The organism is Kribbella sp. NPDC026596 (assembly GCF_040638415.1).
In the GTDB taxonomy this organism is placed as follows: Bacteria; Actinomycetota; Actinomycetes; order Propionibacteriales; family Kribbellaceae; genus Kribbella.
In genome coordinates this window covers 1-41,946 of sequence record NZ_JBEZYF010000075.1, presented here as the reverse complement: position 1 = coordinate 41,946, position 41,946 = coordinate 1, and the positions used below count along the sequence as shown (strand labels likewise).

Below are 41,946 nucleotides of genomic sequence, written 5' to 3'. Positions count from 1 at the left end.
GCAGCGACCTCGAGCGGCTCGCCGAGCACCTCGAGGCCGGCACGGTGGCGCCGAGGATCGACCGGATCTACCCGCTCGACCAGGTGCCCGACGCCATGCGTCACCTCGAGGCCGGCCAAGTGCGCGGCAAGGTCGCGATTACCATTCCCAGTGAGGACGCACGGTCATGACCGCGCAGACGACAGTACAGAGCACGGCCGGCAACTCAAGCCGACGCGACTTCATGTCCAGGCGAGCCATTGCCGCCACGGTCGGCTCCCTGTTCGTCGTCCAAATGGTCACAGCCATGGTCGGCACGTCCCTGATCCAGGACTTCCTGGACGGCGCCAACGAAGCTGCGCCGACGGTCGGCGTCCTGTTGATGATGTGCTCCGGCATCGCCGTCGTGGGCATCGGCCTGCTGATGTATCAAGTCTTGAAAGACGTCGATCGAAGGCTTGCCGTCTGGTATCCGATCCTCAGGATCATCGAGTTCGCCGTCTCTGCCGCATGCGGTGTCTATCTGCTGACCCAGCTGCAGGTCGTCCCGAACCACCTGCTGTGGGTCTACCTTCCGACCGGGATCGGCGGCCTGATCCTGACCTACCTGCTGTTCGTCTCACGATTAGTGCCTCGGCCGATCGCCGTGCTCGGTCTCGTCGGTTACGCCGCGCTCTCTCTAGGAGTGCCGCTCGACCTCGCCGGCGTTGTAGACATGAATGAGGGAGCAGGGCAGGTTCTGCTGGTTCCAGGGGGCCTGTTCGAGTTCTTGATCATGCCGATGTGGTTGATCACCAAGGGCTTTCGGCCACCTACAACCGTCAAGGACGGCTCGTAAGTCAGTTGGAGGCGGCCGACGGTTGGCGTTGCCTGGCCGCAATCAACCCGCCAGGGCCTCGCCGGTGTTGTCCAGCCAGCACAGCAACGGGTGATAGCCGAGCCCGCCCTTGAACGTCGCTGCCGCGGACTCCTTGTCGGAATGCACGTTGATCAGGGAGGCGTCCAGGTCGAGTACCAGCCCTGGAAGTTCGCGGCCGGCCGACATCGCGGCCGGCAGATCGCAACCGATGTCGTCGCGCTGTGCCCACAACCGGTCCCGGGCGACCGCGCGGGCCTGCCGCAACCTCGCCAGCACCTGGTCGTCGACCGCGTTCAACACCCGCCAGGCGGTCGCGGTCGAGGCGACCGGGCCGAACCGGTCCGGCAGCACACCCAGATCGCTGATCGCCCACCACCATCGGCCAGCACCACCGCCAGATCGACCAGCACCCGACCCGGATCATGACCCGCACGGCGCTTCCGCAGCAACGCCAACGCGTCACTGAACTCCGCGCTCAAACCGCACACCTCAGCCAGATCGGCCAACAGCCGTGAACCAGCATGCGAGGCGACACCCCGCCCATCAGTGGTCACCACGACCCTGGAACCGAGGCCCTGCCGAGGCGCACGGCCCAGGGGCCTGTGAATCCGTGGACATACCGCGGGCGCCCACCCAGACATACAACGGCAGCCAGGCGGAGCTTGAGACTCAGCGAGCGCGACCGGTCAACGAGCTTCAGCCGGCCGAACATCGTTCCGTAGCCATCACGAGTGAAAGCCCGTAGATGCATGGGAGCGCCGCAATCGTTAGCCAGACGGGAGGACCAGCGCGCGCCACAGCACGCCCTTGTCCACCGTGGACCAGTTCTGTCCAAGTCTCCACGTAGTAGCGACGATCAGGCTTAGACCCACCAGCGTCAGGAAGCCCTCCAGTAGTCGTTTCAACTGTCGGTGCTGCTCATCGTTCGAGGCGACGGCCAGCATGCCGAAGACGAGGATCAGAAGTGCCTGGAGGATCAGTTCGATCACGAGGTGGAAGCTCTCGACGTTGATGAAGAACTCCACAAAGGCGGTGCGGCCGAGCGTCCGGAGTGCCGTGTCTCGGAAGAAGCCAACGCTCTTCACATCGGTGGTTTGAGCAGGAGTGCAAACCCAGTGAGAAGCCCCCAGATGATCGTGTCCTTCAGTACGCCCCGTTCCCAAAGGCGTACCTGGGTCGCAGCCCACACGACGGCTGCGAGGTACACCCCGAACGCGACGGTGCTAACCAGGATCTTCGGCTCAACGAAGGCTTCGCGACGTCCACCATGGAGCTTCTGACATCCCGGCGCCAGAGCACGAACGCTGCGAGCGCGCCCAGGAGGATCAGAGACGCAAGCCTCGACTCGTCACTTCTTCTCCATCCCCCTCAGCGCTCGACTGGAGTCCGGTGTCTGGTCCGTCAAGGCCTCCCTTGTGGGGCCCTCGCGGCGCACAATGGGATCCGAGACAGTGACGAACGCGCTGAAGGCGATGATCATCATGCGCAAACTGCTCGTGATCGCCGCGGCGGCCTGTGCCGCCGTCGGAGCGAAGATCGGCATCGACAAGCTGCGCCGATCCAGCCGAGCCGAAAGCACCATCGCGGACCTGCGCCGCCGAGGCCATCATCTGACCGGCCAGGCGAAGGGCGTGGCCTACCACACGCTGCGGCGCCACCCCGACGCGAACGTCGACGACGCGACGCTGGCCGACCGCGTGCGCTCCAGCATCGGGTCGTTGGAGAAGCGGCTCCACGTGCCACGGGTGCACGTCACGGTCGAGAACGGCACGGTGATCCTGCACGGCGAAGTCCCCGACAACGAGGCCGAAGCCGAGATCGTCAAGGCCGTCGAGGGCATCGCCGGAGTCCGCGACGTGCGGTCGCGCCTCACAACCACCTGACACCGCCGCGAGAGTCCTCAGCGCCCACGCCGCCGGCGTCGTGAACAAGCACGGCGGCCTCAGCACTGTCGAGCAGGGCACATGAGCCGAGCCGAGGGCTGCCGCGGCGCGCGGCAAGGGTCGAGCCCCCGATCGCTTGCGACGCCGTAGGTGCTCGCGACGCGCAATCACTCGGGCGGCAAGGGTACCGGGATGCGCACGATCAGTCGGCGGGTCGAAAGCCAAGGGGGCCAGCCAGAGCAGCCAACACCGGCCATCGCATTACAAGTTGGACGCTCAACCCACTCTGGCTTGTGAGCAGCGTGACAGGCGGGCAGGCCTAACGCGCGTCATGACTGTCGTTCTTGGCATGTTCCGACTGGTCTTCATTGACAGAGCCATTGACAGAACCCGGTGCTTGGCGTTCTTGCACACCTATCTGATGGTTGCGTGCTGGGTGCTCTGTCTCGAACGTCCGAACGGTCAGATGTGCTGGCTGTCCTCGGCGAGGAGGTGCCGAACCGAACAAGCGTTGCTGTGCGACGGCCTGTTATGCCGGAAGTAATGCGCTTAGTTGATCTTGCTGTCGTGCCGGGATTCGGATGCTGGATCAGGTTTGCTCGCTCGCAGACTTTGGCCGGTTGGCGCCCGTGGTCCATGTGATCTCGGACGGGGGTGGCCGGCGAGCACGCCGGGCCACTCTTCACCATGTCGGACGCGACGCCGCGAGGTGCACGCTCATGCCGACATGCGGTAAGCCTGCCGAGGAGCTAACCGTTGGACGGCCCGATCCCTGACGGCTCGCCGGCTACGCAGAACTCGTTGCCCTCAGGATCCGCGAGGACGAACCAGGTCTGACCGAACTCTTCGCGCGCGGTCGGAGTCAGGCGAGAGGCCCCCAGCTCTTCCAGGCGGCTCACCTCCAGCTCAACGTCGTCTACAAGCAGGTCGAGGTGCATCCTGTTCTTGACGGTCTTGGGCTCGTCAACCTGTTGAAGAGTGAGAGCGACATCGTGCGAACGCAGCGAGACGTACCGGCCTTCGATGACGCCAACCACGACGAACCCCACGGCGTCCCGCCAGAACCTCGTCATGCGGTCCAGGTCAGCGCAGTCGAGGGTGAACTCAATCCTCACATCGACATTCTCCACCGGCGAGACACCGACATGGTTCTCCGGTTCGGCCTCCGAAGTGAGGACCAATGCACAAGTAGCCCGCGATCCACGCACTCATGCCGAGATCAGTGCGTTCGAGTGGTCCACCGGTCCGCCGGTTTCGCCGGAACGGACATCGACCGGCGTGTCGGCCCGGGTACCGAAACTGTCCTAGCGGCCTGGTCGACATCTGTCTACCCACCAGGCTGCATGCCGAGGCTGCCGTGCGGGCCATGCAGGCCGGCAGGGACGTCCTCATCGAGCTGCCGCTGGCCGACACACTCGCCGGCGCCTACCGCATCGTGGAGGTCCAGCGGGAGACCGGCCGGCGGGCTTTCGTGGACATGTTCTCTCGCTTCAGCCCTTCCAACCGGCACCTGCGTGAGGCGGTGGCCGATCAGCGGTACGGACAGCTGAGGGTCCTGGAGATCGAGGCCCGCACCGTCGTCCTCCTCGGCTACCCTCAAGCCGTAGCCCGACTCACCAGTTCCTCGCTCATGCAACGGCCCTACGAGATCCGCGGCGGCTACCGCGCCACCTTCACCGACGCGGTGCTCGAATACGAAATGCGCCGGGAACACCGGTCAAGGCCCGAGCACCCTGACCGAGACCAGCGCCGACGGAGAGCACCCCATCGACCTGCTCGGCACCAGGCCCTACGAGGCGATGATCGACCACGTTCTGGCCTGCCTGACCGGCCGAGCCGACAACATCATCGACGACTGGCGCCGTTGAACAGCGCGCCATCGCTGGCCCCGGTTTCGGGTCGCCCGACCAAGTCCTCGGCTTCTGGTACACCGCCCAGGAGAACTACTTCTACTCGCTGGATTCCTGCAACGCATGGGGGTACGGCGCGACGAACGGCGGAAACGGGTGGGGCAACGGCTACATCAAGGGGACGACCAACTGGTAGTGCTATGTGAACCTCGGCGACCCGAAGTGGTCGATCGATCTCTACATGGCCGGGTAGCCTTGCCAGGTGCTTAGCCTCGCACAGCTGGTCTTGAGCGAAGGTGAGGCGGTGGAGGCCGTCGGCTGGCTCGGCGGCCTTTCCACTCCTCGCTCGCTGCAGGTGTCGCCGTCCTGGCGGCGGGATCACCGCCCACAAGTGGAGGGGGCTCGATCGATGTCTACTTGTCAGATGACTCGGAGACATCGGGTGTCGACCAGGCGGCCATTGTCCGAGTTGTAGGCGAGTGGCGCGATGACGCAATCCACAAGGCGTATTTTTCGCCGGTCGATCGCTTCGACGATTTCCGTGATAAGGGTGGCAGAAGGCCTGAAGGTCCTCCGGGCAGCAGCCTGACGAGCCCTCCACCGTCGGAAAGTGCGGTTCTGGAACGACTGCTGTCTGCGGGTGACATCAGTTGGCACCGGGTTTACGGTCACACAGACGGTCGACGAACTGTCCGGGTTGGGACCGACCGACGCGCCGCCATCCAAGACGAGTTGGCGACCGCATTCGCTGATGGCGTCGAAATCACTGACACCCTCTGGTCGCAAGCTGATCTGACTGACGCTCTCGGCGCGCTCGCGGAGCACCGGGATGCCTGGTACGTAGTCGCGACCGGCGGCGGGTTCCAAGGTGACGCGGACGGTGTCTTCGGACTAGCAGTCGAGGTCAGGCACGTGCATCCCAACTTCGCGGCGTGGGCGGACGCACTGCCCAAGGGCCTCCTGGATGTAATGGTTCTCGTGCGACCGAGGCGCGTCAGCGGAGCAGCCGACTGAGACACCGCCGCAGCGCTCAGGAGAGTGTGCTCAGCGATTGGCCGCGCCCAGTTGGTCAGCGTCAAAGCTCTTCGTCAGGTTGGCTGGTGAGTCAGGCGGTAGGACTCAGTGCCGGTCTCGATCAGGTTGCCACCGAAGGTGAGCCGGTCGACGCTCGCAGCGCACAGCCTGGGGTCGGTGAAGGTCTTGCCCCAACCGGTGAACGACTCGTTGGAGGCGTTGGCGACGGAGTTCTTCTCCTCGCGTTCGGTGAGGACCTGGAAGAGGAGTTCGGCGCCGCGGTGGTCGAGTTGCATGTATCCGAGTTCGTCGATGCAGTGCAGATCAACGCGTCCGTAGCGGGCGATGGTCTTGGTGAGGGTCATCTCGTCGGCGGCCTCGACGAGCTCGTTGGCGAGCTTGGTGGCGAGGGTGTATTTGACCCGGTAGCCGGCCATCGCGGCCTCGGTGCCGAGCGCGATGAGCAGGTGAGATTTGCCGGTGCCGGAGTCCCCGATCAGACACAGCGGCAGTCCCTTCTTGACCCAGTCGCAGGTCGCGAGGTGGTGGATCACGGCCGGGTCGATGTTCGGGTTGGCGTCGAAGTCGAAGGCGCGCAGCGACTTCTGTCGAGGGAACTGGGCGGCCTTGATGCGCCGTTCGGAGCGGCGCCGGGCGCGGTCGTCGCATTCGGCCAGCAGCAGCTCGGCCAGGAAAACCCGATACGACATCTGGTCGTTCGCGGCCCGGTTGACCAGGTCGGGGAACTGGGTGCGGATGGTGGGCAGCAGCCGAAGCGATCTGCATGCCTGGTCGACGGCGGCTTCGGCGGCTTGTTCGGTCATCGTGCGGCGGCGTGGGCTCCTGGCGTGTGCTTCCGGGGTTCCCGCGCGTCGGCGCGGCTGTCGGGTGTGATCCGGTTGGCCGCCCCGATGGTCTTGGCGGTCTTGGCTGCAGCAGCGGCGCGCCGACTGGGAAGCAGCAGGTCGTAGGCCTCCAGCGACGGCACCGGCCTGGTGTCGGGCGGCAGCTGGGCGAGGCGGCGTTTGGTCAGCGAGGTGATCCTTGGCAACGGCCTCGGCGCGCGACCTCGCTCGACCGGGCCGCGCTTGGAAGTGGTCGCTTCCTCGGATTGGACCTCGGGGCGGTCGTTGTCGGCGATGAGGCGAGCTTCCAGCGCGACAGCGTCGGCGGTGAGGGCGCCCACCCGTAGGGCGGCGGCGAGGCCGCGATCATGCAATTGTGAGCAACGCCGGTCTCCGGACTTTGGTGACAGTCGAGCTGTGCTAACAGCCTTGCTAACAAGGCGAGTGACGGTTGTGGACTTCCGCGGACAACCTGACTCCCATCCGAGTGGAGTTTGCGTCCGGCAAGCACCGCAGTGGACGGCCTTCGCGGCACTCGTAATGAGAAGGTCGTCTGTTCGATTCCGACAGGAGGCTCCACTGGAGCACCACGAAACCCCAGGTCGGACACACGACCTGGGGTTCTTCCATCCACGATCCCACCACGCCGACCCTTGCTGACGGTCTTGCTAACACGGGGCCAGCGCGGACGGGTCCGGCCCGCCTTCGCCGTCCTCCTCCGGGGGCAGCACGCGGCACTCCCCGGATCGCCGAGCTGTCCGCACGCCGCCCCTCGGGATGGATGGGCTCAGACGTGCAGGGTGGGCCGGTAGGTGAGTTCTTGGGTGCGGCCGTCGAACGTCCGGCTCTCGATCAGCTCGAGGTCGAAGTCCGCCGCACCCTGGAAGATCGGCTCCACTCCGGTCTGACCGGCGATCACCGGGAAGACCGTGACCTGGACCCGATCGACCAGGCCGGCGGCCATCAGTGCCCGGTTCAGCGACAGGCTGCCGTGCGAGCGCAACGGCACGTCGGACTCCTCCTTGAGCCGGGCGATCACGTCGACGGCGTCGCCACTCACGACGGTCGCGTCCGGCCAGTCGAGCGGTCCTTCGAGTGTCGACGACAGCACCGTGGTCGGCATGCTCCTCATGCGCGCGTTCACCGGGTCGAGCCCCTCGGACGGCACCTTGCTCAACCCCACCATCTCCACCATCAGCCGAAACGTGTTGGCCCCGAAGACCATCCGCTGCTCCTCGCCGTAGGAGGCGAGCCGCCGGTCCAGGAACTCGGGGCCTTGCTTACCCCAGTAGGGACCCCAGTCAGCGTTGTCGTACGACGCGAAGCCGTCGAGGCTGGAGAAGATGTCGAAGGTGTAGCCGGCGGTCATCATGCTCTCCTTGAATGCTTCGGCGGCTCCGGTGGGCAGCCACTCACCCCGGCGTCGAACCCATCGCCCCTGAATCGACATCGTCGCTCAAAACTCTTGCGCGGTCCGTCCGACACGACTGCCGGCGCTCCCACCTAACATCCAGGCTGCGATGTGCGCACCAGCCCCACCGCACCAGCCCCACCGCGTCCGCTCTTCGGCGGGAGAAAATGACAAGCGCTAGGGGCGTGGGAAGTGCCAGGATTCCGGCATGGTTGTGCGGGGGTTGAGCTTCGGGGCGGTGGCGGAGGCGTACGAACGGTTCCGGCCCGGGTATCCCGTGGAACTCCTCGATCTGGTGATGGCGTACGCCGGTGGGCCGATCCGGACCGCTCTCGAGATCGGCGCCGGGACAGGCAAGGCAACGCGCCTGTTCGCGCAGGGAGGGATCGCGGTCAGGGCGACCGAGCCCGACGCGGACATGCTCGCGGAGATGCGCAAACACGTGCCGGCGAACGTCACAACCGTGCAAGCCGCATTCGAGGACCTGCCGGCGGATTCGTCGTACGAGCTGGTGTATTCGGCTGCCGCGCTCCATTGGACCAACCCTGACGGCCGGTGGGCTCGCATGGCCGCACTCGTCCAACCCGGTGGCGTGTTCGCGTCGTTCGGCGTACCGATGCAGCTGGCTGACCCGGCCCTCATGGAGGCGGCGCGCGCGGCACGTGCGCCGTACCTGGAGAACGACGGCATCCCGTCGCCCGACGGCACACCCGCGGATCGCCCGATGCAATGGCCCGGCACGGAGCTCCAGCAGTCCGAGTGGTTCACCGATGTCCGGCAGTCGGTGATCGAACGGCGCCTGACGATGAGCGCCAACGACTACATCGGACAACTCTCGACGGTCTCGGCGTACGTGATCCTCCCGCCCGCCGACCGAGACGAGGTCTTCCGCCGAATCCTCCGGGTCCTTCCGGAAACCGTGGAAATCGACGCCGAGATCACCACCCACCTCGCCCGCCGCCACCACTAGCACGGCCCGATTCTCTAGGTACCGAAGACGAACAGTACGACGGCGGTCGGGATGAGCAGAATCAGGATCACGGCGAGTACTGTGCGCGGCACCCGGCTCGGCGACTTGTCTGGCAGCGGGAACCGTGTGGCCGGGTCCGTGCTCAGCTCCCACCACTTGCGGACCTGTCGGAAATCCGCGTGAAAAGTGGGTTGGGGGTACATGCCACCGTCCCGGAGAGCCGGCAGCGAGCGACGCCGCCCGTCCGCGAGGGTGATCCGAGCCGCGAGGATTGTCCCGGCTCGAGTGTTGGTCTGACGTATGTCGAGCCACCGGATCTCTTGCCAGGGATGGGTACGGCCACGCCGTCCGAGGCCCCAGCAGGTGGATATTCCGGCCGGACCGACCGTGGTCCAGCTCCGGAATGCCGCCCCGATGCCTCCGCCGACGTAGACGGCCGTCACGCCCACCAGCCAGCAGGCACCCACGACGCCGCCGAGTCGATAGAAGGCATAGACCGCTTCACCGATCAGCACGAGTCCCAGAATCGAAAGTATTGGCCAGATAGGCCGGTACCGATCTTTCCCACGGAAGCTCAGTTCCTTCACGAAAGCACGTTACATCTGCCGCCCGCAAGCCGTAAGTCATTTACGGCGCGCAAGGAGCGGGCTCGTGGAAGCGGTGAACGTCTGCGCCTCTATGGTGGACCGATGGCATCGGTCAAGCAGTTCCAAGTCACCTTCGACTGTGCTGAACCTGAGCGCGTCGCTCGCTTCTGGTGCGAGGTGTTGGGGTACGTCGTACCGCCGCCACCGAAGGGGTTTGCCACGTGGGCCGAGTTCGATCGCTCGCTGCCGCCTGAGAGTCAGGGTTCGGCGTTCGCCTGCGTTGATCCCACAGGTGTGGGCCCGCGACTGTTCTTCCAGCGCGTTCCCGAAGGCAAGGTCGTCAAGAATCGCGTGCATCTCGACGTGCGGGTCGGCACCGGGCTTGTGGGTGAAGAGCGCCTGGCCGCCCTCGAGGCCGAATGCGTGCGACTGATCAAACTCGGCGCGGTCCGCGGCCAACTACTGGTCGCCGACGGCGTCAACGAGTCTTGCCAAAATATGCAGGACATCGAAGGCAACGAGTTCTGCCTCGACTGAGCAGCTACGAACGCCGCCCTCTCGCGAGCCGGCAGATCCCCGGCCGGACGGCTGTCGCGCTTTCGGTGCGCTCTCAAAGCCCTTGCAGGTGGTGGGCCAGCCTCCGACGATGCCGTCAACGTGATGCTGTGCCTCGGGATGCGTGACGAGGTCGATGCGTCTCATTACCCTCCTCCGATGCGCCGTGCCGCAGGCCGTGAACGCGAAGGCTACGTACGGAGCTGATAGTCGGCTAAGAAGACGGTGACGGGGACATTCCTAGGTGGCTGGCAGCGTTGATACTGGTGAGAGGGCCAGTGTGGCCATCACGGAGGAGTTGATCATGAGCTTCATCGGAGCCCTGGTCGGGTACGCCCTGACGGCGTTCATCTTGCTGTTGCTCGTACGGATGGTGCTGGACTGGTCGGGTGTTCTGGCAAACGGACCTCAGTGGGCGAGCCGCGCCCGCGAGTTGACGCATGCCTGGACAGAGCCGGTGATCAAGCCGGTGCGGCGTGTGCTGCGGCCGGTGCGTGCCGGCGGGTTGTCGATCGACCTGGCGTCCACAGCGGTGTTCATCGGTGCGCTGATCCTGCGCTCGATCGCCTTCAGCCTGTAGCGGCAGTGACTAGGGAGGGTCTGCTCGGGGAGCTTGTTGGGGTGATTCTGGGGCGGGCGCTGGGGCATCCGGTGCGAGTGGGCATTGATGGGTCGGATGCGGCGGGGAAGACGACTCTTGCTGATGAGCTTGCGCGTCTGGTGAGTGTGCATCGGCCGGTCATCCGGGCAGGGATCGATGGGTATCGGCTTGCGGATGCGGCGAGACCGCGGCCTGATGTGAGTACGCCCGTCAGTAGCTCCGAGGAGTCGAGCGTCGCGTCCTCGAGTGGGTACTTTGATGACTACTTCGACAACGAAGCCGTGGTCAGCCGTCTGCTGGTGCCTCTCGGGCCGGGTGGCGACCGTCGCTACAGCACTGTCACCTTTGACGAGGCTGCTGACTTACAGATGGCTTCTCCGCTGCAGGTCGCTGCTCCTGACTCGGTCTTGCTGTTCGATGGGGTTTTCGTGCTTCAGCGGGCGCTTGTGGCGTACTGGGAGTTGGGTGTCTACCTGTACGCCCGCGAGGACGGGATCTTGCGGCGGGGCGTCGCTCGGGACAGCGAGCGGTTCGGGGGTGAAGAGGCGACCTTGCGGAGTCTTACGACCAACTTTCTCCCCGGGTACCGGCGCTATCAGGAGCAGCACGATCCGGCGGCGGCCGCGCATGTCGTTGTCGACAACACTGACCCGCAGCACCCCGTCGTACGGAAGTTCGATCCGCCGGCCTCTTGAGTGGTCAGCTGAGTGCGTCGGCTTGCCAGCGGGTGAGGACTTCGTCGGCGATGTCGTCGATGGTGCGGGCGGCCGTGTTGATCGAGTGGTCGCTGACGTCCTCGGCGATCAGTTGCGCGGAGAGTTCGGCTGCGCGGGCAACGAGTTGGGCCAGGCCGGTACCGGTCTCGCGGGCGCGGCCGTGGATGCGCTGGGCGAGTTCGGTGTCCGGGGCGTCGAGGCGGCAGATCATCACTGGTCCGCCGGTCGCGTCCTCGAGTTGTCGCCGCTCGAGCAGGTTCTCGACGACGCCCGCGATGATGAGGCTACGGCTGCCGGCTCGGCGGTAGTTCGACCACACCGCCGCGAGGTTGGTCGCCTTCAGTCGGGACTGGTGCGGGTCGTCATCGGGCGCCGGCCAGGCGGCGCCGAGCAGGTCGAGGTCCGCGAAGGCAGGCTTCACATCGAGGTCGGTGCAGCGGTCGAAGACCCGCCATCCGACGGACGTCTTCCCGACGCCGGGAGGGCCCGAGAGCACGAGGGAGGCTGGCACCCCACCGATGATGTCGCCCAGCACCTGTGTGTGGCAAAGCGATTTGCGGACAAGGATGCCGGCCCGGGGACGAGGCCGGTACGTCGCTCGGCCGCGCTGGCTAGCTGGAGCGAGAGGGAGAGCCGTTCTCCAGGTACGTCGTCGTCGCAGACGCCCTGGCTTCGAGGGCAGCCGCGACCCGGGCGAACTGTCCGGCGTCGAGTAGTTGCCCAGCCTCGTCGAGAGTGGCGAACCTGAAGGATCGTGCTTCGGTGGGGTCGGGCACGATCCGGTCGATGTCGGCCGGCGCCAGTACGCCGCCGTCGAAGAGGAACGCAACGATCTCGGTGAAGTCGCCCGATTGCGAGACCCAGTCCACGGCCAGCAGTTCACCAGGCTCCACGACGAGCCCGATCTCCTCCCGGACCTCACGCTGAGCGGCGGCCCGCGGCGACTCGTCGCGCTCGACCAAGCCGCCGGGCAGGTCCCACGTCGCCTTGTACGTCGGCTCGACCACCAGCACCCGGCCCGCTTCATCCGTGAACAAACAATCAGCAGCCATCCGCTTAGTGGGCTGTATCGCCGTGAAATGAACGTCCTCAGTCACGCCCGCCACCCAACCACGGATCAGGTCCGCGGCCAGCGGTTCCACTCGTGCGCGTGCGGCGGGGGGAATGACGGTTCCGGAAGGGGAGTGTCCGGAATTGGGTTTACGGTGACGGTATGACTGAGACTTGGTGGGAACCGCCGCTGGCTGGGAACGAGGTTGAGCATCTGCTGGGGGCGTTGGATCGGTTGCGTACGACGTTCCGGTGGAAGGTCGACGAGCTTGACGCGGCGGGGATGCAGGTACGGATCGGGGCTTCGTCGATCACCCTTGGTGGGTTGGTGAAACACCTTGCTGCCAACGAGGACTACATGTTCACCGTGAAGTTCCGGGGCGAGCCGATGGACCCGCACTGGGACTCCAACGGGTGGCGGGACGACAACGACTGGGAGTTCAACTCCGCGGTCGAGAACACGCCCGAGGAGCTTTACGCGCTGTGGGACGGTGCGGTTGGTCGCTCGCGTGAGCGGGTGGCTGCGGCGCTGGCTGATGGTGGGCTTGATCAGCTCGCGCATATCTCCTGGCCGGATGGGCGGCATCCGAGCCTCCGTCGCCTCATCTGCGATCTCATCGAGGAGTACGGGCGCCATACCGGGCACGCCGACCTCCTCCGCGAAGCCGTCGACGGCCGCGTCGGCGAAGACCCGCCCGCCGGCTGGCAGCCCGTCGGACCCCGCATCGCCCAAACCACCTGACCCGGGTTACTTGATCCGCTCGAGGGTCCCGTTGGGGGAGATGGCGACTGTGGTGCTGACGCCGTCGACCTTGAGGTTGAGGAGGAGGCGGGAGCCCTGCTGGGTTGTGGTGTAGATGACGGCGGCGTTGCTGCGGGTTGGCGCGATGACCGACAGGATCGTCGCGCTGCGGCCGGAGCGGGTGAACTTCACCACTGGCGCGGGCTGGCGCTTGTCGATGGTGGTGTAGTGCCAGCCCTGGATCGGATCGTTCTGACCGGTCGCGACCTGGATCGGTGTGGTTGCCTGCTGGAACGGGATCTGCAGCAGCGTGGTCTTGACCCGGTCGCCGGCCCGAGAAGCCACCGCTGAGTTGCCGTTGACAACCACCCTCTGGTCCTCCGGCAGATGCCACAACGTCTGGTAGTCCTCCGATGACGCCGACGTACCGCGGTCCAGCACCACCATCAGGTCGGGATCCTTGAGGACCAGCACATCACGAGTCCGATCGATCCCCGCACCCAGCGAGTCCTGCAACTCGTAGAACTCCGAGGTATCCGAGAGCGACGACCGGGTCAGCTTGGTCACCGGGTGGGCCGTTGCCGTCGACAACACCGTCATCTCGTTGTGCGAGAACTCGCTCTTTGCCCAGCTCCGCCAGTCGTCCACCTTGTAGCCGGCGTGCCCGCCGTCGATCAGGATGTCGCGTCCGTGCGAGGTGTAGGTGATCGACGTGTGGTCATCGTGCCCGTGCAGCTTCCGCGCCGGCCCGAACCTGATGCTGTACGTCGATTCCTGCGTGAACGGTCTCGTCTCACCCCACCCGGTGCGGCCGAAAATGTACCCGGCGTCGAAGATCCCGACCCGCTGGGTCGGCCGGATCCCCTGCGCGCCGAGCGTCCCGGCGTACTCGAGCACTGTCCCCGGCACCGGAGCCGTGCGCACCACCTCGGAGTCGCCGATCTGGTGCAGGTTGCCGAGTGAGTTGGTGGCGAGCGCGAGCCACTTCGCGAGTTCACGCCGGCGCGCCTTGATCGTCGTACCGGGGTCGACGCCGCACTGCTCCAGGACGTTGATCGCCCGGCCCCAGAGCGAGTAGTTGAACTGCGCGTACGCCGTCGACTGCTCGTTGGTCGAGCCCTGGGTGTCGATCGAGGTCTTGATCGCACTGGTGAGGCGATCGGCGGCGAGCTTCTTCAGATCACTCCGCCCGAGCGTGCAGCCCACACCGAACAGGGCGAGGCTCTCGTCGGTGCCGTGGTTCCAGTCGCCGCTGTAGTTCTTCTGCAGGAACCACGCGTGGTCCAGCAGCGCCTTGTCCAGCCAGGCGTACTCCAGTGGCAGCCGGGGCACGTGCAGCCCGGACAAGACTGCCTGACGCAAGCAGATCAGTACGTTGGTGCGGTGCATGGTCGACTCGTACGCGCCGGCGTCCGACTTCCACGAGTACGGGTTGTCGGTCACCCAGTCGTGCGCGATGGTGCTGACCCGCTGCAGTGCCCGACGATCACCCTTGCCGCCGGCAATGATTCCCTTGCCGAGCCAGCGCAGCGAGTGCAGCCACATGTACCAGCTCGGGTTCTTGTCCGGGTTCACCCGCCAGTTGATGTTCCCCTTGCCGTCCCCGACCTTGTACGGCGGCGTCGTACCCCAGGTGAACGTGTCCCGGTAGAGGTTGGACACCGGGTTGGTGCTGTCGATCCCGCTGTACGCCGGGCACGTGTAGGCGTACCGCTTAGGCGGCGTCACGGGAGCGGTCGGCGGTTCAGGAGTGCGGGCAACGGTCGGGTCCGGCGCCGCTTCGGGCTCCGAGCCGCCCCACGGGATCATCAAGGCGGTCGCCAGTACGGCGACGCTCACCGCAACGGCGATCGCGAGCCGGAGCGTCGTTCCGGCCCTGCGTGGATGTCTCGCGGGCATGGTTCGTCCTCACCGCACACCCCGGGGCATGCCTGTTCTGGCCTAGACCTGAATTCGAGACGGACGGGTCCCCGGAGATAGGTCGGGTGGTTTTCGTCGCTCCGCTACTCGAGGCGGTCTTGCTCACAAAACGTCGGGCGGCCTGTCAAACGTTGCATCCGGCATCGAACGTTGTGCCGGTCACTCCACTTCCAGGTCCGCCGCCCATCGGTTCCCCCCGAGAGGTCGGATTGGTCCTCTGTCTGTATAGATGTCGTGTGCCACTGAAAGGTTGTGTCGGATCGACGACTCCGGTTGCCTTGCCCGGAAGGGCAGATCAGCTGTGCTGGATCGTCTGCAGAATCAGGGCATTGCGGGCGTTCTGCCCGGCCGGGACCGTGGTGTGCCGGCCGTCACGCAGGTCGGTCCGCATCCGCTCGGGGTGCGCCGCCAGGAACTCGGCCCAGGGCACGATGCGCAGGTTCGGGTAGCGCGACCGGGCCTGCTGCAGTTGGAGGTCGATCCACTCGCTGTTGCGCTGATCGGCGTCCTGCATCGAGGCCGGCACGTCGATCCGGGACACCTGGACGTTCACCCAGTACACGGTCCGGTCCGGCCCGGCGATCCGCATCGCACGATCGAGCTGCGCCGTGAAGGCCGGTGGATCGAAGATGTCGTTGGTGCCGACCGCCATCACGATCCGGCGCGGCAGCCCGTACGCACGGTCCCAGGCGGCCAGCGCGTCGACGGCAGCCGAGGTCGGCTGGCCGGACCAGCTGTGCTCGGCGAACGACGTACCGAGGTGTTTCGCCATGAGTCGCCCGAGCGCCGCCCCATCCTGTACGGCGATGCTGTCGCCGAACAGGACGATCCCGTTCGTCCGGACGACGTGCTCGACGTGGGCGGCGCTGGAGATCACCTTGGTGTTGGCCTGCCAGGGACCGAGCGTGCCCGATCCATAGCCACCTGTGGCCGCGGGCGCGGCGGCCTTCGCGTGAGCGGTGGGGGACTCGAGGTGGATGAGCGTCAGCAGAGTCGCGGTGAGCACCACGATGATGATCGCGGACGTCGCCCCGCTGCGAGCGGTGGCGAGCGCGTGATCCCGGAACATGCGCGGACCTCCCTGTGACGCCGTACCCCTCCTGATAACGCGAACGGCGGCACCGAGGTTGCCATTTTCACCGACCGGTTCGGGCATCAGACATGCCCTTGGAGCGCATCGGCGATCAGTTCGTTGCGCGCGGCGCGGCCGACCGACTCGGTCGTGTGGACACCGTCGCGCAGGTACTTGGTCAACCCGTCCGGCTGCGAGTTCAGGAACTCCGCCCAGTGGATGATCCGGAGGTTGGGATGGCGCGCCGCGGCTTCTTCCAGCTGCTGGTTGAGCCAGGCGCTGTTGGCCCGGTCGGCGGCCTGCACCTCGGCGGACTGGCGGAACCGGCTGACCTCGATGTCCACCCAGTACACCGTCCGCTTCGGGCCCGCGATCTCCATGGCCCGCTCCACTTGGGCTCCGAACGCCGGCGGGTCGAAGATGTCGTTGCTGCCGACCGCCATCACGATCCGCCCGGGCAGGCCGTAGGTCCGCGACCAGTCCGCGAGGGCGTCGACCGCCGCCGACGCCGGCTGACCGGACCAGCTGTGGGCGGCGATCGAGTCACCGGTCCGGTCCGCCAGCAGCTTCTCGAGTTCCGGTCGGTCCTGGACGGCGATGCTGTCGCCGAACATGAAGACCCCGTTGAACGTGAGGGTGTCGCGGATCTCGTCCTCAGGTGAGATCCGGCGGAGCAGGTTCTGCCACGGGTCGAGCGTGCCTGAACCGTACCGGCCGGCTGCGACGATGGTGGGTCCGGAGGTGATGCTGGTCGTCGACGGCGCGGCGCTCGTCGAGCGTGGCTCGAGCAGGACCATCAGTCCACCGATCATCGCGAGGACCGTACACGTGACGACGATCGCGATCCCCGGCTCGATCACGAACTCGCGGAGCCTGCGCTTCAGCACCCCCAGTACCCCCCTCGCACAGTCCCCTTACCCCTCCTGACGCGATGAACCGTGGAAACCGTTGCGCTGCGTCCACTTCTCAGATGCGGACTACCCCGGATTGGTTGTCCCCAACCGCACTCCGTAGCCCAGACCTCGCCGCACAGTAAGGACGCAATTCTTACCTACCTGATGTCCACTTCCCCGGGCAGGTTCCGGCCATCCCATCATTCGGTTAGCTGAGGCGGACGAGGGAGCCGCCGCCGGTGATTCCGATTGAGGTCTTTTTGCCGGCGACGGTCAGGTCTACTACGTACGTCGTACCGGACCAGCGGGTGCTGTAAAGAACTGAGGTGTTCGAGCGGACCGGGGCTACGAACGACAGGATCGAGGCCATGGTGCCGGAGCGGGCAAACATCAGGGTCGGGGCCGACCGTCGGCTGGTGATCGTCGGGTAATGCCAGCCCTGGATCGGTGCGGTCTGCGCCTGCTTGAGCAGGATCGCCCCCGGCGGCAGGTCCTGCCGGTACGGCACCTGGAACAGGATCGTCCGCGTGGCGTCACCCGGCTTCTGCGCGAGTGCCGTCGTTCGCGAGTACACCGACGCCTGCTGATCCGACGGCAGATGCCACAGCGTCTGGAACTGCTGCGCCTTCTTCGCCGAACCGCGGTCCAGCGTGATGAGCAGGTCCGGGTTCCGGAGCACGAGTACGGCGCGCACCCGGCTGATCCCGGTCCCGGGAACGTCCGAGAACTCGTAGAAGTCCGACGCCTGAGTCACCACGGAGCGGGTCAGCTTGGTCGCCGGGTTGAGATCCGGCGACATCGGTGTCGTCATGACGCTGTGCGCGAACGGGCTCTTCGCCCAGGTCCGCCAGACGTCGTTCTGGTAACCGGCGTGCCCGCCGTCGATCACCACCTCCCGCCCGCCGGCCGTGTACGTGACGGACATGTGGTCGCTGTGCCCGTGCAACGCGCGCGCCGGCCCGTACCTGATGCTGTACGACGCCTGGTCGGAGAACGCCGGCCCCCAACCGGACCGGCCGAACACGTAGCCCGCCGAGAACATGCCGACGCGCTCGGTCGGTGCGATCCCGCTGGCCCCGAGGCTTCCGGCGTACTCGAGTGGCGTGTTGGCAACAGACGCCGTACGCACGACCTCCGAATCGCCGATCTGATGGAGATTGCCGCGGGAGTCGGTGGCGAGCGCCAGCCAGTTCGCGAGCAACTCACGTCGTTCGGTGATCGTCGGACCCGGGTCGGCCCCGCAGGCGCGCAGGACGTCGACCGCACGACCCCAGAGGGAGTAGTTGAACTGTGCGTAGGCCGTCGACTGCTCGTTCGTCGCGCCCTGCGTGTCGATCGAGGTGGTGATCGCGGCCCCGAGCCGGCTGACCGCGAGGTTCATGTAGTCGGGCTGGTCCAGCGTGCACCCGACGCCGAACAGGGCGATGCTCTCGTCCGTGCCGTGGTTCCACGCGCCGCTCCAGTTGTTCACCAGGAACGTGGCGTGGTCGACCAACGCCGCGTCGAGCCACTGGTACTCCGGCGGCAGCGTCGTGACGTTCAGTCCGGCCAGGACCGCCTGCCGGGTGCACAGGATCACGTTGGTGCGATGCATGGTGGACTCCCAGGCGCCGATGTCCGACTTCCAGGAGTACGGGTTGTCGAGCACCCAGTCGTGCACGATCGCCGTCACGTGCGCGAGCGCGTCCGTGTCGCCCTCACCGGCTGCAGTGATGCCCTGCCCGATCCAGCGCAGTGAGTGCAGCCACATGTACCAACTGGGGTTGTTGTACGGGTTCAGCTTCCAGTTGATGTTGCCGCTGCCGTCGCCGACCTTGTACGCCTTGAACCCTCCCCAGGCGTAGGTGTCCTGCAGCACCGACGACAGCGGCGTCGCGTCGTCCATCGTGCTGAAGCCCGGGCAGGTGTAGGTGCCGGCGGACGTCGTCAGCGCCCTCGCCTTCGGCTGCCCCGTGCTGTTGGCGGGTGTGGTCGCCGCGGGCACCACGTTGCTCGACCCCGGCACGAACTGTGCCCCCACGGGCTCCGGCAGATCGGCCGCGATGGCGATCCCCGGTCCCGGACTCCCGGCCGCTGCGACGTGACTCGCCGCCGCGACCCCGCCCGCGCCGGCCGCCGCCAGCACGCCGAGCATCGCTATCCACTTGCGCATGTGTTTCCCCCACCATGAAGCCGCTCCCCCAAGCGGCAGTGCAGACTCTTCCAACCGCTCGATGGCGATCGGCTGGAGAAAGTTGCAGCAAATTTCCCGGTGGAGCCGCGCGTAGTGCGGCGATCACGCGCGGTGGGTGCGAGTGGTCAGCGCGGGGTGCGCGCGAGGAGAGTCAGGCGGTGCGTTCGGCTTCGCTGCGTTCGACGCAGAACTCGTTGCCTTCGGGGTCCTTCATCGTGACCCAGCCGGGGCCGTCGGGGCGGCGGTGGTCCTCGTGGATGGCGGCGCCGAGGGAGAGCAGGCGCTCGACCTCCTCGTCGCGGGTGCGTTCGGTGGGGACCCAGTCGATGTGGACCCGGTTCTTCACCGACTTCGACTCCGGGACGGCGATGAACAGCATGCCGGGGACCGGTGCCGGAGCGACCACGAGCACCTCGTCGTCGCCGGGCTCGTCGCCGTCGCCGAGTGGCCAGCCGGTGACGGTACTCCAGAATTGCGCGAGTTCGTACGGGTTTCCGGCATCGATCGTGATGTGTCGCAGGATCATGGCGCGACCCTAACCGCAGCGGAGCCGGCGAGGGGTCGCGGACTGTCGGTGGGCGGGTCTACTGTGCGGGCAAAGAGCGGTATCCAGATTTGGGGGAAGGAAAGTTCTGATGGCGTCACGGCTCAATCCATACATTCAGTTCGACGGCAACGCGCGGGCGGCGATGGAGTTCTACCAAGGGGTCTTCGGCGGTGACGTGGCGTCGAACACCTTCAAGGAGTTCGGCGCGAGCCACGGTCCGGAGGACGACGACAAGCTGATGCACAGCCAGCTCGAGACGCCCAGCGGCTTCACGCTGATGGCGTCCGACACACCGCAGGGCATGACGTACAACCCCGGTGAGAACATCGCGATCAGCCTGAGCGGCGATGGCGACGAGCTGCGCGGCTACTACGAGAAGCTGTCCGAGGGTGGCAAGGTCAGCGTCCCGCTGGAGAAGCAGATGTGGGGCGACGAGTTCGGCATGGTCCAGGACAAGTTCGGCATCAACTGGATGGTGAACATCGCCGCGCCCAGCTGACCGTAGGCGGCACGCCGGTGCGCCCGATCTGGGGCGCGCCGGCTCGTTCGCCCTGCGGTTGGTGGACGGGCGGAGGGTGCAGGGGTGGGACGGCGGAGCACGGGACGGCGTCCCGGTCTTCTTCCTGCACGGCTGCCCCGACACCAGGCATGCCGCGTACGCCGGTGATGCGGCCGCTCGGCGTACCGGCGTACGACTGGTCGCGGTGAATCGCCCCGGGTACGGCGAGTCCGACGCCGATACCTCGACCCATCAGTCAGTGGCTGACGATCTGGCCTTCGTGGCGGATCGGCTCAGGATCGAGCGCTTCGCCGTGCTCGGCATGTCGGTCGGCGGCCCGTATGCCTTGGCGTGTGCGGCGCGCCACCCGGAGCGTGTGACCGCGGTCGGGGTGGCCGCGGCTCCGGCGAGTGTGCCCGAGCTCGACCCGCCGTACCACCGCGACGACCTCGACCCGTCGGGCCAAGAGTTCTTCGCTCGCCTCGCCAGGTCGACACCGGACGAGGCGGTCGACGCCATGCGCGCCGACTTCGAGGCGTACGTCGCCCAGCTGAATCCAGCCGACCCGGACGACGCCGCGCTGGCACGGCGTTTCCTCTCCGAGCTGGATCCGCGCGACGCCGAGCTCATCAGCCGCCCCGGGCCGGTGGTCGAGGAGCGGCCGCTCGGTTCCCAGAGTGCGATCGCCGCCTCGATCCGGGAGGCTCTCGTGAACCCGGCCGGCTATCTCCGCGACGCCGCGATCTCCTTCCGCGCCTGGGATTTCCGGCCGGAAGAGATCGAGTGCCCGGCCTTCCTCTGGTACGGCGAGTTGGACCGGAACGCCTCGGTCCGCAACGGACACTGGCTCGCCGAGCGCATCCCGTGGGCGACCCTGGTGATCCGCGAGCAGACCACGCACCTCGCCGTACTGCACGAAAACTGGGAGGAGATCCTCACGGCTTTGCGGTTAGCGTGACCCGCATGGGACTCAACGACGTGTTGTACGACCCGATCCGGCACAACAACTGGGCGACGAAGAGCCTGATCCAGTTCTGTCGCGCGCAGAACCTGACGCCGGAGCAGCTCGAGATCACCGGCGTCGGCACGTACGGCGGGATCGTGGCGACGCTCGACCACATCGTCCGGTGTGACGGCAGCTACGTCCGGCGGATCGCCGACACCCCGCTCGACTTCGTGGACAGCGAGGAGACGCCGGACTTCGACAAGCTCGAGCGCTGGAACGACGAGGCCGGCGCGGTGTGGGAGGACTTCCTCGCCAAGCCGATCGACGTCGAGCGCGTGATCATCGTCGACAACAACACCCGCGGAACGAGGGTTGGCATCTTCATCGCCCAGGCGATCAACCACGCCAACCACCACCGCGAACAGGTCTGCGCCATCCTCACCGGCCTCGGCATCGAGCCCCCGGACATCCAGGCCTGGGAGTACGCCTGGACCACCGAGCGGATCTGGGACCTCCCCGCGGCCGAATGAACGATTTCGGCGCGGATGTCACAAATCGGCGGGCTGTGGCGTCGGGTGGGTGACCCCATCGACGGCGCGAAGGAGCCACCCATGACCGGCACCGACCAGGCCACCGAGGCGTTCGTTGCCCATCGCAACCTGCTGTTCACGGTCGCGTACGAGTTGCTCGGCTCGGCGGCCGACGCCGAGGACGTGCTGCAGGAGACCTGGCTGAAGTGGGTCGGTGTCGATCTCGGCACCGTGCGTGACCACCGCGCGTACCTGGTCCGGATCGCCAGCCGCCAGGCGCTCGGCCGGCTGCGCACGCTCGGCCGCCGCAGAGAGTCGTACGTCGGTCCCTGGCTGCCCGAACCGCTGCTCACCACGCCGGACGTGGCCGAGGACGTCGAGCTGGCCGACAGCGTCTCGATGGCGATGATGCTCGTCCTGGAGACCCTCAAGCCGACCGAGCGGGCAGTCTTCGTCCTGCGTGAGGTCTTCGGTCTGGAGTACGACGAGATCGCGGAAGCCGTCGACAAGAAGCCGGCCGCGGTCCGCCAGATTGCCCACCGGGCCCGGGAACACGTCGCCGCGCGCCGGCCCCGGGGGACCGTTTCCTCCGACGAGACCCGTGACGCGATCGAGGCCTTCCAGCGGGCCGTCAACACCGGCGACCTGCAGAGCCTGGTCGACGTACTCGCTCCGGATGTCGTCTTCCTCGCCGACGGTGGCGGTGTCGTCCAGGCGTTCCCCGAGCCGATCGTGGGGATCGACCAGGTGGCGAGCCTGCTGGGCGCCGGGCTGAGCCGGTTGGCCACCACGCGGACTCGGCTCACCCAGATCAACGGTCAGCCCGCGCTGCTCCTCGGCATCGAGGGGGAGTTCGACAGCGTGATGGCACTGCGCGTCGAGGACGGACTGATCAGCGGGATGTACGTCGTCCGCAATCCGCACAAGCTGTCCGGACTCGAGCAGGAGGTCACCCTCAGCCGCTGAGCCGCGCCGATTCGGGGACCGGGGTCAGCGCCGTACCGTGCGTCAGCCAGTTGCGCAGGTTGTCGACGACCAGGTTCGCCATCGCGGTTCGCGTGGGGATCGTGGCGGACCCGACGTGCGGCAGGAGCACGGCGTTCGGGAGCGTCAGCAGGTCCGGGTGGACCTCGGGCTCGTGTTCGAAGACGTCCAGTCCGGCCGACAGGATCGTGTTGGTTCGCAGGGCGTCGACCAGGGCCTGCTCGTCGACGACCGAGCCGCGGGCGACGTTGATCACGATGCCCTCGTGGCCGAGCGCCTTCAGGACCTCGGCGTCGACGAGGTGGCGGGTGCTGTCGCCGCCGGGGATCACGATCATCAGGACGTCGACGTCGCGGGCCATCTCGACCAGGGACGGGTAGTAGCGGTAGCCGACGTCCTTGCGGCGACGGTTGTGGTAGGCGACGGAGACGCCGAACGGCGCGACCCGGTCCGCGATCGCCTGGCCGATCCGGCCGAGGCCGAGGATGCCCATCCGGCGGCCGTGCATCGTTGCCCGGGTCAACGGGTACGAGCCGCTCTGCTGCCACTTGCCCTCGCGCAGGTACCGCTCGGCCTGCGGCAGCTCACGCACTGTCATCAGCAGCAGACCCAGGGCGGTGTCGGCCACCTCGTCGTCGAGCACGCCGGGCGTGTTCGTCACCACGACGCCGCGCTCGGCGGCGGCGGTCGCGTCGATCCGGTCGTAGCCGACGCCGAAGCTGGCCACCAGCCGGACCGCCGGCAACCGGTCGAGGAACGCGCCGTCGATCAGGGTGCCGCCGGTGGCGACGGCCACGATCTCGTCGCGGCGGGCGGCGAGCACGGCGTCCGGGTCACTCTCCTCCCAGAGCCTGATCAACTCACAGTGATCGGCCAGTCCCTCCGCGACCGCCGGATGCATCGGTCCGGGCATCAGTACCACTGGTCGTCCCATGGGTCTCCTCACCGATGTTCACCGCCGCTTTCCCGCCCAACCCTATTTCCTGTCGGCTGTCGGTACGACGATCGGGGGAGGAGGTCAGCCATGATCATCGACTGCGCTTACTACCGGGACGGACTCCGCCAGCACGTCGAGGCGATGTCTGTCGAGGACGCCGCAACCCATTGCAAGACGGGCGGGTTCGTCTGGCTGGGCATGTTCGAGCCCACCGCCGACGAACTGAAACAGGTCAGAGACAGTTTCGGCCTGCACGAGCTGGCCGTCGAGGACGCGCAGACGTTCCATCTCCGCCCCAAGGTGGAGCCGTACGAGGGCGATGTCGAGCTGGTCATCCTGCGCACCGCCCGGTACGACGACGAGCGCGAGGAAGTCGACTTCGGCGAGGTGAGCGTGTTCGTCGGGCCGGCGTTCGTGATCACCGTCCGCCAGGGCGTGGCCAGCGATCTGCACGGCGCCCGGATCCGGCTCGAGCAGCGCCCCGAACTGCTCGAGACCGGCACGAGTTCGGTGCTCTGGGCGATTCTCGACCAGGTCGTGGACGGCTACGGCCCGGTCGTCGCCGAGCTGGAGCGCGATATCGAGCAGGTCGAGCAGACCGTGTTCGCCGGTGCCGTCGCGCCGACCGAGCAGATCTACTCGCTGCGCCGCGAGGTGACCGACTTCTACCGGGCCGTCCACCCGCTGCTCGCCGTACTCGCAACCGTCGAGCGCGGCGCCCGGGAGACCAAGCTGCTGCCGTACTTCCGCGACGTGCACGACCACCTGGTGCTGGTGAACGAGGAGGTCGCCGCGCAACGCGACCTGCTCACCACCGTGCTGGAGGCGAACATGGCGGTGATCGGCGTCGAGCAGACAAAGGTCAGCGTCCGGCAGAACGCGACGATCGAGCAGCTGACCATCCTGGCCACGGTGTTCCTGCCGCTGACGTTCGTGACCGGGTTCTTCGGCCAGAACTTCGGCTGGCTGGTCGACCACATCGGCGCCGAGTGGGACTTCGTGGTGCTCGGGATCGGCGGGCTCCTGCTGCCGTGTGTGGCGCTGTTCCTGTGGTTCCGCCGCCAGCGGGCAGTCCGTCGGCAAGCTACCTGACGCATTAGATTCACACGGCGTTCCGACGATGACACGAGGGTCGGGAGAGCAAGATCCATCCCCTCGGAGGTTGTGATGCGTAAGCTCCCCGCCCTCATCGTCGCGACGACCGTTCTGGCCGCCGTTGCGCTCCCACCCGCCTCGGCCGCACGTCCCGCGGCTCAGGCTCCTACTGTGACGGCGGTCGCCGCCGAGCCCCCGTCGTACGTCGCGACGCCGCTGACGTCGTACGCCGCGTTCGACGCGAACCAGGCGGTCGCCGTCGACGCGAAGTACTTCTATGCGGTCAACAACACGACGATCACCAAGCACGACCGCCGGACCGGCGAGCCGCTGCTGCAGTTCGCCGGTGACAGCGGCGGCCCGTTCATCCACATGGACAGCGGGGTCGTTGCCGGCACCAAGCTGTACGCCGTCCACTCGAACTACTCCGACTATCCGATGGAGAGCTCGATCGAGGTGTTCGACACCAAGACGATGCGGCACATCGACTCGTACTCGTTCGGCATCTACCGCGGTTCGCTCACCTGGCTCGACTGGCACAACGGCGCGTGGTGGGCCGGGTTCGCGAACTACGACAACATCTCCGACGAGACCGGCAAGCCGTACGGCGAGACCTACAACACCCAGATCGTGAAGCTGAACGACAAGTTCCAGCCGCTGGCGTCGTACACGATCCCGAAGCCGATCCTGGACCGGTTCAAGCCGATGTCGAACTCCGGTGGCTCGTGGGGTCCGGACGGCCGGCTCTGGCTGACCGGCCACGACCTCGGTGAGGCCTATGTGATGGAGCTGCCGACGGCCGGCGCCGAGTTGCGCTGGGTCGCGACCGTCGACCTGCCGGACGTCCAGGGCCAGGGCATCGCGTGGGATCGCTCGAACCCGCGGAACCCGACGTTCTGGGCGATCAGCCGGCCGAACCGGCTGGTGCACACGTTCAGCATGCCGGTGAGCTCGATCAAGACCCCGGCCGCCAAGGGCTGGCAGGTCCTCGGCCCGGGCCAGTTCCGGAAGTAATTCCACCTCGATCGGGTAGCGGACAGCTCCTGTCCGCTACCCGATCGATGCTGGAGGCATGACCAACACAGCTACTTTCCACGCGTACTTCGGTTACCGCGACGCGGTCGGCGCACTCCGCTGGCTGGAGAAGGCCTTCGGGTTCGAAACCACGATGGAGGTCCCCGACGACAAGGGCGGCATCATGCACGCCGAGATGCGGTACGGCGGGGTCGCCTTCACCCTCTTCACCGACGAGGAAGGCTACGACCGGCCGGCCCGCAAGGGCGACACCGTCGGCCAGGGTGCCTATATCGCCTTCGACACCCAGGACGAGGTCGACGCCGTCCACGCCACCGCGGTCGCAGCCGCGCCGAGTCGATCTGGGAGCCGGCCATGACCGAGTGGGGCAACTACCGCTGCCGAGTCACCGACCCCGAAGGCCACGAATGGACCTTCGGCACCCACCGCCCCGGGCTCCCCGCCGCCTGGTAGTTACGGCTGGGGCCAGCCGCCCAGCTCCAGGTCGGCGATCACGACCGGCTGGCCGGTGGCCAGCGACTGATTGGCGGCGATGCCGACCGCAACCGCGCGTACGCCGTCGTGCACGTCGGCCGCGCGACCGAGGGGATCGTTGCCGGGACCGACGAACAGGTCGGCGTAGATGAGCCGGTCACCACCACCATGGCCGCCCTCGCCGCGCGGGATCTCGACCTCGACCGCGGGCGCCCAGTGCTTCTGCAGGACCAGCCGCTCGCCGTCGGACCGTACGTCGCCGGCGACCACGCGCTCCGACGGATAGCTCGGGTCGATCTGGTCGTCGACCACCGCGGCACGCTCGACGACCTCGAGCTCGGCGCGGCCCTCGGTGCCGTTGACCGAGACCCGGTACCCCTCCCAGGGTGAGTGGGCGTTGAGCGAGTAGCTGAGCCGGGCGCCGTTCGCGTACTCCGCGACCACGGCCATGTTGTCCTCGATCGTGATGCCCGGGCCGAACACGTCCTGGTCGCGACGATAGCCGTCGTACTGCTCGCTCTCCAGGTACAGCTGCCGGTTGACGTCGTCGGTGCGGAGATCCAGCAACCACGGATCGTTGGCCGATCCGTCGATCGTGCCGCGCTCAGGTCGTTGCCCAAGGCCACGAGCTGCGGCGTTGTCGGCGCCGTAGAAGAACAGGCCGCCGGACGCGTACACCTTGGTCGGCGTCGACGCGATCCACCAGTTCACCAGGTCGAAGTGGTGGGACGCCTTGTGCACCATCAGGCCGCCGGAGTTCTTCTTCTCCCGGTGCCAGCGGCGGAAGTAGTCGGCGCCGTGCCGGGTGTCGAGCACCCACTGGAACTCGACGCTGGTCACGGTCCCGATCTCGCCGTCCGCGATCAGCTGCCGCAGTGCACTGTTCCGCGGTGAGTACCGGTAGTTGAAGGTGACGACCACGGACTTGCCGGACTCGGCCATCGCCTCGACGATCTGCCGGGTGCCGTCGGCGTCGATCGTCAGCGGCTTCTCCACGATCACGTCCGCGCCGGCGCGCAGCAGCCGGGAGACGACCGAGGCGTGCGTGTAGTCGGGACTCGTCACGACCACCCGGTCGATCGACTGCTCCTTGACCATCCGCTCCAGGTCGTCGGCGCCGTACTGCGGGAGCTCCGGCCCGCCGAGCTCGCGGACGTACCGGTCGTGGAACGCCAGGCGGCCCGGGTTCGGGTCGAGCAGCGCGACCAGCTGTGCCTCCTCGGGGTGCGCCTCGATGATCGCGCGAACGTACGACCGCGCGCGTGAACCGGTCCCGGCGACTGCATAGCGTCTAGGCACGCAAGACTCCTTCTACTCGTGTAGAACAGGCACGCTAGCAACCGCTTTCCGGCTCGGTCAAGGCCGTACTATCGGCACATGCCGAAGGCCACCCCAGTCACCCGCAACGACGTGGCGCAGTACGCCGGGGTCAGCTCAGCGGTGGTCAGCTACGTGGTGAACGAGGGCCCGCGGCCGGTGGCGCCGGAGACCCGGCAGCGCGTCCTGGAGGCGATCCGCGTCCTCGGCTACCGGCCGAACGCAACCGCCCGCGCGCTCCGGATGGGCACCACCCGCACCTTCGGCCTGATCACGCCGGACGGCGGCAACCCCCTCTTCGCCGAGCTGGCCAAGGCCATCGACAAGGCCGCCTCCGCCCGCGGTTACGTAGTCCTGCAAACCGGAGCCGACGGCGACCCCGCCACCGAACGGTCAAAGGTCGCGGAACTGGTCGCCCGCCAGGTGAGCGGCCTGGTCCTGGTCGCCCCGACCGAAGACCCCGACCTCACCGAGATCGACATCCCGGTCATCGCGATCAACCGCGTACTCTCAACCGTCAGCTCGGTCCGACCGCAGTACCGCGCCGGTGCCCGCTCCGGCGTCGAGCACCTGATCGGCCATGGCCACCGAAGGATCGGGCTCGTGGTCGGAGGAGGCGGGCGGCGGCCGGAACGCGAGCTGGGGTGGCGGGACGCGCTCCGGCAAGCAGGTCTCGAAGATGGCCCCATCGCCCGCACGACCTTCAGCCGGCACGGCGGGTACGACGCGGGCCGTAGGTTGCTCGCAGCAACAAACAGGCCGACCGCGATCCTCGCCAGCTCCGACCTGCAGGCGGTCGGCGTGCTGCGCGCGATCCACGAGGCCGGCTTGAGAGTGCCCGACGACATCGCCATCGTGTCCTTCGACGGCACCGCGGAAACCGAGTACACCTGGCCACCGCTCACCGTCGTACGGCAACCGCTGGAACGGATGGCGCAGCATGCAGTCGCTCACCTGATCGACGGGCCAACCGCGGTGGCGGCGAAGACCTTCCCGGCTGAGCTGATCCTCCGGCGGTCCTGCGGCTGTTAGAGCGTGCCGAGGTCCTCGAAGATGAGGGCGGTCCGGGTTGCCAGCACCTCCGGGATCGCCTGGAGCTTCTCGAGGACGACGCGGCGGAGGCCTTCGTTGTCGGCCGCGCGTACCAGGAGGATTGCGTCGAAGTCGCCGCCGACCAGCGCCATGTGCTTGATTTCGGGGATCGCCTGGAGTTGCTGCCGCAGGGTTCGCCAGGAGCTTTGGCGGAGACTGAGCGTGACGTACGCCGACGTCGCGAGACCCAGTTTGAGGGGGTCCACGGTGACGGTGAAACCGGTGATGACGCCGTCCGTGGTGAGCCGCTCGACGCGGGCGTAGGCGTTCGCCCGGGAGATGTGGACCTGGTCCGCGAGGGCCCGGATCGAGAGCCGTCCGTCCCGCCCGAGCGCCTCGATGATCTGCCGATCGACCTCGTCCAGCGCCGGGGCGACGACCATCTGTCCAGGACCGGCCCGGTGGACCATCACCTCGTCGGACATCGTGTCCCTCCTTTGCGCCGGATTGAGCCAAACGTCTCGTGATTCTCACAGGTCTGGATCCGATTGGCCAGAAGGACGACGATGAGGCCACCGTCCGTCTCCTGCGCAGGAGGGTCCATGACCACGCTCGAGGAGCGCTTGCTCCCGTCTGCGGAACCCGTCCGGTTGATCGACCAGGACGGCGTACCGCATGACAACCCGTCGTACCGGCTGCCCACCAAGGAAGCCCTGGTCGACGGTTACGTTCAGTTGATCAAGGGGCGCCGGATCAACGACCAGGCCAGCGCCCTGGTCCGGCAGGGCCGGCTCGCCGTCTACCCGTCGTCGCACGGCCAGGAGGCTTGCCAGGTCGCGGCCACGATGGTGCTCCGCGAGGGCGACTGGCTGTTCCCGACGTACCGCGACACGGTCTCGATCGTGAGCCGCGGCGTCGACCCGATCGAGACGCTGACCCTGCTCCGCGGCGACTGGCACTCGGGCTACGACCCGTACGCGCGCAACGTCGCGCCGCAGTCGACGCCGCTCGCGACGCAACTCACCCATGCGGTCGGGGTCGCGCACGCGGCCCGGCTGAAGGGCGAGGACACGGTGGTGATGGCGCTCTGCGGCGACGGCGGCACGAGCGAGGGCGACTTCCACGAAGCGCTGAACTTCGCCGCGGTCTTCCACGCGCCGGTGGTCTTCTTCATCCAGAACAACGAGTACGCGATCTCGGTGCCGCTCGCCCGGCAGAGCGTGGCTCCGTCGCTGGCGCACAAGGGCATCGGGTACGGCGTCCCCGGAGAACGGGCCGATGGCAACGATCTCGCCGGGCTGCTCGCCGTACTCGGACAGGCTGTGGAGAAGGCACGAGCGGGTGAAGGTCCGCAGCTCGTCGAAGCGCACACGTATCGTGTGCAGGCGCACACCAATGCCGACGACGCGACCCGATACCGCGACGAGGACGAGGTCGCCCCGTGGCTGGATCGCGATCCGATCAAGCGGCTGGAGGCTTACCTCACGCAGGAGGGGTTGCTTGACGACTCGGTCAGGCAGCGGGCAGAGGCGTCGGCGGCGCAGGTCGCCGACGCGCTGCGCGACGGGTTGATGCCGGAGCCGAGCGTGGATCCGGCGGATCTGTTCGCGCATCTCTACACCGAGCAGACGCAGCAGCTGCGGGAGCAGGCCGCGTTCCTGCGCGACGAGCTGGCGCGAGAGGAGGCCTGATCATGACGCACGTGAAGATCTCCATGGCACAGGCGCTCAACCAGGCGCTGCGTGATGCGATGAAGGCCGACGACTCTGTGTTGATGTTCGGCGAGGACGTCGGTGCGCTCGGTGGTGTCTTCCGGATCACCGACGGACTGACCGCGGAGTTCGGCGAGGATCGTTGCTTCGACACCCCGTTGGCCGAGTCCGGGATCGTCGGGATGGCGGTCGGGCTGGCGATGAACGGGATGCGGCCGGTGGTCGAGATGCAGTTCGACGCGTTCGGGTACCCGGCGTTCGAGCAGATCGTCTCCCACGTCGCCAAGATGCGGAACCGGACCCGTGGGCGGATCACCCTGCCGATGGTGATCCGGATGCCGTACGCCGGTGGGATCGGCGGGGTCGAGCACCACTGCGACTCGTCGGAGAGCTACTACGCGCACACGCCAGGGCTGACGGTCGTTGCCCCGGCCACCGTTGCCGACGCGTACACCTTGTTGCGCAAGGCAATCGAGTTCCCCGACCCGGTCGTGTTCATGGAGCCGAAGAAGCTCTACTGGGCCAAGGAAGAGGTCGATCTCACCGAGGACCAGCCGGGGATCGGGACGGCCGTCGTACGGCGGGAGGGTGCGGACGCGACGTTGATCGCGTACGGGCCGTCGGTGCCGGTCGCGCTGGAGGCGGCCGAGGTCGCGGCGGCGGAAGGCCGGCAGCTGACCGTGGTGGATCTGCGGTCGATCGTGCCGTTCGACGACGAGACGGTGTGCGCGGCAGTACGGCGTACCGGGCGGGCTGTCGTGGTCGCCGAGGCAAGCGGGTTCGCGAGTGTGTCGTCGGAGATCGTTGCCCGGGTCACCGAACGGTGCTTCCACTCGCTGGCCGCGCCGATCCGGCGGGTGACCGGGTTCGACATCCCGTACCCGCCGCCGAAGCTGGAGAAGTACCAGCTGCCCGGCGTGGACCGCATCCTCGACGCCGTCGACGACCTCCAGTGGGAGGACTCGTGAACACCTTCCTCCTGCCGGACCTCGGCGAAGGCCTGACGGAGGCCGAGATCGTCCGCTGGCTCGTCAAGGTCGGCGACGTGGTCACCGTCGACACCCCGATCGCCGAGGTAGAAACCGCCAAGTCCCTCGTCGAACTCCCGTGCCCCTACGCCGGCGTCGTCGAGGAACTCCACGCCGACCCCGGCACCACAGTCCCGGTGGGCAAACCCCTCATCACCATCACCGAGGCAGACGCCGCCCCGGCGCGCTGCGAGTCGCCTGCAGGTGCCCGGCCGGCCCCAACCAGCCCGGGTCCGGACCAGGCCGGCGAGGCCTACCGGCAGGAAGAGCGCGCCGGCTCTGGCAACGTCCTCATCGGCTACGGCACAGGCGCCGGCGCCACCTCCGGCCGCCGCCGCAAACCCCGCCCCCAGCACCAGCCGGCGAGCTCCGCCGCCCCTACCACCCCGACGCGCAGCGCCGCTCCCACCACCCCGACGCGCAGCGCCGCTCCCGCCACCCCGACGCGCAGCGCCGCCTCCAACGACCCGGCGCGGAGCGCCGTGGCTTTGGTGATTTCGCCGGTGGTTCGGCGGTTGGCTCGGGACGCTGGCGTGGATTTGAAGACGTTGAGGGGGTCGGGTGAGGGTGGCCTGATTGTGCGGCGGGATGTTGAGCAGGCGATCGCCGAGAGGTTCGAGAAGCCGCAAGCCACCCAGCAGCTCGAGTCCCGGACCGGGTTGGCGGAGTTGCGGCGGGAGCCGATGAGTGGGTTCCGCAAGGCCGTGGTGGCGACGTTGAGCCGGAGCCGCGCGGAGATTCCGGAGGCGACCACCTGGGTTGACGTGGATGCGACCGCACTCGTGGAGCTCAGGGAATCGTTGCGTTCGGCAAAAGACTCCGGACCGGGCTTGCTGGCGTTGATGGGCCGGTTCGTGGTGGCCGGCCTGTTGAAGTACCCGGAGTTGAACGGGTACGTCGACACCGAGCGCGAGGAACTCGTTCAGTACGACGGGGTCAACCTCGGCCTGGCCGCACAGACGGATCGTGGACTGATGGTGCCGGCGGTAGCGAACGCGCACCGGCTCACCGCGCGCGAACTGGACGCCGAGATCCGCCGGTTGACCGAATCCGCGCGCACCGGCCGGCTCACGCCGTACGAGCTGGGCTGTGGGACGTTCACGCTGAACAACTACGGCAGCTTCGGGGTGGACGGGAGCGCGGCGATTATCAACCACCCGCAGGTCGCGATCCTCGGCGTCGGCCGGATCATCGATCGGCCGTGGGTGGTCGGCGGTGAGCTCGCGATCCGCAAGCTCACCCAGCTCTCACTCGTCTTCGACCACCGGGTCTGCGACGGCGGTACCGCGGCCGCATTCCTCCGCTTCGTCGCCGACGCCTTCGAGAACCCGGCGTCCGCCTTCGCAGACCTCTGATCGCCGACCTTGGGCACGGCTCAACCGCGAACGCCGAGCAGAAATGGTTGAGCGGTGCTCAAGGTGGTGTCAGGACAACTCGCGGGGGCGGAGGCCGATGAGGATCACGCGGAGGCCTGAGGCGAAACGCGCCTCGGGTCCGGCGAGGCTCTTGCGGCTCAGGTACGACGCGAGACTGGCCGCGTCCAGTCCGAGCTGACCGCCGGCCTCGCTCGCCCACCGGAACTCGTTCATCCCGCTCCGCCGGATAACGGCCGCCCACGCCGAGTCGGTGACGGCCGACCCGATCAGATAGTGGAAGATCGCCGACACCGCCGAGTCCAGATGCGCGCCTTTGAACCCGGCCGACTTCAGCGTCGTCTGTACCCGGTCGGTGAGCGCCTGGTAATTGGGTCCGAGCCCAGCATGTGATGCGAGCAGTTGCGGCGCCCACGGGTGTTCCCACAACGCGTGGTACGCCGCTTGCACGACCACCGTCACCTGTTCACGCCAGTCGGGGTGATCTGCCGGCACCAACGCTTCCGCGAGTACTTCGTCGACCGCGAGCTCGAGCAGGTCGTTCTTGTTCGCGATGCGCCAGTACAGCGCCGAGGTCGCGGCGGTCCCGAGCTCGGCCGCCATCAGCCGCATCGAGAACGCGTCCAGACCTTCCCGGTCCAGCACTTTGATCGCCGTACGAACGATGTCGTCCCGACTCAGCCGGTTCCGCGTCGGCTCCGGCTCGTCCCGCAACCACACCGACCCCAGCACCGTCTTCTGATCCGCTTCACGTGCCACGCGCGGGAGCCTAGTGATACGTCGTGTCAGATCCAAAAACAGTGTGTCATTGGAGCGGCCAACTACTCTGTGGTCTACTCCTGAAACGGTGCGTGACGAAAGGTAAAGAACACGGCGAGTCGTTGCTACGGAACTTGCGTGTCGTGGTCCGCATCGCCAACATACGTACGGTCGAAGTTCCTGTTTTTGGGGCCCGGAACAATGGGGGACGGAACGCCGACGTCGGCCGGCTTCAGTAGTGAGGCCTGGCGTGTTTTGCATGGGTCCAGTCCGGGGGGATCACTCGGGGGACCGCCGACGATCAGGCCGGTCCCGTCTAGACCGGCCTCAGACATGGGGATGGAATTTGTGAACGACATAACTCCGGGTGCGAAGGTCAGCTGGAAGAAGTCCCGGGTGGTTCAGTTGCTGGGCGGAGCGGGTGCGGTCGCACTCGTGCTGGGAGGCGTCACGCTGGCGCTGGCCCCGTCCGCCTCGGCCGACGGAAACATCATCGACGGCAACCCGACGTGTGAGGACGTGATCCCGGGTTCGACCGAGATCAAGTTCGACCCGCCAAACTCAGGTACGAAGAGCGAGGGCGGCGTCTCGGTGACCATGACGGTGCGCGACCTGGCGCAGGACGACCCCGACCACCCCGGTGACCAGAAGGGCGACAACGTCATCGACTTCACCGCATCCGGCGGCGTCGTTCTCGGCGTCCTGGTGAAGGGTGGTCCGGCGGCGAACTGGTACAACTACCAGCCTGCTGGGAAGACCTCGGGCACCGCCCTGCACCCGCCGGTGAACTCGAACAACGACAAGTTCTACGGCCTCAGCCACGTGAACTTCTGCGTCAAGGAAGGCACCACGACGACCCCGCCGCCGTCCGAGACGCCGAGCGAGACCCCGTCGGAGACCCCGAGCGAGACGCCGTCGGAAACGCCGTCGGAGACTCCTTCGGAAACGCCGTCCGAGACCCCGTCTGAGACGCCGTCCGAGACCCCGTCTGAGACGCCGTCCGAGACCCCGAGCGAGACGCCTTCCGAGACGCCGAGCGAAACTCCCTCGGAAACCCCGTCCGAGACTCCTTCGGAAACCCCATCCGAGAGCCCGAGCGAGTCGCCGTCCGTGAGCCCGTCGGAGAGCCCGAGCGAGTCGCCGGTTCCGTCGGTCCAGCCGTCCAGCACGCCGAGCGTGCCGGGTGCCCCGGTCCCGACCGAGGTCGAGGCCGGTCAGAACGGCGCTACGCAGAACGCCTCCGCGATCACCAGCCACCAGAGCCTCGGCGGTATCGCCCTGCTCATGCTGGGTGGCCTGCTCGTGCTCGCCGGTGTCCTGAAGGCACTTCAGACCCGCGGTCAGCACTCGGCCTGACATGTACGCAAAGCGTCGCCGTCCCGGCCGTGCTCGTTCGTCTTGGTGGACGATCGGGGCCGTGACGGCCGGCGTCGCACTGCTGGCCGTTGGTGGTCACCAGCAGTTGAGTTCCAGCAACACAGCTGAGGGCCAGCAGCCGAGCGCTGCTGGCCCTCGGGCCGTTTCGACGACGCCACGATCCGCCGGTGCGACGCCCGCCGTCCCAGGTCAGTCGCCGTCGAAGTCGTCGTCAAAGGCAACGAACCCGAACAGCTCGACACCTCCGTCCGAGGTCCTGAGCACGGCCCGGGTCCGGCCGTCGACCCCGGTGAAGGTGACCGTGCCGAGCCTGGGCATCTCCGCCCGCGTGCTCAGCATCCGTGCTCGCGGTGGCACGCTCATCCCGCCGTCCAATCCACGCCTTGTCGGCTGGTGGTCGGACGGTGCGGCGCCCGGCGCGACCAGGGGTTCCGCGATCATCACCGGGCACACCGTGCACACCGGCGGTGGTGCTTTCGACGAGCTGGGTCGACTGTCCGCCGGTGACGCGGTCAGCGTGACCACCGGGCGGGGGACGATCACCTACGTGGTCTCGTCGGTGACGACGTACGGCAAGAAGGCCCTGGCCAAGCAGGCCGCGCAGGTGTTCAACCAGAGCGTCCCCGGCCGCCTCGTCCTGGTGACCTGTGAGGACTGGGACGGTACGGCGTACCTCAGCAACGCCGTCGTCATCGCCACCCCCAAGAAGTAGCCACTCGCGACCAACGACTATGAAAGTCTGCGGGGATGAACTCGGCACACTTGGGCGTCTACGGCGACTGGATCGAGCAAGCGACCGCTCCGGCTCGCCGTGAGGCCGCACTGCCGGCGAGAGCACAGGTCCGGGACGCCGTACTGCGTATGGTCCAGACGGCTGGGGGTAACGATGGCCCGGCAGCTGTCCGGGTCGAGCGGCGCTGGTCGGCCGACGGACTGGTCGGCGAAGGACCAGCTGTTCCCGTTGGCCGGCGCCGAAGCTGCCCACGACCGGATCGCGGCGCACTACGCCGCAGCAGGTGCGTCAACGTCCCACACCGGTCAGTTCTTCGATGGCCCGCACAAGTTCGATCGCGCCATGCAGACCGCAGCCTTCGGTTGGCTGAGCGACGTCATGTGAACTGCTGAGTCCCGAGGTGAGGCGCTCGAGCCACCACGCGTGGAACCGGGCTGATGGTTGCGGGAACACGCCGCGCAGCCGATCGCGTCGCCGATCCACAGGTCGCCGGCGCGGCCCGGTGGTGAGTACTGATACGCGAACCGCCGCCGGCTGTGCTCGGCGAGCTCGCTCCACTCAGCTTCCGGGAGGTGCTGCGGCAGGAACCCGGTGAGGTCGGACATCCGGGGATGGTAGGAGGACCCGGGGTCAGGCGACGTTGAAGGTGTCGGGGTCGGGGCCGGTGCGTTCGCCGCGGTCCAGGTCGGCGATCGCGGTGACGTCGTCGGCGGAGAGGGTGAAGTCGAAGACGTTGAGGTTCTCGCGGATGCGGGACGGCGTCACGGACTTGGGGATGACGATGTTCCCGAGTTGGAGGTGCCAGCGGAGCACGATCTGCGCGGGGGTGCGGTCGTACTGCTTGGCGATCGTCGCGATGATCGGCTCGGTGAGCAGCTCGCCGCCCTTGGCCAGTGGGCTCCAGGCTTCGGTGTGGATGCCGAAATCGCTGCCGTACGCGCGGACCTCCGCCTGCTGGAGGTACGGGTGGAGCTCGACCTGGTTCAGCGCCGGCGTGATGCCGGAGGTCTGCGCGAGGCGGTCGAGGTGTTCGGGCTGGAAGTTCGAGACCCCGATCGCGCGGACACGGCCATCGGCGTACAACTTCTCGAGAGCACGCCAACTGTCGGCGTACAGGTCGCGCGCCGGCGTAGGCCAGTGGATCAGGTACAGATCCAGGTACTCCAGGCCGAGCAGCGAGACGCTCCGGTCGAACGCCTTCAAAGTGTTCTCGTAAACCTGGTCGGCGTTCCACAGCTTGGTGGTGATGAACAGGTCCTCGCGGTCGATGCCGGAGGCAACCAATGCCTGACCGACACCAGCCTCGTTCTGGTACGCCGCCGCCGTGTCGATACTGCTGTAACCGGCCTCCAAGGCATGAGTCACGGCGGTCGCCGTCTCGTCGTTCGGGACCTGGAAGACGCCGTACCCGAGCTGGGGCATCTCGACGCCGTTGTTGAGCTTCACGGTGGGGATCATCAGTAGCTTCCTTCAGGCAGGAGGGAGGAGACGCGTGCGGCAGTTCGGCGGCGGTCGAGTAGGCCGGAGGTGAGGGCGACGAGGAGACCGGACGCGGCGAGGGCGGCGCCGACCCAGTTGGGTGCGGTGTACCCGAGACCGTGCTCGATGGTGAGCCCGCCGAGGTACGCGCCCGCGGCGTTGCCGAGGTTGAAGGCGGCGATGTTGGCCGCGGACGCTAGCGCCGGCGCGCCTTTCGCCTTGTCCATCACCCGCTTCTGCAGCGGCGCCACAGTGGCGAACCCGGCCGCGCCGAACACCGCGATCGTCACCGCGGACGACACGCGCCCATGGGCGGTGAACACGAACACGACCAGTACGGCGGCCAGCAGCGCGAGGATCACGTACAGACTCGGCATCAGCGACCGATCCGCCGCCTTCCCGCCGAGCAGGTTCCCGACGACCAGCCCGCCACCGAAGAGCACGAGCAGCCAGGTCACCGCGCCGGCCGAGAAGCCCGCCACCTCGGTCATCATCGGCGCGATGTAGGTGAAGGACGCGAACACCCCGGCGAACCCGAGCGCCGTCATCGCCAGCGCCAGCCACACCTGCACATTGCGGAACACTGCCAGTTCACTCCGCAGCCCCGGCCCTTCGGACGTGTCCTGCCGCGGGACGAGGAAGACGATGCCAAGCAGACCGACCACGCCGAGCGCGGTCACTGCCCAGAACGTCGACTGCCAGCCGAAGTGCTGCCCGAGCGCGGTCCCACCCGGTACGCCGAGGACGTTCGCCACGGTCAGCCCGGTGAACATCAGCGCGATCGCACTCGCCTGCTTCGCCTTCGGTACGAGCGATGCCGCGACCACCGAGCCGACGCCGAAGAACGCTCCATGGGACAGCGCGGCCACGATCCGTCCGGTCATCAGAACGCCGTACGACGGAGCGACGGCGGACAGCAGGTTGCCCGCGATGAACACGCCCATCAGCGCGATCAGCACGGTCTTGCGGGACACCTTGGACCCGATCGCGGTGAGCAGCGGGGCGCCGACCACCACGCCGAGCGCGTAGCCGGAGATGAGCAGACCGGCGGACGGGATGCTGACGCCGAAGTCGGTAGCGACCTCGGGCAGCAGACCCATGATGACGAACTCGGTGGTCCCGATCCCGAACGCACCGATCGCGAGAGCCAGCAGGGCTGCGGGCATGACTCGTCTTCTCCTCGAATGTAGTCTTATGACTGTTACCGGCGTGCGGTGACTATTTCAAAGCCACATAGTTGCACACGCGGGCTATTGCACAAGCGCTATGATGGCGGATGCAATCGTAAAGTTCAAGTGGAGGAGCCGTGGGCCTACCGGATGACGCCGCCGAGGCGCGGGCGCAGGGGTGGCGAACCCTGGCCGCTCTGCATGCCCGGATCGAGGACGAGTTGGAGCGCGCGCTGCAGAAGCAGCACGGCTTGTCCGTGAGCGAGTACAGCGTTCTCGACGTACTCGCCCGCCAGGACGACTACCACCTGCGGATGAACCAGCTGTCCAACGCCGTCGTGCTGAGCCAGTCCGCGACGACCCGGCTGGTGAACCGACTGGAGGATCGCAAGCTCCTGCAGCGGTACCTGTGCCCGACCGACCGCCGCGGCATCTACACCGAGGTCACCGAGGCCGGCCGCGACCTGCTCGACCAGGCCCAGCCGACGCACGACGCCGTACTCACGGCTGCCCTGAGCAAGGCCGCGGAGCTGCCTGAGCTAGCTCCGCTGGTCGATGCCCTGGACAGGCTGACGCTGAAGGTCTGAGATGGCCCGCCGGTACGACAACCGGAAGCTCTACTACTGGCTGATGGGCAGTTGCCTGGTCCTGATCGGGCTGGCCTGGTTCGTCGTCCGCCTGTTCTCGATCCCGGTCGCGATCGGGATGAGTGCGGTCGCGGCCGTGCTCCCGCCGATCGCGGTGATCGTGGCCAACTGGGGTCAGGACTGAACCCGGTCGCCCGGTGTCGGGTCCAGATAGAGGTGCCGGACCATCGGGTACTCCCGGCGTACGTCGGCATCGATCCGCTCGGCGAGCTGTTCGATCGCTGAGCCCGTGGTCCGCATGTCGGCGAGGTCGACCGTCGCCACCACCAGCACCTGATCCGGCGCGAGCCGCAGGCTGAGCAACTCGAGGACACCTTCGATCCCTGGCGTGTCGTCGATGATGCCGCGGATCTGCCGCTGGACGTCGTCCGGCAGTGCGCGGCCGATGAGCATGGCCTTGTTGTCCCGGCCGAGCGTGAACGCGACGACGATGAGCAGCAGTCCGATGGCGATCGACGCCATGCCGTCCCAGACGTGGTGGCCGGTGACGACCGCCAGGGTGACTCCGATCGCCGCGATCACAGCCCGATCAGGGCGGCCGAGTCCTCGAACGCGACCGTCTTGACTGCCGGCTCCGCGTTCTTCAAGTGGGTCAGGAACGGTACGCCGTGCTCGCGGGCCTCACGTCGTACCTGCGTGATCGCACGGAGCCAGGATGTCCCCTCGAAGAGGAAGGAGAGCGCCAGCACCGAGTAGATCATCGCGAGCGCCGCGATCGGCTCGGGGTCGAACACCGCGCGCACGCCCTCGGCGATCGAGAACCCGGCGCCGAGGACGAGGATCCCGACCGCGGCGAGCAGGGACCAGAAGTAGCGTTCCATCCCATAGCCGAACGGGTGCCGCGCATCGGCGGGCTTGCGGCTGCGACGCAGCGCGGTCAGCAGGAACGCCTGGTTGAGCGTGTCGGCGACCGAGTGCGCCGCCTCGGCCAGCAGCGCGGTGGAGCCGGACAGCAGGCCGGCGACGACCTTGGCGATCGCGATCGCAAGGTTGGCCGCACCGGCCAGGAGGACTGTGCCGTCGGATTCTTCCGCCATCAACTCCGCGTGCCCGCGCCGCCACTGCTCCAAACCAGGACGTCGATGAAGGCGGCGGCGAGCGGGTCGGGTTCGCCGCGGGTGTATGCCGTGAGCGTGCGATGGACCGGCGGATCCGGGTGCAGGACGTGACCGTCGAAATCCTTGGGCAGGATGTTGTCCGGAACCAGCGCCGGTCCGAGGCCGGCGGCGGCCAGCGCCGGTGCGGCGGCGGTCTGCTCGGTCCGTACGGCGACGCGCGGCTCGAACCCTGCTTGCGCACAAGCGAGATCGAGTACGTCGGCCAGCCCGTGGCCCGGGGTGTAGTGGACCCAGGCGCGGTCGGCGAGATCCTTCATCGGGACGGAGTCTCCGACTGCGGCGGGATCGTCGGCGGCGACGACCACGACCAACTCCTCGGTCCCGAGCGTACGACTGACGCCCGACCAACCGGCCGGTTCGGGGCCGACCGCGAGATCCGCCTCACCGGCGTTCATCGCTGCGATGAGCTCCTCGGTGTGCCGGTGCTCGAACAGGCGGATGCCGACTTCGGGATGGGTCTGCCGCCAGTTTCGCAAAGCCTTGGGGAGCACGCCCAGCGTGATCGAGTACAGCGTCGCAATCTGCAGCTCGCCGACTTCCAGTCCAGCGGCCTGACGCGCGGCACAGCGTGCGCGGTCCGCATCGGCCAGGGCGGCGCGGGCGTGCGGCAACATCGCGCGGCCGGTCGGGGTGAGCCGGACGTTGCGCGGCAGTCGCTCCAATAGCGGTCCGCCGGCGGATCGTTCGAGCGTACGGATCTGGTGCGACAACGCCGGCTGACTCACGTGCAGCGCCTCGGCCGCCTTGGTGAAGGACCCCAGGTCGACCACGGTCACCAGGTACTCCAGCTGCCTGAGCGTTGTCATGAATTCAGTTTATGGCTCTGGTGAAAAGCATGTCTTGGATTTATCCGCGCAGGTCAGCGAGGCTGTTGGGTATGGAGAACGTGGCTTTGGTGGTCGGTGCCCGCGGTGTGATCGGGACGAATCTGGTCGAACATCTGTCGTCGCTGCCGGACTGGCGGGTGATCGGGCTGTCCCGTCGCGGCGGGGTCGACGTCCCCGGTCGGGTCCGGCATGTCGCCGTCGATCTGCTCGATCCGGACGACACCCGCGCTCGGCTGAGTGGGCTGTCCGAGGTGACCCACATCTTCTACGTCGCCTATCAGGATCGGCCGACCTGGGCCGAACTGGTCGCACCCAACCTCGCGATGCTGGTCAATGTCGTCGACGCGATCGAGCCAGTCGCTGTGAGGTTGCGGCATGTGAGTTTGATGCAGGGCTACAAGGTGTACGGCGCGCACCTCGGGCCGTTCAAGACGCCGGCTCGGGAGGACGATCCGCCGCATCTGCCACCGGAGTTCAACGTCGATCAGCAGCGGTTCCTGGAGAACCGGCAGCAGGGTAAGGCGTGGACCTGGTCGGCGTTGCGGCCGTCGGTCGTCGGTGGTGTCGCGCTCGGCAACCCGATGAACCTGGCCGTCGGGATCGCTGTGTACGCGTCGCTGTCGAAGCAACTCGGCGTACCGCTGCGGTTCCCGGGCAAGCCCGGTGCGTACGACGCTCTGCTCGAGTTGACCGACGCGGGATTGTTGGCCAAGGCAACGGTCTGGGCCGCGACCGCGCCGGCCGCGGCGAATCAGGCGTTCAACATCACGAACGGCGATCTGTTCCGGTGGAACGAGCTGTGGCCGAAGCTCGGTGCCTGGTTCGGCCTCGAGGTCGCGCCGCCGCTGCAGATGTCCTTGACGGATGTGATGGCCGACAAGGCGCCGGTGTGGAAGGAACTGCAGGCGACGCACGGACTGGCCTCGACGTCCTTCGAGGAGGTGTCGTCCTGGCCGTTCGCGGACTTCGTCTTCGGTTGGGACTACGACTTCTTCGCCGACTCGTCCAAGGCCCGCCGCGCCGGTTTCCACGAGTATGTAGAGACCGAGCAAATGTTCTACGACATCTTCACCGACCTACGCCGGCGCCAGATCATCCCGTGACCAGGCCCATCCCCGCCGGTCACGGGGCCTCCCGTCCTGGACTGAGGAGCGCAGGGAGCGAAGCGACCGAAGCGACGAGGGAAGGACGGGAGCCAGGGCCCCGTG

49 protein-coding genes and 1 pseudogene are annotated in these 41,946 nt (G+C 67.3%); 26 read left to right on the top strand and 24 right to left on the bottom strand.

The window, feature by feature from the left end; all coding sequences use genetic code 11:
- The coding region (locus tag AB0E63_RS39090; RefSeq protein ID WP_360377675.1) for a zinc-binding dehydrogenase at positions 1 to 170 on the top strand (170 nt) is incomplete at its 5' end.
- A complete protein-coding gene (locus AB0E63_RS39085; RefSeq protein WP_360377672.1) occupies positions 167 to 817 on the top strand; it encodes a DUF4386 domain-containing protein in 651 nt (216 codons plus the stop codon). The genes AB0E63_RS39090 and AB0E63_RS39085, both read left to right, overlap by 4 nt.
- Positions 818 to 862: 45 nt before the next feature.
- Here the strand turns inward: AB0E63_RS39085 and AB0E63_RS39080 are convergent.
- Positions 863 to 1,446: pseudogene (locus AB0E63_RS39080) on the bottom strand (transposase); the annotation flags it as partial.
- Between the two features lie 159 nt (positions 1,447 to 1,605).
- The gene (locus AB0E63_RS39075; RefSeq protein WP_360377669.1) at positions 1,606 to 1,923 is read right to left on the bottom strand and encodes a hypothetical protein; all 318 of its coding nucleotides are present in this window, start codon (positions 1,921 to 1,923) and stop codon (positions 1,606 to 1,608) included.
- Positions 1,924 to 2,289: 366 nt separating this feature from the next.
- On the opposite strand from AB0E63_RS39075, the gene AB0E63_RS39070 reads away from it, so the two are divergent.
- Entirely contained in the window at positions 2,290 to 2,721 is a 432-nt protein-coding gene (locus AB0E63_RS39070) for a BON domain-containing protein (protein WP_360377666.1), read from the top strand.
- Positions 2,722 to 3,470: 749 nt separating this feature from the next.
- Here AB0E63_RS39070 and AB0E63_RS39065 read toward each other — a convergent pair.
- The gene (locus AB0E63_RS39065; RefSeq protein WP_360377663.1) at positions 3,471 to 3,851 is read right to left on the bottom strand and encodes a VOC family protein; all 381 of its coding nucleotides are present in this window, start codon (positions 3,849 to 3,851) and stop codon (positions 3,471 to 3,473) included.
- A gap of 80 nt (positions 3,852 to 3,931) precedes the next feature.
- Here AB0E63_RS39065 and AB0E63_RS39060 point away from each other — a divergent pair, with 80 nt between their 5' ends.
- A complete protein-coding gene (locus AB0E63_RS39060; RefSeq protein WP_360377661.1) occupies positions 3,932 to 4,777 on the top strand; it encodes a Gfo/Idh/MocA family oxidoreductase in 846 nt (281 codons plus the stop codon).
- A gap of 882 nt (positions 4,778 to 5,659) precedes the next feature.
- Here AB0E63_RS39060 and istB read toward each other — a convergent pair.
- The 3 genes from istB to AB0E63_RS39045 all read right to left on the bottom strand — a co-directional run bounded on the left by istB (position 5,660) and on the right by AB0E63_RS39045 (position 7,799).
- Positions 5,660 to 6,409, bottom strand: a complete 750-nt coding sequence (gene istB / locus AB0E63_RS39055; RefSeq protein WP_360377659.1) for an IS21-like element helper ATPase IstB — start codon at positions 6,407 to 6,409, stop codon at positions 5,660 to 5,662.
- The gene (locus AB0E63_RS39050; protein ID WP_360377656.1) at positions 6,406 to 6,804 is read right to left on the bottom strand and encodes a hypothetical protein; all 399 of its coding nucleotides are present in this window, start codon (positions 6,802 to 6,804) and stop codon (positions 6,406 to 6,408) included. Before AB0E63_RS39050 ends, istB begins: the two co-directional genes overlap by 4 nt.
- Positions 6,805 to 7,217: 413 nt before the next feature.
- Positions 7,218 to 7,799: a dihydrofolate reductase family protein gene (locus AB0E63_RS39045; RefSeq protein WP_360377653.1), complete on the bottom strand. Its 582-nt coding sequence runs from the start codon at positions 7,797 to 7,799 to the stop codon at positions 7,218 to 7,220.
- Between the two features lie 250 nt (positions 7,800 to 8,049).
- Here AB0E63_RS39045 and AB0E63_RS39040 point away from each other — a divergent pair, with 250 nt between their 5' ends.
- A complete protein-coding gene (locus tag AB0E63_RS39040) occupies positions 8,050 to 8,811 on the top strand; it encodes a class I SAM-dependent methyltransferase (RefSeq protein WP_360377650.1) in 762 nt (253 codons plus the stop codon).
- A 14-nt stretch (positions 8,812 to 8,825) separates the two neighbouring features.
- Here AB0E63_RS39040 and AB0E63_RS39035 read toward each other — a convergent pair whose 3' ends face one another.
- On the bottom strand, positions 8,826 to 9,326 hold the full coding sequence (locus AB0E63_RS39035; protein ID WP_360377647.1) for a hypothetical protein: 501 nt from the start codon (positions 9,324 to 9,326) through the stop codon (positions 8,826 to 8,828).
- A gap of 174 nt (positions 9,327 to 9,500) precedes the next feature.
- Here AB0E63_RS39035 and AB0E63_RS39030 point away from each other — a divergent pair, with 174 nt between their 5' ends.
- From AB0E63_RS39030 to AB0E63_RS39020, 3 genes are all read left to right on the top strand, one after another.
- A complete protein-coding gene (locus tag AB0E63_RS39030) occupies positions 9,501 to 9,935 on the top strand; it encodes a VOC family protein (protein WP_360377644.1) in 435 nt (144 codons plus the stop codon).
- Between the two features lie 322 nt (positions 9,936 to 10,257).
- On the top strand, positions 10,258 to 10,533 hold the full coding sequence (locus tag AB0E63_RS39025; RefSeq protein WP_360377641.1) for a YggT family protein: 276 nt from the start codon (positions 10,258 to 10,260) through the stop codon (positions 10,531 to 10,533).
- A 218-nt stretch (positions 10,534 to 10,751) separates the two neighbouring features.
- Positions 10,752 to 11,249: a hypothetical protein gene (locus AB0E63_RS39020; protein WP_360377639.1), complete on the top strand. Its 498-nt coding sequence runs from the start codon at positions 10,752 to 10,754 to the stop codon at positions 11,247 to 11,249.
- Between the two features lie 4 nt (positions 11,250 to 11,253).
- Here AB0E63_RS39020 and AB0E63_RS39015 read toward each other — a convergent pair whose 3' ends face one another.
- Positions 11,254 to 11,781 carry an AAA family ATPase gene (locus tag AB0E63_RS39015; protein ID WP_360377636.1) on the bottom strand — a complete coding sequence of 176 codons (528 nt, stop codon included), beginning with the start codon at positions 11,779 to 11,781 and terminating at the stop codon, positions 11,254 to 11,256.
- Between the two features lie 100 nt (positions 11,782 to 11,881).
- Positions 11,882 to 12,322, bottom strand: coding sequence for an NUDIX hydrolase (locus tag AB0E63_RS39010; RefSeq protein WP_360377634.1), 441 nt, complete (start codon positions 12,320 to 12,322; stop codon positions 11,882 to 11,884).
- Positions 12,323 to 12,483: 161 nt separating this feature from the next.
- On the opposite strand from AB0E63_RS39010, the gene AB0E63_RS39005 reads away from it, so the two are divergent.
- Positions 12,484 to 13,062: a DUF664 domain-containing protein gene (locus AB0E63_RS39005; RefSeq protein ID WP_360377631.1), complete on the top strand. Its 579-nt coding sequence runs from the start codon at positions 12,484 to 12,486 to the stop codon at positions 13,060 to 13,062.
- 6 nt (positions 13,063 to 13,068) lie between these two features.
- On the opposite strand, the gene AB0E63_RS39000 is transcribed toward AB0E63_RS39005, so the two are convergent.
- From AB0E63_RS39000 to AB0E63_RS38980, 5 genes are all read right to left on the bottom strand, one after another.
- Positions 13,069 to 14,961: a heparinase II/III family protein gene (locus tag AB0E63_RS39000; protein WP_360377629.1), complete on the bottom strand. Its 1,893-nt coding sequence runs from the start codon at positions 14,959 to 14,961 to the stop codon at positions 13,069 to 13,071.
- A 316-nt stretch (positions 14,962 to 15,277) separates the two neighbouring features.
- Entirely contained in the window at positions 15,278 to 16,051 is a 774-nt protein-coding gene (locus AB0E63_RS38995) for a hypothetical protein (protein WP_360377627.1), read from the bottom strand.
- A gap of 86 nt (positions 16,052 to 16,137) precedes the next feature.
- On the bottom strand, positions 16,138 to 16,941 hold the full coding sequence (locus AB0E63_RS38990; protein ID WP_360377624.1) for a hypothetical protein: 804 nt from the start codon (positions 16,939 to 16,941) through the stop codon (positions 16,138 to 16,140).
- A gap of 214 nt (positions 16,942 to 17,155) precedes the next feature.
- Positions 17,156 to 19,099: a heparinase II/III family protein gene (locus tag AB0E63_RS38985; RefSeq protein WP_360377622.1), complete on the bottom strand. Its 1,944-nt coding sequence runs from the start codon at positions 19,097 to 19,099 to the stop codon at positions 17,156 to 17,158.
- A gap of 172 nt (positions 19,100 to 19,271) precedes the next feature.
- A complete protein-coding gene (locus AB0E63_RS38980) occupies positions 19,272 to 19,646 on the bottom strand; it encodes a VOC family protein (protein WP_360377620.1) in 375 nt (124 codons plus the stop codon).
- 109 nt (positions 19,647 to 19,755) lie between these two features.
- Here AB0E63_RS38980 and AB0E63_RS38975 point away from each other — a divergent pair, with 109 nt between their 5' ends.
- The 4 genes from AB0E63_RS38975 to AB0E63_RS38960 all read left to right on the top strand — a co-directional run bounded on the left by AB0E63_RS38975 (position 19,756) and on the right by AB0E63_RS38960 (position 22,608).
- Positions 19,756 to 20,166: a VOC family protein gene (locus AB0E63_RS38975; protein ID WP_360377618.1), complete on the top strand. Its 411-nt coding sequence runs from the start codon at positions 19,756 to 19,758 to the stop codon at positions 20,164 to 20,166.
- Between the two features lie 61 nt (positions 20,167 to 20,227).
- A complete protein-coding gene (locus AB0E63_RS38970) occupies positions 20,228 to 21,124 on the top strand; it encodes an alpha/beta hydrolase (RefSeq protein ID WP_360377615.1) in 897 nt (298 codons plus the stop codon).
- A gap of 5 nt (positions 21,125 to 21,129) precedes the next feature.
- Positions 21,130 to 21,642: a DinB family protein gene (locus AB0E63_RS38965; RefSeq protein WP_360377613.1), complete on the top strand. Its 513-nt coding sequence runs from the start codon at positions 21,130 to 21,132 to the stop codon at positions 21,640 to 21,642.
- 81 nt (positions 21,643 to 21,723) lie between these two features.
- Positions 21,724 to 22,608, top strand: a complete 885-nt coding sequence (locus AB0E63_RS38960; RefSeq protein ID WP_360377611.1) for an RNA polymerase sigma-70 factor — start codon at positions 21,724 to 21,726, stop codon at positions 22,606 to 22,608.
- On the opposite strand, the gene AB0E63_RS38955 is transcribed toward AB0E63_RS38960, so the two are convergent.
- The gene (locus AB0E63_RS38955) at positions 22,598 to 23,560 is read right to left on the bottom strand and encodes a 2-hydroxyacid dehydrogenase (RefSeq protein WP_360377609.1); all 963 of its coding nucleotides are present in this window, start codon (positions 23,558 to 23,560) and stop codon (positions 22,598 to 22,600) included. The two genes, AB0E63_RS38960 and AB0E63_RS38955, sit on opposite strands and share 11 nt — an antisense overlap.
- Before the next feature lie 90 nt (positions 23,561 to 23,650).
- On the opposite strand from AB0E63_RS38955, the gene AB0E63_RS38950 reads away from it, so the two are divergent.
- The 3 genes from AB0E63_RS38950 to AB0E63_RS38940 all read left to right on the top strand — a co-directional run bounded on the left by AB0E63_RS38950 (position 23,651) and on the right by AB0E63_RS38940 (position 26,051).
- Positions 23,651 to 24,655 carry a magnesium and cobalt transport protein CorA gene (locus AB0E63_RS38950; RefSeq protein ID WP_360377606.1) on the top strand — a complete coding sequence of 335 codons (1,005 nt, stop codon included), beginning with the start codon at positions 23,651 to 23,653 and terminating at the stop codon, positions 24,653 to 24,655.
- A gap of 75 nt (positions 24,656 to 24,730) precedes the next feature.
- Positions 24,731 to 25,672 (top strand): hypothetical protein, encoded by a 942-nt coding sequence (locus tag AB0E63_RS38945; protein WP_360377604.1) that lies wholly within the window; start codon positions 24,731 to 24,733, stop codon positions 25,670 to 25,672.
- 58 nt (positions 25,673 to 25,730) lie between these two features.
- On the top strand, positions 25,731 to 26,051 hold the full coding sequence (locus AB0E63_RS38940) for a hypothetical protein (RefSeq protein ID WP_360377601.1): 321 nt from the start codon (positions 25,731 to 25,733) through the stop codon (positions 26,049 to 26,051).
- Between the two features lie 95 nt (positions 26,052 to 26,146).
- On the opposite strand, the gene AB0E63_RS38935 is transcribed toward AB0E63_RS38940, so the two are convergent.
- Positions 26,147 to 27,466 (bottom strand): Gfo/Idh/MocA family oxidoreductase, encoded by a 1,320-nt coding sequence (locus tag AB0E63_RS38935; protein WP_360377598.1) that lies wholly within the window; start codon positions 27,464 to 27,466, stop codon positions 26,147 to 26,149.
- A 78-nt stretch (positions 27,467 to 27,544) separates the two neighbouring features.
- Here AB0E63_RS38935 and AB0E63_RS38930 point away from each other — a divergent pair, with 78 nt between their 5' ends.
- The gene (locus AB0E63_RS38930) at positions 27,545 to 28,516 is read left to right on the top strand and encodes a LacI family DNA-binding transcriptional regulator (RefSeq protein WP_360377595.1); all 972 of its coding nucleotides are present in this window, start codon (positions 27,545 to 27,547) and stop codon (positions 28,514 to 28,516) included.
- Here the strand turns inward: AB0E63_RS38930 and AB0E63_RS38925 are convergent.
- Complete coding sequence (locus tag AB0E63_RS38925; RefSeq protein WP_360377593.1) at positions 28,513 to 29,001, bottom strand: Lrp/AsnC family transcriptional regulator; 489 nt, start codon at positions 28,999 to 29,001, stop codon at positions 28,513 to 28,515. The genes AB0E63_RS38930 and AB0E63_RS38925 overlap by 4 nt on opposite strands.
- Positions 29,002 to 29,118: 117 nt before the next feature.
- Here AB0E63_RS38925 and AB0E63_RS38920 point away from each other — a divergent pair, with 117 nt between their 5' ends.
- Genes AB0E63_RS38920 through AB0E63_RS38910 form a run of 3 tightly spaced genes read left to right on the top strand, consistent with a single transcriptional unit; the run spans position 29,119 to position 32,611 of the window.
- Positions 29,119 to 30,207 carry a thiamine pyrophosphate-dependent dehydrogenase E1 component subunit alpha gene (locus AB0E63_RS38920; protein WP_360377590.1) on the top strand — a complete coding sequence of 363 codons (1,089 nt, stop codon included), beginning with the start codon at positions 29,119 to 29,121 and terminating at the stop codon, positions 30,205 to 30,207.
- A 2-nt stretch (positions 30,208 to 30,209) separates the two neighbouring features.
- Positions 30,210 to 31,196, top strand: coding sequence for an alpha-ketoacid dehydrogenase subunit beta (locus tag AB0E63_RS38915; RefSeq protein ID WP_360377588.1), 987 nt, complete (start codon positions 30,210 to 30,212; stop codon positions 31,194 to 31,196).
- Positions 31,193 to 32,611, top strand: a complete 1,419-nt coding sequence (locus AB0E63_RS38910) for a 2-oxo acid dehydrogenase subunit E2 (RefSeq protein WP_360377585.1) — start codon at positions 31,193 to 31,195, stop codon at positions 32,609 to 32,611. Before AB0E63_RS38915 ends, AB0E63_RS38910 begins: the two co-directional genes overlap by 4 nt.
- Positions 32,612 to 32,680: 69 nt before the next feature.
- Here AB0E63_RS38910 and AB0E63_RS38905 read toward each other — a convergent pair whose 3' ends face one another.
- The gene (locus tag AB0E63_RS38905; RefSeq protein ID WP_360377583.1) at positions 32,681 to 33,388 is read right to left on the bottom strand and encodes a TetR/AcrR family transcriptional regulator C-terminal domain-containing protein; all 708 of its coding nucleotides are present in this window, start codon (positions 33,386 to 33,388) and stop codon (positions 32,681 to 32,683) included.
- A gap of 348 nt (positions 33,389 to 33,736) precedes the next feature.
- Here AB0E63_RS38905 and AB0E63_RS38900 point away from each other — a divergent pair, with 348 nt between their 5' ends.
- Positions 33,737 to 34,744: a hypothetical protein gene (locus tag AB0E63_RS38900; RefSeq protein ID WP_360377581.1), complete on the top strand. Its 1,008-nt coding sequence runs from the start codon at positions 33,737 to 33,739 to the stop codon at positions 34,742 to 34,744.
- 210 nt (positions 34,745 to 34,954) lie between these two features.
- Here the strand turns inward: AB0E63_RS38900 and AB0E63_RS38895 are convergent, their stop codons facing one another.
- On the bottom strand, positions 34,955 to 35,104 hold the full coding sequence (locus AB0E63_RS38895; RefSeq protein ID WP_360377579.1) for a hypothetical protein: 150 nt from the start codon (positions 35,102 to 35,104) through the stop codon (positions 34,955 to 34,957).
- On the opposite strand from AB0E63_RS38895, the gene AB0E63_RS38890 reads away from it, so the two are divergent.
- Together AB0E63_RS38890 and AB0E63_RS38885 are read left to right on the top strand one after the other, a co-directional pair.
- On the top strand, positions 35,094 to 35,477 hold the full coding sequence (locus AB0E63_RS38890; RefSeq protein ID WP_360377577.1) for a class F sortase: 384 nt from the start codon (positions 35,094 to 35,096) through the stop codon (positions 35,475 to 35,477). The two genes, AB0E63_RS38895 and AB0E63_RS38890, sit on opposite strands and share 11 nt — an antisense overlap.
- A gap of 174 nt (positions 35,478 to 35,651) precedes the next feature.
- The gene (locus AB0E63_RS38885) at positions 35,652 to 35,882 is read left to right on the top strand and encodes a hypothetical protein (protein ID WP_360377575.1); all 231 of its coding nucleotides are present in this window, start codon (positions 35,652 to 35,654) and stop codon (positions 35,880 to 35,882) included.
- 246 nt (positions 35,883 to 36,128) lie between these two features.
- On the opposite strand, the gene AB0E63_RS38880 is transcribed toward AB0E63_RS38885, so the two are convergent.
- The gene (locus AB0E63_RS38880; RefSeq protein WP_360377572.1) at positions 36,129 to 36,956 is read right to left on the bottom strand and encodes an aldo/keto reductase; all 828 of its coding nucleotides are present in this window, start codon (positions 36,954 to 36,956) and stop codon (positions 36,129 to 36,131) included.
- Complete coding sequence (locus AB0E63_RS38875) at positions 36,956 to 38,143, bottom strand: MFS transporter (protein WP_360377570.1); 1,188 nt, start codon at positions 38,141 to 38,143, stop codon at positions 36,956 to 36,958. Before AB0E63_RS38875 ends, AB0E63_RS38880 begins: the two co-directional genes overlap by 1 nt.
- Before the next feature lie 140 nt (positions 38,144 to 38,283).
- On the opposite strand from AB0E63_RS38875, the gene AB0E63_RS38870 reads away from it, so the two are divergent.
- Together AB0E63_RS38870 and AB0E63_RS38865 are read left to right on the top strand one after the other, a co-directional pair.
- Positions 38,284 to 38,733, top strand: a complete 450-nt coding sequence (locus AB0E63_RS38870) for a MarR family transcriptional regulator (protein ID WP_360377568.1) — start codon at positions 38,284 to 38,286, stop codon at positions 38,731 to 38,733.
- A 1-nt stretch (position 38,734) separates the two neighbouring features.
- Positions 38,735 to 38,917: a DUF3099 domain-containing protein gene (locus AB0E63_RS38865; protein ID WP_360377565.1), complete on the top strand. Its 183-nt coding sequence runs from the start codon at positions 38,735 to 38,737 to the stop codon at positions 38,915 to 38,917.
- On the opposite strand, the gene AB0E63_RS38860 is transcribed toward AB0E63_RS38865, so the two are convergent.
- From AB0E63_RS38860 to AB0E63_RS38850, 3 genes are read right to left on the bottom strand one after another with little or no spacing between them, the layout of a single operon-like run.
- Positions 38,908 to 39,315, bottom strand: coding sequence for a hypothetical protein (locus AB0E63_RS38860; protein ID WP_360377562.1), 408 nt, complete (start codon positions 39,313 to 39,315; stop codon positions 38,908 to 38,910). The two genes, AB0E63_RS38865 and AB0E63_RS38860, sit on opposite strands and share 10 nt — an antisense overlap.
- Positions 39,312 to 39,830 carry a cation diffusion facilitator family transporter gene (locus AB0E63_RS38855; protein ID WP_360377559.1) on the bottom strand — a complete coding sequence of 173 codons (519 nt, stop codon included), beginning with the start codon at positions 39,828 to 39,830 and terminating at the stop codon, positions 39,312 to 39,314. Before AB0E63_RS38855 ends, AB0E63_RS38860 begins: the two co-directional genes overlap by 4 nt.
- Positions 39,830 to 40,717, bottom strand: coding sequence for a LysR family transcriptional regulator (locus AB0E63_RS38850; protein WP_360377557.1), 888 nt, complete (start codon positions 40,715 to 40,717; stop codon positions 39,830 to 39,832). Before AB0E63_RS38850 ends, AB0E63_RS38855 begins: the two co-directional genes overlap by 1 nt.
- 71 nt (positions 40,718 to 40,788) lie before the next feature.
- On the opposite strand from AB0E63_RS38850, the gene AB0E63_RS38845 reads away from it, so the two are divergent.
- Positions 40,789 to 41,841: an SDR family oxidoreductase gene (locus AB0E63_RS38845; protein WP_360377555.1), complete on the top strand. Its 1,053-nt coding sequence runs from the start codon at positions 40,789 to 40,791 to the stop codon at positions 41,839 to 41,841.
- The last annotated feature ends 105 nt before the right edge of the window (positions 41,842 to 41,946 follow it).

Bases quoted from the DNA above. Each gene is read 5' to 3' on its own strand.
- AB0E63_RS39085 (WP_360377672.1), top strand. From the start codon at position 167: ATGACCGCGCAGACGACAGTACAGAGCACGGCCGGCAACTCAAGCCGA.
- AB0E63_RS39060 (WP_360377661.1), top strand. From the start codon at position 3,932: ATGCCGAGATCAGTGCGTTCGAGTGGTCCACCGGTCCGCCGGTTTCGC.
- istB (WP_360377659.1), bottom strand. From the start codon at position 6,409: ATGACCGAACAAGCCGCCGAAGCCGCCGTCGACCAGGCATGCAGATCG.
- AB0E63_RS39045 (WP_360377653.1), bottom strand. From the start codon at position 7,799: ATGACCGCCGGCTACACCTTCGACATCTTCTCCAGCCTCGACGGCTTC.
- AB0E63_RS39040 (WP_360377650.1), top strand. From the start codon at position 8,050: ATGGTTGTGCGGGGGTTGAGCTTCGGGGCGGTGGCGGAGGCGTACGAA.
- AB0E63_RS39030 (WP_360377644.1), top strand. From the start codon at position 9,501: ATGGCATCGGTCAAGCAGTTCCAAGTCACCTTCGACTGTGCTGAACCT.
- AB0E63_RS39025 (WP_360377641.1), top strand. From the start codon at position 10,258: ATGAGCTTCATCGGAGCCCTGGTCGGGTACGCCCTGACGGCGTTCATC.
- AB0E63_RS39010 (WP_360377634.1), bottom strand. From the start codon at position 12,322: ATGGCTGCTGATTGTTTGTTCACGGATGAAGCGGGCCGGGTGCTGGTG.
- AB0E63_RS39005 (WP_360377631.1), top strand. From the start codon at position 12,484: ATGACTGAGACTTGGTGGGAACCGCCGCTGGCTGGGAACGAGGTTGAG.
- AB0E63_RS39000 (WP_360377629.1), bottom strand. From the start codon at position 14,961: ATGCCCGCGAGACATCCACGCAGGGCCGGAACGACGCTCCGGCTCGCG.
- AB0E63_RS38995 (WP_360377627.1), bottom strand. From the start codon at position 16,051: ATGTTCCGGGATCACGCGCTCGCCACCGCTCGCAGCGGGGCGACGTCC.
- AB0E63_RS38985 (WP_360377622.1), bottom strand. From the start codon at position 19,099: ATGCGCAAGTGGATAGCGATGCTCGGCGTGCTGGCGGCGGCCGGCGCG.
- AB0E63_RS38980 (WP_360377620.1), bottom strand. From the start codon at position 19,646: ATGATCCTGCGACACATCACGATCGATGCCGGAAACCCGTACGAACTC.
- AB0E63_RS38975 (WP_360377618.1), top strand. From the start codon at position 19,756: ATGGCGTCACGGCTCAATCCATACATTCAGTTCGACGGCAACGCGCGG.
- AB0E63_RS38965 (WP_360377613.1), top strand. From the start codon at position 21,130: ATGGGACTCAACGACGTGTTGTACGACCCGATCCGGCACAACAACTGG.
- AB0E63_RS38960 (WP_360377611.1), top strand. From the start codon at position 21,724: ATGACCGGCACCGACCAGGCCACCGAGGCGTTCGTTGCCCATCGCAAC.
- AB0E63_RS38955 (WP_360377609.1), bottom strand. From the start codon at position 23,560: ATGGGACGACCAGTGGTACTGATGCCCGGACCGATGCATCCGGCGGTC.
- AB0E63_RS38950 (WP_360377606.1), top strand. From the start codon at position 23,651: ATGATCATCGACTGCGCTTACTACCGGGACGGACTCCGCCAGCACGTC.
- AB0E63_RS38945 (WP_360377604.1), top strand. From the start codon at position 24,731: ATGCGTAAGCTCCCCGCCCTCATCGTCGCGACGACCGTTCTGGCCGCC.
- AB0E63_RS38940 (WP_360377601.1), top strand. From the start codon at position 25,731: ATGACCAACACAGCTACTTTCCACGCGTACTTCGGTTACCGCGACGCG.
- AB0E63_RS38930 (WP_360377595.1), top strand. From the start codon at position 27,545: ATGCCGAAGGCCACCCCAGTCACCCGCAACGACGTGGCGCAGTACGCC.
- AB0E63_RS38925 (WP_360377593.1), bottom strand. From the start codon at position 29,001: ATGTCCGACGAGGTGATGGTCCACCGGGCCGGTCCTGGACAGATGGTC.
- AB0E63_RS38920 (WP_360377590.1), top strand. From the start codon at position 29,119: ATGACCACGCTCGAGGAGCGCTTGCTCCCGTCTGCGGAACCCGTCCGG.
- AB0E63_RS38915 (WP_360377588.1), top strand. From the start codon at position 30,210: ATGACGCACGTGAAGATCTCCATGGCACAGGCGCTCAACCAGGCGCTG.
- AB0E63_RS38895 (WP_360377579.1), bottom strand. From the start codon at position 35,104: ATGCTGAGCACGCGGGCGGAGATGCCCAGGCTCGGCACGGTCACCTTC.
- AB0E63_RS38885 (WP_360377575.1), top strand. From the start codon at position 35,652: ATGGCCCGGCAGCTGTCCGGGTCGAGCGGCGCTGGTCGGCCGACGGAC.
- AB0E63_RS38880 (WP_360377572.1), bottom strand. From the start codon at position 36,956: ATGATCCCCACCGTGAAGCTCAACAACGGCGTCGAGATGCCCCAGCTC.
- AB0E63_RS38875 (WP_360377570.1), bottom strand. From the start codon at position 38,143: ATGCCCGCAGCCCTGCTGGCTCTCGCGATCGGTGCGTTCGGGATCGGG.
- AB0E63_RS38865 (WP_360377565.1), top strand. From the start codon at position 38,735: ATGGCCCGCCGGTACGACAACCGGAAGCTCTACTACTGGCTGATGGGC.
- AB0E63_RS38855 (WP_360377559.1), bottom strand. From the start codon at position 39,830: ATGGCGGAAGAATCCGACGGCACAGTCCTCCTGGCCGGTGCGGCCAAC.
- AB0E63_RS38850 (WP_360377557.1), bottom strand. From the start codon at position 40,717: ATGACAACGCTCAGGCAGCTGGAGTACCTGGTGACCGTGGTCGACCTG.
- AB0E63_RS38845 (WP_360377555.1), top strand. From the start codon at position 40,789: ATGGAGAACGTGGCTTTGGTGGTCGGTGCCCGCGGTGTGATCGGGACG.